This window comes from Cupriavidus sp. USMAA2-4 (assembly GCF_001854305.1).
Taxonomy (GTDB): Bacteria; Pseudomonadota; Gammaproteobacteria; order Burkholderiales; family Burkholderiaceae; genus Cupriavidus; species Cupriavidus malaysiensis.
The window spans coordinates 3,999,935-4,057,605 of sequence record NZ_CP017748.1 but is presented as its reverse complement, the minus strand read 5'-3'; the positions used below and the strand labels follow the sequence as shown (position 1 = coordinate 4,057,605).

Here is a 57,671-nt window from a genome sequence, read left to right as displayed (position 1 = left end):
GCGCGCAGGCGCTGCAACCAGGCGGCCACGCGCCTGCCTTCCTCGAGGCGCAGGGAGTCGCCACCGGCACTGCGCGGCTCGCGCAGCGTATCGCGATGCCCGCCGGCATCGGCCTGCGCATCGGGCGGCTCACCGGCCTGCGTGCCGGTTTCCGAGCTTCCGTCTTCGCCCGTCTCCGCCTTGCCTGGAGCCGCCTCGGGCTCCACCAGCGGCAGCAGCCACAGCGGACCGCCCTGGCCCAGCAAGGCTGTGGTCTGCGTTTCGTAGAGGGGGTAACGCCCCTGCTCGCGCGCGGCATCGAACACCGCATTGACCCAGTCCAGCACCGCCGGACGGTTACGGCGCGTGCGATTGGTGCGCAGCACGGTGGCGCCGAACTCGCGCTGCAGCATCTCGCGCGCGCTCTCGAACAAGCGCGCATCCGCACGGCGGAAGCGGTAGATGGACTGTTTCGGATCCCCGACCAGGAAAATCGACGGGCGCTGCCCGGTGCCGGCGTAGCCGGCCAGCCAGCCTTGCAGGATGCGCCACTGCAGAGGATTGGTGTCCTGGAACTCGTCGAGCAGCAGATGGCGGTAGCGCGCGTCGAGGCGGACCTGCAGGTAGGTGGCGGTTTCCTCGTCCGCCATCAGGCGCGCCGCCAGCCATTCGAGATCGGCAAAGTCCATCGCGCGCTGCTCGTGCTTGAGCTGCTGGTAGCGCTGCAGCAAGGCATCGCCCAAGCGGTAGACGGCCAGGTTCAAGGCCAGCACGGCCGCCTCGCAGCGGCGCGCGGCCAGTTCGTCGAGCTGCTCGCACAGTCCCGCATGCGCCTGCAGCAAGGCATCCACCATCGCTTCGCCGCCGGCGGCCTTGGCCAGGCCGCTGGTCCGGCGCAGCGCGCGCGGCGCGCCGGCCGCGGTGAAGAAAGCGGCGCGCAGGCGCGCGAAGGCCTGGGCGGCCGGCTCGCCTTCGTGCGCGCCGCCCTCGCGCCAGGCGCGTACCGCGCTGAGCCCCTCCTCGAGGCGCGCGGCATGGTTCTGCTCGGTCTTGCCGCCGCCGCCCAGGCGCGTGGCCAACGCCTGGCCGTCGGCCAGCCAGCCGTCTTCCAGCAGCGCCTGCGCCACCACGTCGAGGCGCGCGTCGTCGCCGAGCTGCTCCGCCAGCGCCAGCTCGGGCGGACCGGCCTCCTGCAGCGCCCACCATTCGCTGCGTGCGTGGAACATGGCATCGAGCCAGGCCCGCGCCTGGAATTCGCCGATGGCGTCGACCAGCGTCTCGTAGGCCTGGCGCAGCTCCGCATACTGCGGCGCGCCGAGCGAGCGCCAGAACGGCGCCCAGGCCTCGCGCCTGAGCCGCAGCGCATCCTCGCGCAACGACGCTCCCGGCACGATGCCGGAGGACAGCGGCGCGCCGCGCAGCAGGGTACCGAACCAGCCGTGGAAGGTATCGATCGCCATGCGTCCCGGCGCCGCCAGCACGCGTGCGTGCAAGGTGCGCGCGCGCGGCAGCGCGGCGCGCGCCTCGGCGTCGCTCAGGCCGCGCAGCCGCAATGCCGCCAGTACCTCGTCGTCCGCCCCCTGCGCGAGCTGGGCAAGGATCTCCAGCAGGCGATCTCGCATCTCCTCCGCCGCCTTGCGCGTGAAGGTGATGGCGAGGATCTCGTGCGGCGCCGCGCCGGCCAGCAGCAGGCGCAGCAGGCGCGCCACCAGCAGCCAGGTCTTGCCGCTGCCGGCGCAGGCCTCGACCACCACCGAACGGGCGGGATCGCAGGCAGCGGCGGTGAACTCGGCTTCGCCGACCGGTAGGCCGTCACGCAGATAGGCATGCACGCTCATCGGATCGCCTCCGGCAGCGCGGTCGACTCCCAGAAGCCCTTGCGGCAAAGGCCGCGCGCCTCGCACCAGGTGCAGGCGGCCGTATCCCCGATGGCGGGCAGCGGCGCGCCGCCGCGCAGGCGCACCACGTCGTGGCGCAACTGCCGCTCCAGCCAGGCGACGGCGGCGTCGAAATCGGGCAGCGCCACTTCGCGCTGGGCGGCCGCGGCCCCGTCCTGCACGCCCTCCAGCGACACCCAGCTACCGCTGACCGCATCGGCACGCAGCAGGCCGTAGAACGGCAACTGGCAGTCTTCTTCCACGTCCCCCACCTTCTTGCGCAGGCGCGCCGCGCTCTGCGTCTTGTAGTCGAGCACGGCATGGCCGCCATCCCGGTGCTGGTCTAGGCGGTCGATGCGTCCGTTCAGGCGCAGCGGCTCACCATCCGGCATGGCCAGGTCGATGCCGGCATCGAGTTCACCGGCGCGCCACCGCCAGCCCTCGGCCTCGCGGCCGGCCTGCCATTCGATATAGGAGGGCTGCACCTCGCACCAGCGCCGGTAGTAGCCGATCGCATTGCCGTCCTCGGCCACCAGCGGCCCGAACACGGCATCGGTGCACTGCCGCAGCAGCGCGAGCCGGCCTTGCGCGTCGCGCGGCTGCCCGCCGCTGTCCTGCAGCTCGGTGTGGTAGCGCAGCAGGACGCGGTGCAGCAGATCGCCGATATCGCGCTTCTCCAGTTCGTCGCTGACCGCGTCGAGCCCCGACAGCCCGAGCATGCGGCCGGCAAAGAACTGATAGGGACAGCGCCGCAGCATGTTGTAGGCCTGGGCACTCCAGCGCGGCGGCACCAGCGCCGGCGCCGCCGGCGCCGGCATGCCCGACGGCAAGGCACGCGTCTCGTGGACCGGGGCCGCGGCAACGGCTTCGATCGGCTCGCCTGCGCGCCGGCAGCAGGCCGAGAGCCGCTCGATCCAGCCCGACACATGCTTCGGTTCGCCGCGCCCGCCCAGGCGCTGCCAGGTCATCACGACCTCGTCGTTGTTGAGCAGCACTTCGGCCAGGTCGCGTGCCTGCTGGGCGAAGCGCACCTCGCGGTCCTCCAGCCCAAGCTCGCGCCGCATCTGGTTGGAGAAGAACATCAGCTCGGCCGCGCTCGACGGCAGCTGGCCATCGTCGCAGCCGACGATCACCACCCCCTCGAAACGCCGCATGCGCGCACCGTTCAACGGCAGGATGGTGATCCGTGCCGCGCTGCTCGCCGAGGGCTCCTTGTAGGCGACTGCCTCCAGCAGCGCGGACAGCATTGCGCGGAACTCGCCCAGGTCCAGCGAGGCTTGCGCGCCCGCCTCGTCCTGCGGCAGTTCGTCCAGGCGCGCCAGGGCGTCGAGCAACTGCTGGCCGGCGTCGTCGCCAGCCAGCGCTGCCCGCATGCCAAGCGCGTCGAGCATGGCGTCCAGCCGCTCCAGCCAGTGCGCGACCGGCCGCTGGGCGCGGCCGCGCGGCCACTGCGCCGCCTCGCCCGAGAGCGCGGCAACCAGGGCGCGTGCGCCCTGGCGCGCCGCCAGCTCTGCTTCGGCAAGGTCGTCGCCGGTAGCCGGGTCGTGCCGCGCCGCGCCGGCGAACAGCTGGGTAAGCCGGTGCCATCCTCCCGAGATGGCATCGCGCCGGATCTGCCGCTCCAGCACCGCGATGGCCGCGCCTCGCGATGGAAACTCCGGCAGGCAGAACGGGCTCTTGAGCAGGTCGAGCAGGGCTGCGGTATCCCCTTCGCCGGAAAGCAGGTCGAACCAGCGCATCAGCGCTGCGGCGGCGCGCGTGGTGGACAATTTCCATCCGGTCTCGTCGCGCACCGGCGCGCCGGCGCGCGCCAGCAGCGCGCGCGTGCGGCGTGCCACCACGCGATCGTGCGCCACCAGGGCCACCTGGCGCCGACCGGCATTGAGCCAGGCCACCAGTTGCTCCGCCGCGGCCGTGGCTTCGTCTTCGAAGCGCGCGCTGCCGATCACGCGCAGGTTGGGACGTTGCGGCGGCAATGGGGGAAGCTCGCCCGGCATGCGCCAGGGCAGGCCCGCGTCCCCGGTGGCCGGGACGCCGACCGCCTCGTCCGCTGCCTCGTCTTCCCCATCGGCACGCGGTGCGCGCGGCACCAGCACGGCTTCGGGCCAGAGTGCCAGCAGGGTCTCGTACCAGCCGGTGATGCCCTCCTCCCCGGACGCCAGCGCGCGCCCCGACCAGTCGTAGCCGATCTCCATCACCGGCACCAGCTCGCCCGCCTCGCGCAGGAACGCCGCCTCGATCGGCTGCGGCGGTGTCGGCCCCAGCCACACCACCGGGCCGGGCACGTGCTCGGCCAGGTTGCGCAGCGCCCGCCGGCGCGCCGGCAGCGGATCGTCCGGCCCCGACAGCGCCTGCCAGAAGGCCAGCACGATGCGCGCCTCCTCCCCCAGGAAACGATCGCTCAGGTGCGCGTAGGTCCGTTCCAGCGCGCCCTGCAGCAATTGCGCGCGGTCGTCGCCCAGGATGTCGTCATCGTCGCGCACCGCTTCGTCTTCGAGCCAGCGCGCGCTCAATTCGTCGCAGATGGACAGCAATGTCTGCGCCAGCCCCCAGGCCGCCCCCTCGGTCTGCGCGCCGAAGGCGCGCCGCAACCATTCCTGGCCGCGCAATGCCTGCTGTACGGCGAGCAGCCGCGCGGCCGCGCTGCGCACGGGCTGGGCCTCCGGCGGCAGGTCGAGCAGCCAGTGCCCGAGCGTCAGCACGCGCGGCAGCAGCCGCGGCGCGCCCGCGGCCCGCGCCGCGGCGTCCAGCGCGGCCCTCACGCCAGGAATCTGCGCGGCCGTCGGCACCAGCACGTGGGCGCCGGCGGCCTGTCCGCAATGGTCGAGGAAGTGCCATACCGAGGCGCCGGCCTGCGCCAGGAAGTCGGGACCGGGGCGGAAATGCAGGGAAATCATCGGCTCGGGCGCTCCCGCGCACGGGCGGAGGGAGCAGGGGCGGTGTCGACAGACGGTTCAACCGCCGCGGCCCGCAGGCGGCGGCGGATGCGAACGGAACAGGAGCGGGCGGTGCCGCAGCGCCTCAGCGACCGTCCTCGACGCGCGCGCGGATCTCTCGTGCAGTCTCGAGCAGGCCCTGGTAGCCGCTGCGCGCATGCTCGGGGAGGTCGGGGTCGCCGACCAGGGCGCCCAGCGTCTCGATGATGCTGTAGATCAGGCCCCTGGCGGCGCCCGCGGCAATGCTCTCGGCCTCCACCGCACGATCGATGTGCGCCAGCGCGTCGCTCATCTGCTCGACGGCAGGCGCCTCGCGCGATTCGGACTCGGAGGGCTTGCGGGAATCGGTGTTCATGGTGATGACCTTGTCAGTTGCCGGAAAGCGGCACGGCGGCGATCGCCGCAGTGCCCCTTTCACCATTCTACGCTGCGGCGGCCTGCCCGCGCGTGCCGGGTACACCACCGCGCCGGCACTGCAGCCTCAGGTCGATTGAGAGAATCTGTCACGCCCATAGCGATAATGTTTGGCACGATCTGCCATATCGGGGGCAAAATGCGCAGCATGCCGCCACGCACGGCCGTGCGTGGCGGTGGCCGCTGCAGGCAGGTCTTGAATTCGCGCCAACTGGTAACATATTGGCGCTAGCGGCCCCCGCGACGGTGCCGGCAACGGGCCAGCCTTCGTGCGTAATGCGCTCCGCGCGCAACGCGCCGTGGCATTCTCGTGTAAGGTAGCGGTTCGGCTCATCCAGCCATCGACATAAACAAGAGCGAAACCAGAGGTTTTCCGCCATGAGTGAACAAATCAAGTATGTGAGCGACGCCTCCTTCGATGCCGACGTCCTCAAGTCCGACAAGCCCGTGCTGCTCGACTTCTGGGCCGAATGGTGCGGCCCCTGCAAGATGATCGCCCCGATCCTGGACGAAGTGGCCAAGGACTATGGCGACAAGCTGCAGGTCGCCAAGATCAACGTCGACGAGAACCAGCAGGTGCCGGCCAAGTTCGGCATCCGCGGCATCCCCACGCTGATCCTGTTCAAGAACGGCTCGGTGGCCGCGCAGAAGGTCGGCGCCCTGTCCAAGTCTCAGCTGACCGCCTTCCTGGACGGCAACCTCTGACATACGTGGCGGCCGACGCGTAAGCGTTCCGGCCGCGGCCATCTGCCTGCGTGCGCGCGCCTGTCTGGCGCGCCGGCAGCTTTGTGCTAAGATGGCGCCAACAACTTCCCCGAGCGTTCGCTCATTTCCTCCCCCCTTCTGGTTCCTGCCCGTCCGGGCACCCGTGTAACCCCTTGTCTATGCACCTGACAGAACTCAAATCGCTTCACGTGTCTGCCCTTCTCGAGATGGCCGCGACCCTCGAGATCGACAACGCACAGCGGATGCGCAAACAAGAACTGATGTTTGCGATCCTGAAGAAGCGCGCCAAGATGGGCGAAACCATCTACGGAGACGGCACCCTGGAAGTCCTGCCGGACGGCTTCGGCTTCCTGCGCTCGCCCGAGACCTCCTACCTCGCGAGCACGGACGACATCTACATCAGCCCCTCGCAGATCCGCCGCTTCAACCTCCACACGGGTGACTCGATCGAAGGCGAGGTACGCACGCCCAAGGACGGCGAGCGCTATTTCGCGCTGGTGAAGGTGGACAAGGTCAACGGCCAGCCTCCGGAAGCGGTGAAGAACCGCATCATGTTCGAGAACCTGACGCCGCTGCACCCGAACCGGCCGCTCACGCTCGAACGCGACATCAAGGCGGAAGAAAACATCACCGGCCGCATCATCGACATGATCGCGCCGATCGGCCGCGGCCAGCGTGCCCTGCTGGTGGCCTCGCCGAAGTCCGGCAAGACCGTGATGCTGCAGCATATCGCCCACGCCATCGCCAACAACCACCCCGAGACCGACCTGTTCGTGCTGCTGATCGACGAGCGTCCCGAGGAAGTGACCGAGATGCAGCGCTCGGTGCGCGGCGAGGTGGTGGCGTCGACCTTCGACGAACCGGCCATCCGCCACGTGCAGGTTGCGGAAATGGTGATCGAGAAAGCCAAGCGCCTGGTCGAACTGAAGCGCGACGTAGTGATCCTGCTGGATTCGATCACGCGCCTGGCGCGCGCCTACAACACCGTGGTGCCGGCCTCCGGCAAGGTGCTGACCGGCGGTGTCGACGCCAACGCGCTGCAGCGCCCGAAGCGCTTCTTCGGCGCCGCGCGCAATCTCGAGGAAGGCGGTTCGCTGACCATCATCGCCACCGCGCTGATCGAGACCGGCAGCCGCATGGACGACGTGATCTACGAAGAGTTCAAGGGCACCGGCAATATGGAAGTGCACCTGGAGCGCCGCCTCGCCGAGAAGCGCGTCTACCCGTCGATCAACCTCAACAAGTCCGGCACGCGCCGTGAAGAGCTGCTGATCAAGCCGGAAATCCTGCAGAAGATCTGGGTGCTGCGCAAGTTCATCTCGGACATGGACGAAGTCCAGTCGATGGAGTTCATCCTCGACAAGCTCAAGGCGACCAAGAACAACGCCGAGTTCTTCGACATGATGCGCCGGGGCGGCTAAGCTTCAGCCGATGCCGTGCCCAAAAGAAGCGTGCTCCGGCACGCTTTTTCTTTTTGGGCCGCCGGCCTGCCAACCCTGACGCTCCGCCATGCTCGACCGACTGACCCGCTTCCTGCGCTCGCGCTCGCGCGAACGCAAGCTCGCGCACTACGCCATCCCGGACGCACTCTGGGTACAGACGGTGGCGGCCCTGCCCTTCGTGCGGCGCTACGGCCCGGAGGACCTGGCAGCGCTGCGCGAGCTGGCCACGCTGTTCATCGCCGAGAAGGAGTTCTCCACCGCTCACGAACTGCAGCTGAGCGACGAGATGGTGGCCAGCGTCGCCACGCAGGCCTGCGTGCCCATCCTGCACCTCGGTATCGAGTGGTACCGCGGCTGGCACGGCATCGTGCTGTACCCCGGCGAGTTCGTCATCCGCAAGACCGTGGAGGACGAGATCGGACTGGTGCACGGCGTGGTCGAGGAGGCTGCCGGCGAGGCCTGGGAACACGGCCCGGTGATCCTCTCCTGGCCGGACGTGAGCAGCCCCGGCGCCGGCAGCGCGGCAGCCGGCGACGAACTGGACGACAGCTACAACGTGGTCATCCATGAGTTCGCCCACAAGCTCGACATGCTCGACGGCGAAGCGGACGGCGTACCGCCGTTCTCGCGGATGCTGCACCCGGGCATCGACCGCGAGGCCTGGGCGGAAGTCTTTCTCGACGAGTATGAACGCTTCGCCGAAGCCTGCGACGCTCAGCCGGCGCGGGCCTGGAAACGGCCGGAGCGCCTGCCCGCCGCGCTGCGCGCGATAGACCCCTACGGCTGCGAAGCGCCAGGGGAGTTCTTCGCTGTAGCGTCCGAGGCATTTTTTGTAGACCCCGCGGGGCTGCTGCGGTACTGGCCCCGGGTCTACGCGCAGTTGGCCGCCTTCTACCGGCAAAACCCCGCTGGCGCCTGATGCAAGATACCTTCGCCCTGGCGGCGGCAACGCGCCGGCACTATCATGGATTCCTTGCCCCGGCTCTTGTTTTTCTGCCATAATCACGGTTTGCCCGTTATCGGCAAGTGGTTCGTTCGCCGCAAGCGCTTGGCAACGCGCGCCAGGCAGCGCACGGCAAGACGGACTGGCTACCCAAACTGAAAGGAATCACCATGAAAGAAGGCATTCACCCCAATTACCGCGAAGTCGTCTTCCTCGACGTGTCGAACGACTTCAGCTTCGTGACCCGCTCGACCATCCAGACCAAGGACACCATCACCTGGAAGGACGGCAAGGAATATCCGCTGGCCAAGATCGAAGTGTCGTCGGAATCGCACCCGTTCTACACCGGCACCCAGAAGATCATGGACACCGCCGGCCGCGTGGAAAAGTTCCGCCAGAAGTTCGGCAGCAAGCTGGGCAAGGCAGCGAAGTAAGACTGCGCTTCCGCTCACGTTCCCGGCAGCAAGGCGCTTCGCCGTCTCGGACCGCATCATGTCCCGGCGCCGGGCAACGCAGACAAAAAGGCAGCGTCGGCTGCCTTTTTGCTTTCCTGGCCCCACGTCGATCGAGCCCGCCGCGAGCATGACCCCTTGATGAGCCAAGCCAAGACCTCACGCGTCCAACTGACCGCAGCAGCCACCGGCACGCTGCCGCGCGCCTTGCTGCTGGCGATCTGCATCATCTACGGCCTGACCGGCCTGTTCGGCCGCGATCCGTGGAAGAACGAGGATGCCGCGGGGTTCGGCGTGATGTGGCAGCTGGCCACGGGGAGTACGCAGGACTGGCTGATGCCCAATATCGTGGGCCGGCCCTACAGCGAGGACGGCCCGCTGGTGTTCTGGGTGGGCGCCACCATGATCCGCCTGTTCGGCGGCTGGCTTGGCGCAGCCGACGCCTCGCGCCTGGCCACTGCCCTCTTCTACTTCGCCACCTGCGCCTTCACCTGGTACGCCACCTACCTGCTCGGACGCCGCAGCGAAGTCCAGCCTTTCGCCTACGCCTTCGGCGGGCAACCGGACGCGCGCGACTACGGCCGGACCTTGGCGGACGGGGCCCTGCTGATCTTCCTGGCCTGCGTCGGCCTCGCCATGCGCGGCCACGAGACCACGCCCCAGGTGGGTCAACTCAGCTTCATCGCGATGAGCCTCTACGGCCTCGTGCGCAGCCTGGACAAGCCGGTCCAGGGCAGCCTCTGGCTCGGCCTTGGACTCGGCGCGCTGACGCTGGCGAGCGGCCCGGTGCTGCCGCTGGTCCTGCTGGCGGCCATCGCGGCCGGCGGACTGGCCTGCCAGCCGCTGCCGCTCAAGCGCCTGGTGACGATCGGCCTGCCGCTGGCCCTGGCGCTGGTGGCGGCGTGGCTGGCCGCCACCTACCTCGGGGCAGCCGCGCGCGACGATGCGGTCGCCTTCATCCGGGAATGGGCACGCTACGACCGGCGCACCTACGGCCTGCCCAGCGTGCCGGTCCTGAGCTTCCTCGGCCGCAACCTGTTCCTGTACACCTGGCCAGTATGGCCGATCGCGGCCTGGTCCTGGCTGGCCTGGTCGGGCATGCGCCGCGCACCCCACGTCGCCATCCCGCTGACGCTGCTGCTGCCGCTGCTGTTCCTGCTGTTGCTGCTGCGCTCGGCAGGCGATATCCAGTTCATCCTGGTGCTGCCGCCGATGGCGGTGCTCGCCGCCTTTGCGCTGCCGACGCTGACGCGCGCCGTGATCAACGCAATCGACTGGTTCTCGCTGCTGTTCTTCACTATCTTCGGCAGCTTCGTCTGGTTCATGTGGGTCGCCAAGACGACCGGCTGGCCACCACGCGTCGCCGCCAATGTGTTCCGCCTGCTGCCCGGCTTCCAGCACCAGTTCACAGTCAGCGCGGTCCTCTGTGCGCTGCTGGTGACGCTGGCCTGGATCCTGATCGTGCGCTGGCGTCTGTCGCGCGCGCCGAAGCAGATCTGGCGCCCGGTGGTGATCTCTGCCGCCGGCACCACCCTGATGTGGGTGCTGGCGATGACCTTGTGGCTACCATCGATCAATTACGGCAAGACCTATCGGGACGTCGCGCAGGCCGCCTCGATGGCCCTGCCCAGCACCTACCGCTGCGTGCAGCCGATCCGTATGGGCGATGCCCAGCTCGCCTCGTTTGCCTACTTCGGCCACCTGCGCTTCGGCGGGCCCGGCGATGGCTGCGATATCCTGCTGCGCTACGATCCCATGGACTTCGGCGAGCCGACCAGCATCTCGCATTTCGAGTGGCGCCTGATCTGGGAAGGCCGCCGCCCCGCCGACCGCGACGAACGCTTCCGCATGTACCGGCTGGTGGATCTCAGCCAGGCACAACCGCCCCGGCCGGCACTGCCCCCTGGTACCCGGCGCCTGCCACGCTGATCGGGCAGCCCGGCCCTGCGTCGGGGCTCCGCGCCCTCCGGCCGCCCCCATCGCCTTAACCTTCGCCTCGCTGCGCCACGCCGATGAGCCTGCTCCAGGACAGCCGCAGAATCGCCCATCTCGCAGCCCCGCTGCTGGTCGGCCAGCTTGCCGTGATCGCCTTCGGCGTGACCGACACGGTCATGTCCGGCCGCGCTTCGGCCGCCGATCTCGCTGCGGTCGGCTTGGGCGGCTCGATCTACATCACGATCTATATCAGCCTGATGGGCGTACTGCAGGCGCTGGCGCCGATCGCCGCCCAGCTCTATGGCGGTGGGCGCACGCAGGAGATCGGCATGGAAGTGCGCCAGGCGGCCTGGCTGGGCCTGGCCCTTGCCATTCCGGGGATACTGTTGCTGCTGCACCCCGAGCCACTGCTGGCGCTCGCCAAGGCACCTCCGGAACTCGTGGACAAGGCGACCGCTTACCTGCGCATCGCCGCCTTCGGCCTGCCTGCCGCGCTCGCCTTCCGCATCTATTCGGCCCTCAACAACGCCCTGTCCCGCCCGATCATGGTGACCGTGCTCCAGCTTGGCGGACTTCTGCTCAAGGTGCCGTTGAACGCCTGGTTCATCCATGGCGGCCTCGGCGTGCCGGCCATGGGGGGCCCGGGCTGTTCGCTGGCATCGACGCTGATCACCTGGGCCTGGTGCCTGGCCGCGCTCGGCATCCTCTACGCGGACGCCACCTACCGGCCGATCGAGATCTTCCGCCACTGGAGCTGGCCCTCGGCGCATCATATCCGCGCGCTGCTTCGCCTCGGCATTCCGATGGGCCTGACCTACCTGATCGAGATCACGTCATTCACGCTGATGTCGATCTTCATCACCCGCATGGGCACGGTGATGCTGGCCGGACACCAGATCATCGCCAACCTGAGCGCGGTCGCCTACATGGTGCCGCTGTCCCTGGCCATCGCCACTTCCACCCTCGTCGCGCAGGCGATCGGTGCACGCGACCGGGCCGGCGCGCGCCAGCTTGCCTGGAGCGGCATCCGCCTCGCCGCCACGCTCGCGCTGCTTTGCGGCACACTGCTCTGGCTGCTGCGCAGGAGCGTGCTCCACGCCTATACCGAAGATCCGGGCGTCATTGCCGCAGCCCTGCCACTGGTCGCGCTGATCGCCCTTTACCAAGCGTTCGACGCCGTGCAGGTAATGACCGCCTTCATCCTGCGCGCCTACAAGATCGCGCTGATCCCGACCGTCATCTATGCCGCGTCGCTGTGGGGCGTGGGACTCGGCGGCGGCTACCTGCTGGGATTCGGAATGATCGACGGGTTACCGGACTTCACGCGCGGACCGGCAGGCTTCTGGATGGCCAACAGCATCAGCCTGGCTCTCGCCGCGATGCTGCTGGTGCGCTACTTCATGCACATCAGCCGCGTCGAATCGCGCTGACACCGATCCCCCCTCCTGAGCACGCGCCCGCCCATGCCCCTCCCGGCTTGCGGCAAGGACACGCCAGTCCAGTAGGCACCTCCTGGCCAGCGGTCACGGAGGATCGACCACTCTCTCGCTCGGCGCAATCCGCCGGACCAAACGACGAATGCCGGCCGTACGCCACCGGCCAGGCGCGGCCGGCCCGTATGTCCTGATGGACTCCAGCTGACAGCAACGGGAATACGTGAGGAGAAAGAGAGGGGAGAAAGAGAGGGGGAAAGGAAGCCGGCGACAAACGCGGCAGGGAGAGGAAAAGCGGACGATAGAAAAAGAAAAACCCGCATGGCATGACCATGCGGGTTCAGATTTGGCGGAGTGGACGGGACTCGAACCCGCGACCCCCGGCGTGACAGGCCGGTATTCTAACCGACTGAACTACCACTCCTTAGTCGGCTCATCGAAGCTTTACTGGCTTCGATAAACTAGGCGTTTGATTACGCCCATTTTTTGGCGTCCCCTAGGGGATTCGAACCCCTGTACTCACCGTGAAAGGGTGATGTCCTAGGCCTCTAGACGAAGGGGACAGAAACTCGTTTAGTTACTCGTTTCGTCCGACAGATAATCAACCTTCCGATTATCCATCTTTTTGATCCACCCATCTCGCAACGTGTGGATCGGCATTTTGGTGGAGCTAAGCGGGATCGAACCGCTGACCTCTTGCATGCCATGCAAGCGCTCTCCCAGCTGAGCTATAGCCCCATGGTACTGCTATTTACTGCTTGCTGCGCTTCGCCTTTGTTTCATCGTTTCCAGCGAAGACAACATTTTATATCAATCTCGCTTTTTTGCAAGCCCCTTTTTTAACTTTTTTTCGTGATCCGCATTTTGCGGTGTTTGCTGCCATACTGCTCAGCACCCTATCACGAAGACCCGTTTTACCGAATCAGTCAGCCCGCTTGGTTTTGAACAGCGCTGCAGGGAGAACGAGATTATGCGCAAGTCCAGGCAGGAATGCAAGCCCCTGCCGGGACTTTTTTCTCAATACCTTGAGCGGCCAGATCAGGCGGCCAGGCCGGCGCCGATCCGGCGCAGTACCGTCTCGCGCCCGAACAATTCCAGCACCGCGTCGATACTGGGCGTCTGCAGCTGCCCGGCCACCAGCAGGCGCACCGGCATCGCCAGTTTCGGCATCTTCAGGCTGAATTCAGCCAGCACCGCCTTGAACGCCGCGCCGATCGCTTCGCGCTTCCACTCCGGCAGCGCCGCCAGGTGCGTGGCAAGGGCCTGCAGGGCGGGGATGGTTTCGGCGCTCAGGTGTTCGGCCTTGAGTGCCGCGTCCGGCTGCGGCTCGCCCCGATAGAACAACAGCGCGGTCTGGGCGACCTCCTTCAGCGTGTTGGCGCGATCCTTGACCAGGGCCACCACAGCCGCCAGGTCGGCACCTTCGACCGTAGCGCCCATCGCCTCGATGAAGGGGCGGGTCAGTTCGGCCAGACGCGCATTGTCACCCACCTTGATGTAGTGATTGTTCAGCCAGGCCAGCTTCTCCGGGTTGTACTGCGCCGGCGACTTGCCAAGATGCTCGAGGTCGAACCACTCGACGAACTGCTCGCGCGAGAAGATCTCCGCGTCGCCGTGCGCCCAGCCCAGGCGTGCCAGGTAGTTCAACACGGCTTCCGGCAAGTAGCCCTCGTCGCGGTAGCCGGTCACGCTCATTGCACCATGACGCTTGCTCATCTTCTCACCCTGCTCGTTGAGCACGGTAGGCAGGTGCGCATAGACCGGCGGCGTGCCGCCGAGGGCGCGGATGATGTTGATCTGCCGCGGCGTGTTGTTGACATGGTCGTCGCCGCGGATCACGTGGGTGATACGCATATCGAGATCGTCCACCACCACGCAGAAGTTGTAGGTCGGCGTACCGTCCGGGCGCGCGATCACGAGGTCGTCAAGCTCCTCGTTCGAGATCTCGATCCGCCCCTTGACCGCATCGTCCCAGCAGACCGCCCCTTCCAGCGGATTGCGGAAGCGCAGCACCGGTTGCACGCCGGCCGGGGGGGCGGGCAGCACCTTGCCCGGTTCGGGACGCCAGAAGCCGTTGTAGCGCGGCTTCTCCCCACGCTCGCGCTGCGCCTCACGCAGCGCGTCGAGTTCGGCGGTGCTCATATAACAGGGATAGGCCAGTCCTGCGTCGACCATCTGCTTGAGCACCTCGCGGTAGCGGTCCATCCGCTGCATCTGGTAGAACGGGCCTTCGTCGATGTCCAGGCTCAGCCACTCCATGCTCTCCAGGATCACGTCGACCGCCTCCTGCGAGGAGCGCTCGACGTCCGTATCCTCGATGCGCAGGATGAAGTCCCCTTTCATACGACGGGCAAAGGCCCAGGGGTAGAGCGCGGAGCGGATGTTGCCGAGATGGATGAAACCGGTCGGGCTCGGCGCGAAGCGGGTGCGGACGCGTTGTGTCATGTGGGAGAAAAAGACGGAAACGCCCGCACGCGCGGGCGAACGGGCTATCGGAGGGAAGCCCGCATTATAGCAAGCAGGCCTTGCGCCCTCCCCGGCGCCGACCGCCGGCACGGCGCTCCCACAAGGAATCATTTATGCTAGCGCCGGTCTCAATCTGGAACCGGCGGCCGGCAGCCGCTGGCGGTGCCCGATGCACCACACGATCCGCGTTGCGTAGCGCCGGACGTGCTCGCCGCCCTTCTATCCGCATCCGTTTCATGCAAAGACGCAGTTTTCTCGGCGCCGGTGCGGCCGCCCTGCTGGCCGCCTGCTCCTTCGGGCCCAAGCCCTCGACCATGCCCTCGGTCGGTAGTCCCGCTCCCGCCGGCCAGGCCACCTCGACACCGCCAGCCGTGCCGCCGCGCCCCCTGCGCATCGGACTGGCCCTCGGCGGCGGCGCCGCACGCGGCTTCGCCCATATCGGCGTGATCAAGGCGCTGGAAGCGCAGGGCATCCGCGCCGACCTGATCGCAGGCACCAGTGCCGGCGCCGTGGTGGCCGCCCTTTATGCCACCGGCATGAGCGGCTTCGAACTGAACAAGCTGGCCCTGCACATGGACGAAGCGACCATTGCCGACTGGGCCCTGCCCTTCGGCACCCGCTTCGGAGGGTGGATCAAGGGCGAAGCCCTGCAGAACTACGTCAACCGGCTGGTCGGCAATCGCCCCATCGAGGCGATGAAGGTTCCGCTCGGCATCGTGGCCACGGACCTGAAGACCGGCCAGCCAATCCTGTTCCGACGCGGCAACACCGGCCAGGCCGTGCGCGCCTCGAGCAGTGTGCCGGGTGTGTTCCGGCCGGTGACGATCCAGGGTCATGACTATGTCGACGGCGGGCTCGTCGAACCGGTACCGGTGGACTCCGTGCGCAGCATGGGGGCCGACTTCGTCATCGCCGTGAACATCTCCGCCGACCCGTCCAGCCAGAACAGCGACGGCCAGAGCGGCGTGCTGCTGCAGACCACGGCCATCATGGGCCAGACCATCAACCGCCAGGCCCTGGCGCGCGCCGACATCGTCATCCGCCCCAACCTTCCCGATATGAGCGGCAGCGATTTCGCCGCGCGCAACCGCGCGATCCTGGCCGGGGAACAGGCTGCAGCGGCCGCCATGCCGACCCTGCGCGCCAAGCTCGAGCAAGCGCGAAACCACGCATCGGGAACGGTGGCAGCACAATAGCCACCACGCTGGCCTCGCCTTCCCGGCCAACCGGCCGGACCAACAAAAAAGGACTGCCGGAGCAGTCCTTTTTCATGGTGGCGCGTGCAGGTCAGCCGCCGTAGAGCGAGCGTCCACTGGCATTAGGATCGAAGCGCTTGAGCGTCTCGACCATATTGCCAAGGTTGTCAGCCCCGCCCGATGTGCGCAGCACGCTGACGTCGTCGATGCGGCGCGCGCCGTTGTAGCGCGTCACCCAGTAGCTGGCGCGCATGTCGTCGACACGGATCTTGCTGCCGGTGGACGGCGCATGGACAAACTTGTTGTCACCGATGTAGATGCCGACATGCGAGAAGGTGTGGCGCATGGTGTTGAAGAACACCAGGTCGCCCGGCCGCAGGTCGTTGGCCGCCACAGTGGTACCGACCTGGCTCATCTCCACCGAACGGCGCGGCAGCATGAAGCCGAAGGTGTCGTTGAAGACGTAGCGCACGAAACCGCTGCAGTCCAGGCCGGACTCGGGGCTGTTGCCGCCGAAGCGGTAGCGCACGCCGATCAGGCCCAGCGCATTCATCACCAGGTCGCCGGCCTTGCTGGCGACGTTGCTGGTGGAGTTCATGACAGAGGACAGCAGGCTGCGCTTACCTTCCGCCGGCTGGTCTGCGCTCAACTCGGCGCGTGCGTCGATGCGGGCATCCGGGTCCTTGAACACGGTGTCCGCCAGCACTCCATTCGACAGAGTCGCACCGCAGGCAATGGCAATTCCAACGGCGGCGCGCGCCAGGGAATGAAGTACCGTTCGCTGCATTGGTTCTCCTGAATTGATTATTCGTCGGGCAGCGCCGAAAAACGCCGCCAGACCCCCATTTGACCCGGGATGGCTCTAATGCGAAAACGAAGCTGACGCAAGAAGCGGGCCCGTTACCAGGCACCAACTCTGTGCAGGAACGCAGGCCCGGATGTCAGACAACCGCCAGCAGGCCACCCCCGAAAAAACCTCTCGCGGGATGGTATAAGGTTGTCATTGACATGTCAAAGTTCGTTACAAATTCCCCGGTTTTTCCTTGCGAATCAAGATGATAAGACAAGACTCGCATCTACTTTCTCGGAAATTTCATGACGTGCGTATGAAACCAGACAACGCGCCCGGATAATCGCCGCACCGCAACAGATCACATCCCGCCGATCGCCGCTGCCGCCATCAGCTTGCAGGTGTAGGGATGCTGTGGCGCACCAAGCACAGCCTCGGTTTCGCCCGACTCGACCACCTCCCCCGCCTTCATCACCAGCACGCGATGCGCCATCGCGCGGATCACGGCAAGGTCGTGGCTGATAAAGAGATAGCTGAGGTTGTATTTATGCTGCAGCTGCGCCAGCAGCGTCAGCACCTGCTGCTGGATCGACACATCGAGTGCCGAAGTCGGCTCATCCAGCACCAGCACCTGCGGCTTCAGGATCAGCACCCGCGCAATGGCGATGCGCTGGCGCTGACCGCCGGAGAATTCGTGCGGATAGCGCCCCAGCGCGGTGCGCTCGAGCCCGACTTCGCGCAAGGCCTCGATCACCTGCTGGCGCGTCGCCTCCGCCGACAAGCCCGGCTGGTGCAGGCTCAACCCCTCGCCGACGATCTGTTCGATGGTCATGCGTGGCGACAGCGAGCCGAAGGGATCCTGGAACACCACCTGCAGGCGCGAACGCATCTGGCTGCGCTCGCGGCGGGTCATCCGCTCGAGGCCGCGCCCAAGGAATTCGATATCCCCCCCGCTCTTGCCTTGCAAGGCCAGCACCGAATGAACCAGCGTGGTCTTGCCGGAGCCCGACTCGCCGACGATGCCGAGGGTCTCGCCTTCGCGCAACTGGAAATCGACGTGCTTGACCGCCGAGAAGCGCTCCTTGCCGAACCAGCCCTTGAATCCGGCACGCTTGCGCGCATAGTCCACGCTAAGCCCGCGCGCCTCGAGCAGGACCGGCGCCAGCGGCACCAGCGGCATCACGTCGCGGCGGGGCCGGCTGTCGATCAGCCGGCGGGTGTAGGGGTGCTGCGGGGCTGCGAACACCGTTGCCGTCTCCCCCAGTTCGACCAGCACGCCCTTTTCCATCACGCCGACCCGCTGCGCGAACGAGCGCACCAGGTTCAGGTCGTGCGTGATCAGCACCACCGTCATGCCGAACTCGGCCTGCAGATCGCGCAGCAACTCCAGGATCTGGGCGCGGATGGTCACGTCAAGCGCCGTGGTCGGCTCGTCGGCCAGCAACAGCTTGGGCCGGCATGCCAGCGCCATGGCGATCATCGCGCGCTGCCGCTGGCCGCCCGACAACTGGTGCGGGAAGCTGTTGAACTTGTGCTCCGCATCGGCAATGCCGGTCCGCTCGAGCAGGGCGATCGCGCGCTGGCGCGCCGCGCGGCGATCCAGTCCCTCGTGCAGCGTCAAGGTCTCCACGATCTGGTTGCCGATCGTATAGAGCGGGTTCAGGGCCGTCATCGGCTCCTGGAAGATCATGGCGATCTCGGCGCCGCGGATCGCGCGCACTTCGCGGTCCGACATGCTCAGCAGGTCCCGTCCTTCGAAGCGGATGGCACCGTCGTAGTAGGCATCCTCGACCAGCCGCAGCATGGCCAGCGCGGTTACCGTCTTGCCCGAGCCCGACTCGCCCACCAGTGCGAAGCGCTCGCCGGCACGCAGGTCGAAGCTGACCTCGCGCACCGCGCGCGTGGCGTGCTCGCCATGACCGAAGGTCACCGAAAGGCGGTCCACGCACATCAGCGTGGAACCCTCAGCCGTGGTCCGGGCCGGACGCTGCTTCTTCTCCATCACCACGCTCATCGTGCCACCTCCGCGGTGACGGGAGCCGGCACCTTGGGCTGGACACGGCCGCGCAAGGCGGCCATGCCCAGGCGCTGATCGAAGGCGTCGCGCAGCGCATCGCCCATGAAGGTCAGCAGCAGCAGCGTCACCACCAGCACGGCGAAGGTGAACAGAGAGATCCACCAGGCGTCGAGATTTGCCTTGCCCTGCGCCAGCAGCTCGCCCAGGCTGGGGGTGCTCGGCGGCACTCCCAGCCCGAGGAAGTCGAGGCTGGTCAGCGCCAGGATGGCCGCGCTCATGCGGAACGGCAGGAAAGTGATCACCGGCGTCAGGCTGTTGGGCAAGATGTGGCGCCACATGATCTGCACGTTCGACAAACCCAGCGCGCGCGCCGACTTGACATAGTCGAGCGAGCGGTTGCGGTAGAACTCGGCGCGCACGTAGTCCGACAGCCCCATCCAGCCGAACAGCGACAGCAGGATGATCAGCAGCGCCAGGCTTGGCTGGAAGATCGAGGCGAAGATGATCAGCAGGTAGAGTTCCGGCATCGAGCTCCAGATCTCGATCAGACGCTGCGAGACCAGGTCGAAGCGCCCGCCGAAGAACCCCATCAGGGCGCCGGTCAGGGTGCCGACCAGCACGCCGATGACGGTCAGCGCCACACCGAACAGCACCGACACGCGGAAACCGTACAGCAGCCGCGCCAGCACGTCGCGCCCGCGGTCGTCGGTACCCAGCCAGTTCTCGGCCGAGGGCGGCGCGGGATTCGGCTCCTTGGCGAAGTAGTTGAGCGTCTCGTGCGAATACCGGTTGGGCGGGAAGACGGCGAAGTTGTCGCCGCTGGTCAGCTTGTCCAGGATATAGGGATCGAGATAGTCCGCTGGCGTGGGGAAATTGCCGCCGAAGGTGGTCTCGGGATAAGTCTTGACGATGGGGAAATACCACTGACCCTGGTAGCGCACCAACAGCGGCCGGTCATTGGACAGCAACTCCGCGCCCAGGCTGACCGCCACCATCAGCAGGAACAGGATCAGGCTCCAGTAGCCCAGGCGGTTGCGCCGGAAGCGTTGCCACGCGCGCTGGCGCGGCGACAGGGAATGCGGCAGGCCGCTGGCCGGCATGCGGGAGAGAGACATCATCGGTGCATCGCCTCGAAGTGGATGCGCGGGTCGACCATCACGTAGCAGACATCCGAGATCAGCCGCGTGACCAGGCCGATCAGGGTGAACAGGTAGAGCGTGCCCAGCACCACCGGGTAGTCGCGGCGCAGCACGGCCTCGTAGGACAGCAGGCCGAGGCCGTCCAGCGAGAACAGGGTCTCGATCAGCAGGGAGCCGGTGAAGAAGGCGCCGATGAAGGCGGCCGGGAAACCCGTCACCAGCGGGATCAAGGCGTTACGGAAGATATGCTTCCACAGCACCCTGCCCTCGGCCAGGCCCTTGGCGCGCGCCGTCAGCACATACTGCTTGCGGATTTCCTCCAGGAAGGCGTTCTTGGTCAGCATGGTCACCACGGCGAAGCTGCCGACCACCGAGGCCGTGATCGGCAGCACCAGGTGCCACAGGTAGTCCGTCACCTTGCCCAGCAGCGAAAGCTGGTCCCAGTTGTCCGAGGTCAGGCCGCGCAGCGGGAACCACTGCACGAAAGTGCCGCCACCGAACAGTACCAGCAGCAGCACCCCCAGCACGAAACCGGGGATGGCATAGCCGACCAGCACGATCATGGTGGTCACCACGTCGAAGCGGCTGCCCGCCCGGATCGCCTTCGAGATGCCGAGCGGCACCGATATCAGGTAGGTCAGGAAAAACGTCCACAGACCGATGCTGATCGACACCGGCAGTTTGGATTTGACCAGTTCCCAGACGCTGCGGTGCTGGTAGTAACTCTGGCCCAGATCGAAGCGGGCGAAGCGCTTGAGCATCAGGAAGTAGCGCTCCAGTGGCGGCTTGTCGAAGCCGTACAGCGCCTGGATCTCCTTGATCCGCTCGGGGCCCAGGCCGTGCCGGCCGCGGTATTCCGCCCCCCCGCCGCTGGCTTCGCCACTACCGCCGGCCCGCCCCTTCATCTCCAGCATCATCTGCTCGACCGGGCCGCCCGGCACGAACTGGACGACGACGAAGGTCAGGGTCACCACCCCGATCAGCGTCGGGATCATCAGCAGGATGCGCTTGAACAGATAGGCGAGCATACGTCTCCTTGTCGCTTCCGGGTCGCCTACTTCGTCTGCGCCTGGGCTTTCGCGGGCGCCAGGTCATTGCGCCACCAGTTGCTGAGGATCCAGCCTTCCGCCGTATAGTACGCCGGCAGGCGCTGGGGGTATGACAATTCCTTGCGGTAGGCCACACGATGGTAGGCGCTGAACCAGTGCGGAATGATGTAGTAGCCGTGCATCAGCACGCGGTCCAGCGCACGGCAGGCGTTGATCAGTTCCTCGCGCGTGCGCGCATGCAGCACGTTGTCGACCAGCTTGTCGACCGGGGGCGACTTCAGGCCGAACAGGTTGTCCGAGCCCGGCGTGCCGGCTGCCTCACTGGAAAAGCGGTCGCGCAACTCGTTGCCCGGGCTCTGCGAATCCGGATAGCGGATCGACACCATGTCGAAGTCGAAGTCTTCCAGCCGCTTCTGGTAGAGCGCGAAGTCCGTGGTGCGCTGGTCGACCTGGATGCCGAGCTTCTCCAGATTGCGCACGTAGGCCGTGATGACGCGGCTCATGGCGCCGCCGTCGTCGAGGAACTCGAAGGAGAAGGCCTCGCCCTTGGCATTGCGCAGCGCACCATCGGAATAGGTCCAGCCGGCCTGGGCCAGCAGGCGCTGCGCCAGGCGCAGGTTGTCGCGCAGCGAACGCGGCGGGTTGGTGGTCGGCTGGGCCACGATCTGGCCGAAGACTTCCGGCCCCAGCTGCCTGCGCAGCGGATCCAGCAGACCGAGCTCTCCGGGCGTGGGACGCCCGTCGAAGGTCGAGGCGGCAGCCAGGTCGGTATTGGAGAACCAGCTGTCGAGCCGGCGGTAGGCGCCGTAGAACAACTGGCGGTTCAGCCATTCGAAGTCCAGCGCCAGCGACAGCGCCTGGCGCACCCGCACATCTTGGAACATCGGCTTGCGCATGTTCATGACGAAGCCCTGCATGCCGGCGCCATTGTGGTGCGGGAATTCGGTCTTCGCCAGTTCGCCGTTGTCGAAGCGCTTGCCCACGTAGCTCTTGGCCCAGTTCTTGGCGCGATACTCGACGATGGCATCGAACTCGCCGGCCTTGAATGCCTCCAGGCGGGCCGTCTCGTCCTTGTAGAGGCGGTAGACCACGCGGTCGAAGTTGAAGGTGCCGCGGCGCACGGCAAGATCCTTGCCCCAGTAACTGGGATCGCGCCGGTAGATGATGCCGCGTCCGGCATCGTAGCGCTCGATCAGGTAGGGACCGCTGGTGACGGGGGCCTCGAAGGTGATGTCGGCAAAAGACGCCTTTTCAGTCCACTTCTTCGAGAACACCGGCAGCGACCCGACGATCAGCGGCAACTCCTGGTTGTGCTGCTTGAAGTCGAAGCGCACGGTGCTCGGCCCGAGCACCACCACGCCCTTCACGTCTTCGCACATGCTGCGGTAGCCCGGGCTGGCGGACTTGCTCATCAGCATGTCGTAGGAGTACTTCACGTCGGAGGCGAGCACCGGGTCGCCGTTCGAGAAACGCGCCTGGGGCCGCAGGTGGAAGGTGACCGAGAGTTGGTCGGGCGCCATCGTCACGTCGTCGGCCAGCAGCCCGTAGGCGCTCGCGGTTTCATCGGCGCTGGCGATCAACAGCGACTCGAACATCAAGGCATTCAGCCCTGGCGCTGCCGTGCCCTTCAGCGTGAACGGATTGAACTTGTCAAAGCTGGTACGCCGGTCCGGGTTGGCCAGCGTCAGCGTGCCGCCCCGCGGCGCCGCGGGATTGGCGTAGTCGAAATGAGTGAAATCCGGACCGTACTTGAGGTCCCCGTACTGGGCATAGCCATGCGCCGCCAGCACCGGCACCGCCTGCACTGCCAGCAGGAGCGCCAGCCCGCATCGTTTGACCGTACGGCCGAGGAAACGTCGTCCCGCCGCATCGAACGGCCAAGGTGCACGAATAGGCATCCCGCTGGGGTCCTCCACTAGGATCGCTGCGGCAGGGCATCTTCGGCCCCGCCAGTTATGAGACAATTTTACATGCGTTCGGCTGGCGCCCAGCCATCCGGACATTCCAGTACGCGGCCGTACAGGCCGCCCCCCCCCACACTCGGGCTGGCCGGTCCGCGCGCACCGCCCCGGTCGCCGCGCGGCGCGTACCGTGCAAAGAGTACAGCACAAAGCGTGCCCGGCCGAGACACCATCATGGAGAATCTATGGGATTTCTGGCAGGTAAGCGGATCCTGATCACCGGCTTGCTGTCGAACCGCTCGATCGCCTACGGCATCGCGTCGGCCTGCAAGCGCGAAGGCGCCGAGCTGGCGTTCACCTATGTCGGCGAACGCTTCAAGGACCGCATCACCGATTTCGCCAAGGAATTCGGTAGCGAACTGGTGTTTGAATGCGACGTCGGCAGCGACGAGCAGATCGCTGCCACCTTCGCCGCGCTCGGCCAGCACTGGCCGACCTTCGACGGGCTGGTCCACTCGATCGGCTTCGCGCCGCGCGAGGCGATCGCCGGCGACTTCCTGGAAGGCCTGTCGCGCGAGGGCTTCCGCGTCGCGCACGACATCTCCGCGTACAGCTTTCCGGCACTGGCGAAGGCCGCGCTGCCGCTGCTGTCGGACAAGGCCTCGCTGCTGACGCTGAGCTACCTCGGCGCGGAACGCGTGGTGCCCAATTACAACACGATGGGGCTGGCCAAGGCCTCGCTGGAAGCGAGCGTGCGCTATCTGGCGGCCTCGGTCGGCCCGCGCGGGATCCGCGCCAACGGCATCTCGGCCGGGCCGATCAAGACCCTGGCGGCTTCCGGCATCAAGGGCTTCGGCAAGCTGCTGAGCCATTTCGAGGATGCGGCACCGCTGCGCCGCAACGTGACCATTGAGGAAGTCGGCAATGTGGCCGCCTTCCTGCTGTCCGACCTGGCCAGTGGCGTGACCGGCGAGATCACCTATGTGGACGGTGGCTTCAACGTGATGGGCGCAAGCCTGCCTGCCGAAGAATGAGGCCGCGGCCCGCCCTGGCGGGCCGGCCAAGCCACCATGAGGGCACCGCGCGCAAGCCGGTGCCTTTTTTCCTTGCCCCGAAAGGCTCTTGCGTCGGGAATGCTTGCCGGAAGTATGCGCACGCGTCCTGCACGGCAGACGCGGCGCGAATGGCGAAGGATGATGATCGGTGGCGCGTCCTAGAGGATTCGAACCTCTGACCGCTCGCTTAGAAGGCGAGTGCTCTATCCAACTGAGCTAAGGACGCGAAGGGCAGCATTCTACCCCAGAGATACGTCGCCATGCGCGCGATGCACGCATGGCGGAAACCAGTTGCAGCGCTCAGTGCGGCGCCTTGTCGCGAGCGCGCACGAAACGCGGCAGCGAGTCCTGCGGCCGGCCGGCGTCGGACGCCACGCAATTGCGCCCCATTGTCTTGGCCTCGTAGAGTGCGCTGTCGGCGCGCCGCATCAGGGCATCGGGGCCCTCCCCCGGCCGCCGCTCGGCCATACCGACGCTGACCGTGTAATGGATGGCATCCGGCTCGGAAGGACAAGGCGTGCCGCGCACCAGCGTGCTCAGTTTCAAGGTTGCCGCCCGGCCGCGATCCAGTGAGGTGTTCGGCATCACGATACCGAACTCCTCTCCGTCCAGCCTGCCGACCACGTCCTCGGCGCGCACGCTGCGCGACAGCAAGCCGGCAAAATGCCGCAGGACGCCGTCGCCGGCAAGATGACCGTAGAGATCGTTGATCGCCTTGAAGTGATCGAGATCGACAAAGGCGACCGTCAGCGGCTGCCCCTTGCGCTCAGCCTGCTCGCAGGCCGCCTCGAAGTCCTCCCAGAAAGCGCCGCGCGTGAGTACCTGGGTCAGGTCATCATGGCGCGCGCGCTGCTCCAGCAAGCGACGCAGGCGATCGTATGCCATCAGCGCAAAGCTGATGGACAGGCCCGCGGCGGCAAAGACATGCAGCACGCCAAGACTGCCCGCCTCGACCGGCAAGAACAGGCGGCCATCCTGCGCGGCGGCATACGCTTGCAGCAAGCTGACCAGTGTCGATGCCAGTGCGATCAGTAGCAAGGACAAGGCCGCCAGCCGGCCGATACCACGCCTCCCGGCCACGCGCGCAAGCACGATCAGCGCCAGGCCCAGCGCGTAAACGGCGCCAGCCGCCGCGAGCCCGAGCAGCACCACATACTCCGGAGCACGTGATAACGTCATCCAGCCCACGGCCGCCAGGATGACCGCGTTCAGGGCCACCCAGATCCAGCCATGGCCGCGCTTGCCGAAAAAGCGCCGGGTCCCGTACAGCATGGCAGACAGCGCCAGCACCAGCATCAGTTCGGCCAGGCCCTGCGGGCTCCCTCCCGGCAGCCACTGGCGAGAAACCAGGGCCACGGCCGCCGCACACACGGCAAGACCGGCGGCCGCCCAGGGCTTCAGGCCGATACCGCCCATGCCGGGCGTGCGCAGCAACGCCAGGCACACGACGCCCATCTGCAGGCCGAACAGGCCGGCAATGAGCACGATCCACTGTGACTGAGACATGTTTTCCCGTTCCAAGTGCGAAGCTGCCACGCTTCCGGCGACGCCCGCCCCCCGCCGGACGCCGCTACCGGCGTGAGCCTCTGCACCGCAATGCCGCCACCTTCCCCCCGGGTAAGCCGCACCGGGTGGGTGGCGTGCCGGCGCGTCATGGCGCGCCGGTTCGTCTGGTTGGTCCGAGTCGCGACGATACGATGTGTCGGACGCCTGGCGTTGTCGTGGAACTCTCTATCTTGGTCCCTTCGCCAGCTTTTCCGCTCTCCGCGCAGCAGGACATCGCATCGCCGGCGCAGCGGTGTGCGGATTATGTCAGCGCCGGGGCCCAAGTCAAGCCATGCCGGCGGCGGCCTCGTAACGGCTGCCCACGCGATGCCGTCGAGATTCCCGGCAAGTGTCCCGCGCTCACCAGCGACATGGCAATTGACCGCCAGCCGAGCCGGAGGCTACAATTGCCGGCTTCGGGGCGTAGCGCAGCCTGGTAGCGCATCTGATTTGGGATCAGAGGGTCGCATGTTCGAATCATGTCGCCCCGACCAGTTTTATTGCAAATCAACGGCTTGTACCTGCTGGTACAAGCCGTTTTTGTTTGGTCGCCACCATGTTTGGTCGTTACCAAACACGACATGGCGCCCGGGAAGACATTGCCCTTGAGCAACTTGCTCGACCCATACCCCCAAAAGGAGTAACCCCAACGTCGGTAGGGGTACATTTGCACCGCTCGCATCGCAGAATGACGCTCGGCAACACACTCACACTCCCGTTGCCGTTTGGCGTGTAGGAGGCGTCACCCTCCTACACGACCTCTTTTCAGGCCGGCCTACCTTCAGGGCAATGACGTCAATGGCTCTCGGCGCTCGAGGTGCCAGTACGCCAGGGCGGCAACCAGCCCGAACACCGCATGCGCCAGCAAGCTCTCCAAGCCGCGCGCCTGATCGAACCAGTTGAAGTAGCGGGTAAAGACATAGAAGTTCAGCAGGTAGGCTCCCACGCCGAACAGCGCGCCGGACAGCGCGACCAGGCCCTGACCGGAATCCAGCCGGAAGGCGGCGATCAGCATGGCGAGCACCAGCGCCAGCACGATCGACAGGCCGAAGTGCACGATGGCGGCAGCCAGCACCACGATCCAACTGAACGCATCGGGCGAACTCAGCGCGCCGCTGCCGAGCATGATCGCCGCGACCATCTTGACCGTGTCCCAGGCCCCTCGATAGAGCACAAAGCGCGCCGCCAGCAATTCCATCACGACATAGACCACGCCAGCGGCAAGCCCCGCAAAGGCCGCTGCCCGCCAGTCCGGCATACGGTGGACGAAGCGGTGCGAATGCAGGTGCAGTTCCATATGAACCTCCTTGCTCGGCATCCCCCCGGGGACAGCACAGCGTGCGCACCTGCCACACCAACCCGGCTCGGCAAACGCGCCGCCCTCATAGATACATATAGGTCGCCGCGGGAAAATGCCAAGCGGCCGCTACCGCACCCCGGCAGCACGCCCGGCCGGCGCCCGGCAGCTGCTTGTTGCCGCGCACCAGTCCTATCGAGCCAGTCTCCGGCTTCGTGATACAATGTTGAATGGCGCCAGCATCAGGCGCAGCGTGCCCTGTCACCGGGCGCCCCCGCTGAAAACGACATCATCCCCACGGCGCGGCTGCGGCGAGCCAGCTTTGTTTCTTGCCCAGCAGCACCGTGCGCATTTCACGGCCGCGTCGGTACTGGACCCGGCCTGCAGGCTGGGGCAATTCCGCCCTTTTCTCGATTTCACGACACTCCGCGCTGCATGCGGGCGTTGCGCCGCGATGCGGCGGCTCGTGCCGATCGGGAAATCGCGGCATAGAATGCATTTCTCTCAACTCATGCGGCCCCATTGAGGCTGCGGAAAAGGAAAGACAGATTGGCTAAGGAAGAACTGATTGAATTTGGCGGCGTGGTGTCGGAAGCCCTCCCCGACAACCGCTATCGCGTCACGCTGGAAAACGGCGTCGAGATCTGGGCCTATGCGTCCGGCAAGATGCAGAAGCACCGCATCCGTATTCTCGCCGGCGATCGCGTGACCCTGGAAATGTCGCCATACGACCTGACCAAGGGTCGCATCAACTTCCGTCACAAGTCCTGATCCTTCGCCGGCGGGCGCTTCGTCCGGCACGTCGCCGGAGCAGCGCCCGCCAGCCTCAGGTTCAGCCGCGGGGCTTGCCGGCCGCGGGAAGGCGGTCGTGCGCCTTGCGCATGAGCGGCGGTTTCGCCATACTCGGCCGTTACGATCACAGCGCACGCCTGTCACGTCATGAACCTGATCCTGTGGCGCCATGCCGAGGCCGAAGAGGCCGCCGGCCCGCTGGGCCTCACCCGCAACGGCGACCTGCAGCGCGCACTGACGCGGCGGGGCCATCAGCAGGCGCAAGCCTGTGCGAAATGGCTGCGCGCGCATGCCGCACCCGGCATCCGCGTGCTCTGCAGCCCGGCAGTGCGCGCGCGCGAAACTGCCGCCGCACTGACGCCACAGCCCGAGATCGTGCGCGAACTGGTGCCCGGCGCCGACGTCAGCACCGTGCTTGCCGCGGTCGGCTGGCCGGAAGGCCCAGACACCATCGTGGTAGGGCACCAGCCTTGGCTCGGCCGCGTGGCCAGCTTGCTGCTGGCCGGCAGCGAGATGGACTGGAGCGTACGCAAGAGCGGCATCTGGTGGCTCGCAAGCCGGACCCGCGAAAACGAGGCGCAGGTCGTGTTACGCGCCGTGGTCAACCCCGAATTCCTCTGACCCGGCACCAGGGCGAGTGCATCGCCCGCCGCGCGATGCACTCCCGTGCACCGGAATTGCCTTCGGCCGGCGCCGCGTCACGCAACCGTCATTACCTCTTCACGGCGCTGTCACCCGGCCTCTCTACATTGCTTCGCAACAGTTACGTCATCGAAAGGACATACTGATGCGAGATCTGCCGACGCCGACCCAGCCGCTCTTCGACGCCTTGCCCAATGGCCTGAACGGCCAGACGGCGCGGAGGCGTCTTCATCGCCAACCGGATGCACCAGCGCATGAGCCGGCTGCTTTCAGCGTGGCGTGGGCGCGCCACCAGGACGAGGTAGTCGAAGCCCAACGGCTGCGCTACAAGGTTTTTGCGGAGGAAATGGGCGCGCGCCTGACCTCCACCGTGCCCGAGCTGGACGTCGACATGTTCGACGCCTATTGCGATCACCTGATCGTGCGCGACCAGACCACGCTCAAGGTGGTGGGCACCTATCGCGTGCTGCCGCCGCACCAGGCCAAGCGCATTGGCTGCCTGTACGCGGAATCGGAATTCGACCTGGTGCGCCTGGCCCACCTGCGCCCGAAGATGCTGGAACTCGGCCGCTCCTGCGTGCATCGCGACTATCGCTCCGGCAGCGTCATCATGGCGCTGTGGGGCGGGCTCGGCGAGTACCTGCAGCGCTGGGGAATCGAGTCGATGCTGGGTTGTGCGAGCGTGCCGATGAGCGATGGCGGCCACTATGCCGCCAGCTTGTACCGGCGCTTCGCCGAGCGCTCGCTGGCACCGATCGAGTACCATGCCTTCCCGCGCCTCCCGCTGCCGGTGGACGACCTGAACCAGGATCTGGACGTCGAGCCGCCCGCGCTGATCAAGGGCTACCTGCGCCTGGGCGCGCGTATCTGCGGCCTGCCCGCCTGGGATCCCGACTTCAACGTCGCGGACTTCCTGACCCTGCTGCGCGTGGCCGACATGAATCCGCGCTACGCCCGCCACTTCCTCGGCCTGAGCCGCTGAGCCGCGCACGGCCGGCCTGCGCATTCGGCAATGGACTCCGGACGAGCCTGAAACGGGCCCGTTGCGGGCCCCGGCACCCTGCCCCGGCGGCGGGTGCCGTGCTCAGGCGTAGACCACCTTGTAGCGCTTGCCCACCCGCTCCCACTCATCGGCCTCCTGAGCGAGGCTGTATTCGATCAGCGGATTGCCATCGATCCAGTCGCGCGGCAACCGCACCTCGAAACCTTCGTCGAGCGCATCGGCGCGCTGGCGCACGCGGATCTGCGGCAGCGGCGAGTCGGTACGCCGGCGGCACAGCACGAAGGCCAGGCGCAGGCTGAACAGCATGCGCCAGTCGAGGAAGCGTCCGCTGCCGGAGAGCTTGCCGAGCTTGCCCGCGTGCCCGAGCAGCAGCGCGGCCAGCCGCGCCTGGTCGGTCTTGGAGAAGCCGGGCATATCGGCGTGCGTGGCGATGTAGGCCGAGTGCTTGTGATAGCCACTGTGCGAGATCGACATCCCGATCTCGTGCAGGCTTGCCGCCCAGCCGAGCAGGGCGAGATTGTCCTCGCGGAGTTCGTCGGGCGGCTCGGGGAATTGCGCCAGCAGGCTCAGCGCGGCATTGCGCACGCGTTGGGCCTGCGCGCGGTCCACCGCATAACGGCGCATGAACTGGTCGACCGTGACGGTGCGCATGTCCTCGTGATGACTGCGGCCCAGCAGGTCGTAGAGCACCCCGAGGCGCAGCGCCCCGTCGGTGACATCCATGCGCTCGATGTCGAGTTCGGCGAACACGCCCAGCATGATCGCCAGCCCGCCCGGCAGCACCGGGATGCGGTCCGGCTTGAGCCCGGCCAGCTTGACCCGGTTGGCGTTCTCCGCCTTGACCAGTGCGCGCTTGAGCCGCTCCAGTCCCTCGCGGGTGATGCCGTGCTCGCCCGGGTTGTCGTTCATGCCGTTGAGCTCGATCAGTTCTGCCAGCGCGCGCGCCGTCCCCGAGGAACCGACCGCCTGCTGCCAGCCGGCGCCGCGATACTGGCGCACCAGCACCTGGATCTCGCGCCGCGCGGCCAGCTCGGCCTGCTTCATCGCGTAGTCGTCGACATTGCCGCTGGGGAAGAACTGCCGGCTGTGCGACACGCAGCCGATGTACAGGCTCTCCATCAGCTTGGGCTGGAAGCCGCTGCCGATGATGAACTCGGTCGAGCCGCCGCCGATATCGACCACCAGCCGGTTGCCCTGGCACGCCGGGGCATCGTGCGAGGCACCGAGGTAGATCAGGCGCGCCTCTTCGCGGCCGGCGATGACTTCGATCGGGAAGCCCAGCGCCGCCTCTGCCTCGATCAGGAATTCCGGCGCATTCTTCGCCACCCGCAGCGTATTGGTCGCCACCGCGCGCACCTGGCCGGGCGCGAAATCGCGCAAGCGGTCACCGAAGCGCCGCAACGCATCGACGCCGCGTCGCCGCGCGGGCTGGTCGAGATACTTGTCAGGGGTCAGGCCGGCTGCCAGCCGGACAGGCTCGCGCAGCGCGTCGACCTGGAAGATCTGACTCGCCGGACCCGATGCGGTCATGGTCTCGTCCACCCGCCCGATCATCAATCGGAAGCTGTTCGAACCCATGTCGACTGCGGCCAGCAAGCGTGGGGATTCATTCATCGTTGTGTGCGGAACTCAGATGTGGGATTCTCGGTGGCCCGGCAACCGGCGGCACTTGCGGCACCTTCCCTGTCCATGGCCCAATCCCTCAAAATATGTCTTGCTCATGACCGGAGCATGACAAAATCACAATGTCATCAAACTGACATGATTCTATGAAAAAGTCGCAGCATTACCAAAATAAGGTCATGCCAATGTCGACGACGCCGCCCGGTACGCTGCTCAACCGTGAGCTCGGCATCCTGGAATTCAACGCTCGTGTCCTGGCGCAGGCAGCAGATCCCAAGGTCCCGCTGCTGGAAAGACTGAAGTTCATCTGCATCGTATCCAGCAATCTCGACGAGTTCTTCGAGATCCGCATGGCGGGCCTCAAGGAACAGTTGCGCGACAACCCGTCCGGCATGACGCCCGACGGCCTCTCCTTCCAGCAGACCTACCAGCTCGTCACCGAACGCACCCAGCGGCTCGTCGGCATGCAGTATGACATGCTGCAGAGCGTGATTTTCCCACTGTTGGAGAAGGAAGGTGTCTTCTTCCACCTGACCGGCTCGTGGAATGACGCCCAGAGGACTTGGGCGCGCGATTTCTTCCTGCGCGAACTCGGCCCGGTGCTGACGCCGATCGCCCTCGACCCCGCCCACCCGTTCCCGCGCGTGCTCAACAAGAGCCTGAATTTCGTGGTCGAACTGTCGGGCACCGACGCCTTCGGCCGGGAGGCCGAGCTGGCCATCGTGCAGGCGCCGCGCGCCCTGCCGCGCGTGGTCAAGATGCCGGAATCGCTGTCCGGCTACCCCTTCGGCTTCGTGCTGCTGTCGTCCTTCATGCAAGGCTTCGTGCACGAGCTGTTTCCCGCCATCGAGGTGCACGGCTGCTACCAGTTCCGGGTGACCCGCAACTCGGACCTGTTCGTCTCGGAAGACGAGATCACCGACCTGCGCGAAGCGCTGCAGGGCGAGCTGCCGACACGGCACTTCGGCGACACGGTGCGGCTGGAAGTCTCATCCGACACCCCGCCGCAACTGGCACGCCGCCTGCTGCTGGAGTCCGGCCTGGGCGAGCAGGACCTGTACCGCGTCAGTGGCCCGGTCAACCTGGTACGGCTGATGCAGATCCCCGACCTGGTCGACCGCCCCGCGCTCAAGTTCCCTCCCCACGTACCGGCCGCCGTCAAGGCCTTCTCCGGTGGCGTCTCGATGTTCGACGCCATCCGCCAGCAGGACGTGCTGCTGCACCATCCATACGAGAGCTTCAGTTCGGTGCTCGACCTGTTGCAGCTTGCGGCCAACGATCCCGACGTGGTGGCGATCAAGCAGACGGTTTACCGTACCGGCAACGAGTCGCTGGTGATGGAAGCCCTGATGACTGCCGCTCGCAACGGCAAGGAAGTCACGGTGGTGGTGGAGCTGCTGGCGCGCTTCGACGAGGAGACCAATATCAACTGGGCGGAACGGCTGGAGAATGCCGGCGCCCACGTGGTCTACGGCGTGGTCGGACATAAGTGCCACGCCAAGATGCTGCTGATCGTGCGCCGCGAGCGCATCAAGTCCAAGGACCATAAGCTGCGCCGCTACGTGCACCTGGGCACCGGAAACTATCACCCGCGCACGGCCCGTCTCTACACCGACTTCGGCCTGCTGACGGCCGACGAGACCATCTGCGAGGATGTCCATCACGTCTTCCAGCTGCTGACCGGCACCGCTGGCAGCATCCGCCTCAACGAGCTCTGGCAGTCGCCTTTCACCATGCACGACCAGCTGGTGGAACACATCCGCGCCGAAGCCCGCAATGCCCGCGCCGGCAAGCGTGCCCGCATCATGGCGAAGATGAATGCGCTGCTGGAGCCATCGATCATCGACGAGCTGTACAAGGCGTCGCGCGCCGGCGTGAAGATCGATCTGATCGTGCGCGGCGTGTGCGCGCTGCGGCCCGGGGTGCCGGGGCTGTCCGAGAATATCAGCGTACGCTCGATCGTCGGCCGCTTCCTCGAGCACCACCGCGTCTATTACTTCCTGGCCGACGGCGAGGAGGTGGTCTACCTGTCCAGCGCCGACTGGATGGACCGCAACCTGTTCCGCCGTGTCGAAGTCGCTTTCCCTGTCAAGAACAAGGCGCTCAAGCAGCGCGTGATCCAGGAAAGCCTGCGCGTGCACCTGCGCGACAATGCCTCGGCCTGGATCATGCAGGGTGATGGCGAATACGTGCACAAGCAATCCAAGGCCAAGCTGCAGCACGTCAGCCAGACCGACCTGCTGGCGCTGTTCAGCAATCGCTGACCCCAGCTGAACCCGGACGGGCCGCAGGCGCGAGCGGCCCGCTTGCCTGCTGGCGCCTGGTCAGCCTCTACAGCCCCAGCCCCCCGTGCCTCACGCTTCCTGACGCGGCCGGTCGACTCGTATCGGCGCGCCAGCCTCAGGCTGCGCGCTGCGGCATATCGCCGCCACGCACCTGCTGGGCCTCATGCCCGCTGCGGTCGAGCGGGAATACGACGCGGAACACGCTGCCCCGGCCCACTTCGCTGCTGATACGCAGGTCGGCATGGTGGCGCGACAGCACGTGCTTGACAATGGCCAGACCGAGACCGGTCCCGCCGGTATCGCGCGAACGGCTGCGGTCGACGCGGTAGAAGCGCTCAGTCAGGCGCGGGATGTGCTCGGGCGCGATGCCCAGGCCCGTATCGCTGACGGAAAATACCGCATGGCCCTCGTCCATGGCCAGGCGGATACCGATCTGGCCGCCGTCGGGCGTGTAGCGCACGGCGTTCGATACCAGGTTGGCCAGCGCCGAGAACAGTTCCGTTTCCGAGCCGCGCAGGATCACTCCGGCATCCACGTCGCTGGTGATGCGGTGGCGCCCCTGGGACAATGCCTCGGCGTCGTGCAGCAGGTGCGCGATCATACCGTTGACGGGGATCGGCTCGTAGCCCGGCGCCTGGGCGTCGCTTTCCAGCTTGGCCAGCGCCAGCAGGTCCTCGACGATATGCTGCATGCGCATCGACTGCACCAGCATCAGGTCCACGTAGCGGCGGCGGTCCTCCTCCGACACGGGCAGGTCGCGCACGGTCTCCAGGAAACCGGTCAGCACGGTCAGCGGCGTCTTCAGTTCGTGCGAGACGTTGGCGACGAAGTCGCGCCGCATGGCCTCGGTGTTCTCCAGCTTGGTGATGTCCTGCGTCAGCACCAGCTTGCGATTCTCGCCATACGGCAGGATCTGCACGGCGATCACGCCGTGCTTGTGCGAACCCATGTCTCGCATGACCAGGGGGTCATCGAAGCGCTGGCGCATCAGGTACTGGACGAACTCCGGGCGCCGGATCAGGTGGGTGATGCGCTGGCGCACGTCGCGCCGCGCGTTCAGGCCGAGGTGGTGCTCGGCCACGTCGTTGCACCATTCGATCTGGTCGGCATCATCGAGCATCAGCACGCCATTGGGCGAGGCCTGGATGGCCTGGATGAAGCGCAGGTGCTGCTGCTCGACCTGCAGCACCTGCAAGCGCCAGCGTTTGACCAGCCGGTGCAGCCGGTAATACACCTCGCCCCACAGGCCGAGCGCGCTGGGGATCTCGCCGTAGGCGGGCGCATCCAGCACCTTCCACAGGCGGTTGATCTGATAGAGGTAGTAACCCAGTTGCCCGAGCAGGGCCAGGCAGCCCAGCGACAGCGCCCAGACCGGGCCGCGCCAGAGGTAGAGCCCGGCCGACGCGACGGCCACGCTGATCAGGATGGCCGCCGAACGGGCCCAGATGACGTTCATCGGACATTCAAGGCGCGGCCGGACAGCCGCGCCAAACGATAGTTGCGCAGGAGTGTGCCATGAACGGAGCGCCGGCGCAGCCGCCGGGCCTCGGCCGTCAGGCGCCGGGAGCGCGCGCGAGGCGGTAGCCGCTGCCGCGCACCGTCTCGATCATATTGCTGTATCCGCCCGGCGTCAGGGCCGCGCGCAAGCGCTTGATATGGACGTCCACCGTGCGCTCTTCGACGAACACGTGGTCGCCCCACACCTGATCCAGCAACTGCGAGCGGCTGTGGACGCGCTCCGGATGGGTCATCAGGAAGTGCAGCAGGCGGAACTCCGTCGGCCCAAGATCCAGCTTGATCGCCTCGCCGCCCGTATCCTGGCCCGTGACGCGATGGGTGGCTGGATCGAGGCGCAGACCATTGATGGCGACCACGTCGTCGGTCAGCTGCGGCGCGCGGCGGCGCAGCACCGCCTTGATCCGCGCCAGCAGCTCCTTCGGCGAGAACGGCTTGGTGACGTAGTCGTCGGCGCCCGCCTCCAGACCCATCACCTTGTCCTGCTCCTCGCTGCGCGCGGTCAGCATGATGATGGGGATCTGCTTGGTGCGATCGTTGTTGCGCAGTTCCTTCGCGAAATTGACGCCCGACTTGCCCGGAAGCATCCAGTCGAGCAGCACGAGATCCGGCAGCACGTCACTCATCAGCGACAACGCCTGCTCGGCGTTATACGCGCGAATCGGATAGTGGCCGGCGTGCTGGAGGTTGACCGCGATCAGTTCGGCGATGGCCGGTTCATCCTCGACGACAAGAATACTGCTAGGCATATGCGATGTTCTCCCGATCAGCTCAACGCTTCGCGCTCCATGTCCTCACGCGAGGCATGGCGCACGTCGGTTCCCTTGACGATATAGATAATGAATTCTGCGATGTTCTTGGCGTGGTCGCCGATGCGCTCGACGGCCTTGGCCACGAAGAGGAAATCCAGCGCCACCGAGATGGTGCGCGGATCTTCCATCATATAGGTGATCAACTTGCGCACGAAGGCACGGAATTCGTCGTCGATCGCCTTGTCTTCCTTGACGATGCGGGCGGCGGCCACCGTGTCGAGGCGGGCGAAGGCATCCAGCGCCTGGCGCAACAGCGCGATGGCCATGTCGCCGGACAGCTTGACCTCGGAGTAGTTGATATTGTGCCCCGCCGCATCCTCCATGATGTGCTTGGTGCGCTTGGCGATCTTGTCCGCCTCGTCGCCCGCGCGCTCGAGGTTGGTGATGGTCTTGGAGATGGCCATCACCAGGCGCAGGTCGCGCGCGGTCGGCTGGCGGCGCGCGATGATATTGCCGCAGTCGGCGTCGATCTCGACTTCCATCGCATTGACCTGCTGCTCGCGCGCGATGACCTGGTCGGCCTGGTCGGCATCGAAGTCGGCCAGCGCGCGCATGGCGCGCTCGATCTGCGACTCGACCAGCCCGCCCATCTGCAGCAGCTTGGTGTTGATGGCGTTGAGGTCGGCGTCGAATTGGGTAGACAGGTGCTTGTCGGTCATGGTGTCCTCCTGGCCGCGAACCGGTCGCCGCACGTGCGGCATGGACCGGAATCGAACGGGCCGATGGCGATCAGCCGAAACGGCCGGTGATGTAGTCTTCCGTTTCCTTGCGATGCGGCTTGATGAAGATCTTCTCGGTCTCGCCGAACTCGATCAGCTCGCCCAGGTACATGTAGGCGGTGTAGTCCGAGCAGCGCGCCGCCTGTTGCATATTGTGCGTCACGATGACGACGGTGTACTCGTCCTTCAGCTCGGCGATCAGCTCCTCGATGCGGCCGGTCGAGATCGGGTCGAGCGCCGAGCACGGCTCGTCGAGCAGCAGGACTTCGGGGCGGATGGCGATGCCGCGCGCGATGCACAGGCGCTGCTGCTGGCCACCCGACAGACCATAGCCCGACTGGTGCAGCTTGTCCTTGGCTTCGTTCCACAGCGCCGCCTTGGTCAGGGCCCACTCCACGCGGTCGTCCATTTCCGAGCGCGACAGCTTCTCGAACAGGCGCACGCCGAAGGCGATGTTGTCGTAGATGGACATCGGGAACGGCGTCGGCTTCTGGAACACCATGCCGACCTTGGCGCGCAGCAGGGCGATGTCCTGGCGGCTGGTCAGCAGGTTCTCGCCGTCCATGTTGATCTCGCCCTCGGCACGCTGCTCCGGGTAGAGCGCGTACATCTTGTTGAAGGTACGCAGCAGCGTCGACTTGCCGCAGCCGGACGGGCCGATGAAGGCCGTCACCTTGCGGTCGGGAATCGACATATTGATGTTCTTCAGCGCATGGAACTGACCATAGAAGAAGTTCAGGTTGCGCACGTCGATCTTGGCACGGACGGTGTCGGGGATGTCGATGACGGTCGAAGTCATGCTCTTGTCTCGCGGAAATTCGTTGGCAATCGGCGCGGCTGGCGCCTTACTTCTTGAACATCATGCGCGCCAGGATATTCAGCGCGAGCACACCGATGGTGATCAGGAACACGCCCGCCCAGGCCAGCTGCTGCCATTCGGTGAACGGGCTCATGGCAAAGCGGAAGATGGTCACCGGCAGGTTGGCCATCGGCTTGTTCAGGTCGGAGCTCCAGAACTGGTTCGACAGCGCGGTGAACAGCAGCGGCGCGGTTTCGCCGGCGATACGCGCAACCGCCAGCAGCACGCCGGTGATGATGCCCGCATAGGACGACTTCACCGTGATCGACAGCACCATCTTCCACTTGGGCGTACCCAGGGCGAAGGCGGCCTCGCGCAAGGCGTTGGGCACCAGGTTCAGCATGTTCTCGGTGGTGCGCACCACGATCGGCACCTGCAGCAGGGCCAGCGCGCAGACCCCGGCCCAGCCGGAGAAGTGCCCCATGCGGGTGACCACCAACGCATAGACGAACAGGCCGATGACGATCGAAGGCGCCGACAGCAGGATGTCGTTGATGAAACGGACCACGCTGGCCAGCGGACCGGCCTTGCCGTACTCGGCCAGGTAGATGCCGGCCAGGATGCCCAGCGGCGTGCCGAACAGCGTGGCAAGCCCGACCATGGCGAAGCTGCCGAAGATGGCGTTGGCGAGGCCGCCGCCGGCCGTGTTCGGCGCCGGCGTCATCTGCGTGAACAGGTCCATCGACAGGCCGCCCACGCCGAGCGTGACGGTGGTCCACAGTATCCATGCGAGCCAGAACAGGCCGAAGGCCATGGCCCCCAGCGACGCGGCCAGCGCAAACAGGTTGGTGCGGCGGCGGCGCGCCTGCAAGCGGGCACGTACCGCGTCGGCGTCCTGGTGGACGGCCGGGATCGAGGAAGTCGAAATCGTGGCTTGGCTGGTTTGGCTCATTTTGCCCCCTCATTCTTGGCCAGGCGCAGCAGCAGCAGCTTGGACAGCGCGAGCACGACGAAGGTGATGAAGAAGAGGATCAGGCCCAGCTCCATCAGCGCGGCCGTGTGCAGGCCTGCGCCCGCCTCGGCGAACTCGTTGGCCAGCGCCGAGGTGATGCTGTTGCCCGGCGAGAACAGCGAAACGTTGTCGAGCAGGTTGGTGTTGCCGATCACGAAGGTCACGGCCATGGTCTCGCCCAGAGCCCGGCCCAGGCCGAGCATCACGCCGCCGATCACGCCAGCGCGGGTGTAGGGCAGCACGACGCGCCACATCACCTCCCAGGTGGTGCAGCCTACACCGTATGCCGACTCCTTCAGCAGGACCGGCGTCACTTCGAACACATCGCGCATCACGGAGGCGATGTAGGGAATGATCATGATGGCCAGGATCACGCCGGCACACAGCAGGCCGATGCCCAGCGGAGCGCCCTGGAACAGCTTGCCGATCACCGGCACCTGCCCGATCGTGGCGGCCAGCGGCTTCTGGAAATACTCGCCAAAGATCGGCGCGAACACCAGCAGGCCCCACATGCCGTAGACGATCGACGGCACCGCGGCGAGCAGTTCGATCGCGGTCCCCAGCGGGCGGCGCAGCCAGGCCGGCGACAGTTCGGTCAGGAACAGGGCAATGCCGAAGCTGACCGGCACGGCGATGATCAGCGCGATGATCGAGGTCACGATGGTGCCGTAGATGGGCACCAGCGCGCCATAGACATCCGCGGGGGGATCCCACTCGGCAGCCCAGAGAAAGCGCAGTCCGAACGTCTGGATCGACGGCCAGGCGCTGATCGCCAGCGAGACGATGATGCCGCCCAGCAGCAGCAGCGTCACGATGGCTGCTGCCCGGGTCAGGCCGCCGAACAGGAGGTCGCCAGCCCGGCTTGGGGGGCGCACGGCGGGGAGGTCGGACGAGGTCGCCATGTTGTCGAGTGGAAACAGTAAATTCGTTGGGAAGCCGGCCCGGCGCACCGGGCCGGCTCGTCAGGACGCGCGGGCGTCCCGGGAGGTCAGGCGTCGTTCAACCGATCGCGATCCGTTGATCAGTTGTACAGCGCCTTGCCCGAGCCGTCCTTGACGCTGGTCTTCCAGGTATTGCGGATCTGGTTCACGACCGACTCCGGCAGCGGCACGTAGTCCAGCTCGGTGGCCAGATGGCCGCCGCTCTTGTATGCCCAGTCGAAGAACTTCAGCACTTCGGTGCCCTGTGCCGGCTTCTCCTGGTTCTTATGGACCAGGATGAAGGTTGCGCCGGCGATCGGCCACGCGGTCTTGCCCGGCTCGTTGGTCAGGATCTGGTAATAGGTCTTGCTCCAGTCGGCACCGGCGGCGGCGGCCTTGAAACCATCGTCGCTCGGCTGCACCACCGTACCCGCGGCATTCTTCATGCTCAGGTAGGTCATCTTGTTCTGCTTGGCGTAGGCGTACTCGACGTAGCCGATGGCACCGTTCAGGCGCTGGACGAAGGCGGCCACGCCTTCGTTGCCCTTGCCACCGGTACCGCCGCCCGGCCAGTTGACCGTGGTGCCCTCACCCACGGAGCCCTTCCAGTCGGCGCTGACCTTGGACAGGTAGTTGGTGAAGATGAAGGTGGTGCCCGAACCGTCGGCACGGCGCACCGGCAGGATGTCCTGGCTCGGCAGCTTGGCGTGCGGGTTCAGCGCCTTGATGGCAGGATCGTCCCACTTCTTGATCTTGCCCAGGTAGATGTTGGCCAGCACGTCGCCGGTGATGACCAGTTCACCCGGCTTGATGCCCGGCAGGTTGATCACGGGCACCACGCCGCCGATCACCGTCGGGAACTGTACCAGGCCTTGCTTGGCGAGTTCTTCGTCCTTCAGCGGTGCATCCGATGCGCCGAAGTCCACGGTCTTGGCGCCGATCTGCTTGATGCCGCCCGACGAACCGATGGACTGGTAGTTGACCTTGTTACCCGTTGCTTTTTGGTATGCGTCGGCCCACTTGGAATAGACGGGCGCGGGGAAGGACGCGCCAGCACCGGTAATTTCCGCCGCGAACGCAGTGCCCACCACCAACAACGATGCGATGCCTGCCACGGCAGTCTTGACCAGCTTCATATGTCCTCCAGAGAACAGGGGGTTGGGAATGACAAATTTTTGACAAGTCGAACTCTATGCCCCGTAGATGACAATTCCATGACAGCATCAAATCTTCTTGAAACGTATTGCCCAGCCGAGTCTGCCACCCCGTTTCACCCCTTATTTTCTGACGGTTAATTGCTAAAATAGGAAAAAAGAAATGCCGGGTGCACCCGGCATTTCGTCACATCCGCCAGCCTCCGCTTCAGGAACGAAGCGCCTGCGCCAAGGCCTGGGCCGCGCGTTCCGCGGCATCGGCCTGCTCGGCCTCGACCATCACGCGAACCACAGGCTCGGTCCCCGATGCACGGATCAACACCCGCCCGCGCCCCTCCAGTTCCGGCTCCACCCGGGCACGGGCGGCCTGCAGGCCGGCGTGGCTCTGCCAGTCGAAGCCCTTCTCCACGCGCACGTTGATCAGGGTCTGGGGAAACAGCGCCACGCCACCAAGCAGTTCCGCCAGCGGGCGGCCGCTGCGGCGCAGCGCTGCCAGCACCTGCAAGGCCGAGACAATGCCATCGCCCGTGCTATGGCGATCGAGGCACAGCAGGTGGCCTGAGCCCTCGCCTCCCAGTGTCCAGCCGCGCTTGTGCAGTTCCTCCAGCACATAGCGGTCGCCCACTTTGGCGCGCACGAAGCCGATGCCCATGCGCTGGAAGGCCAGCTCCACTGCCATGTTCGTCATCAGGGTACCGACCACGCCTTCCACCTTCTGCCCGGACGCGATGCGGTCGCGCGCGATCAGGTACAGCAGTTCGTCGCCGTTGTAGAGACGGCCGTCGGCATCGACCACCTGCAGGCGGTCCGCGTCGCCATCGAAGGCAAGGCCCAGGTCGGCGCCGCGCGCCTTGACCTCGGCCACCAGCTTCTCCGGCGCGGTCGCGCCATAGCCCGCGTTGATGTTGCGTCCGTCCGGCTGGTTGCCGATGGCGATCACCTCGGCGCCCAGTTCATGGAAGACGTGCGGCGCGATATGGTAGGCGGCGCCATGGGCACAGTCGACCACCAGCTTCAGGCCGTGCAGGTCCTGTTCGTACGGGAAGCTGCTCTTGCAGAACTCGATATAGCGGCCTGCCGCGTCGTCGATGCGCCGCGCTCGGCCCAGTTCGTCCGAAGGCACGCAGCCCATCGGCTGTTCCAGCTCGGCCTCGATCTCCAGCTCCACCGCGTCGGGCAGCTTGTCGCCATCCGCCGAGAAGAACTTGATGCCGTTGTCATAGTAAGGATTGTGGCTGGCCGAGATCACCACGCCGGCCGACAGGCGCAGCGCCCGCGTCAGGTAGGCGATGCCGGGAGTCGGCAGCGGGCCGGTCAGCAGCACGTTGACGCCGGCCGAGGTGAAACCGGCCTCGAGCGCGGCCTCCAGCATATAGCCCGAGATACGGGTGTCCTTGCCGATCAGCACCGTCGGGCGGCCCTGCGCATGCTGGCGCGCGCCATGCGCCAGCACCTTGCCTGCGGCATGGCCGAGGCGCATCACCAGGTCCGGGGTGATCGGCAGTTCTCCTACCTTGCCGCGCACGCCGTCGGTGCCGAAGTATTTGCGAGTCATTGGCTCAATCTCCAGGATTCTGTGTTCGCTATCGGTCGATCCGGTCGCCTCAGCCGTTCGCACCGGCGACCGTCTCATGGCGGACCGCCCACCAGACCTTGAGGGCGTCCACCGTCTGTTCCACATCGTGCACGCGCACGATGAATGCACCGCGTTCCGCCGCGCAGACCGCAGCAGCAATGCTCGCGGCCACGCGCTGCTGCGGGGGTCGGCCGCCCAGGATGGCGCCGAGCGTCGATTTGCGCGACAGCCCCACCAGCAGAGGCAGCCCGTCCGCCGCCAGGCGGGGCTGTTGTGCGAGCAGACGCAGATTATGATCCGGTGTCTTGCCGAAGCCATACCCCGGATCGAGGGATATGCGGGAAGTTTCGACGCCGGCCGCGCGCAAGACCGCGACGCGCCCGGCGAGAAAATCGCGCACCTCCGCCACCACATCGGTATAAACGGGATCCTCCTGCATGGTCTGCGGATCGCGCTGCATATGCATCAAGCACAGTCCGGTTTGGCCACCGGCGACCGCCTCGACCGCGCCGGGCATGCGGAAGCCCCAGATGTCGTTGATCAGGTCGGCGCCTGCGTCCTGTGCGGCACGCATGACCTCCGGCTTATAGGTATCGATGGAGAGCGGTACGCCGCAATCGCGCAGCGCCTCCACCACCGGCAGCACCCGTTCCAGTTCCTGCTCCAGCGGCAGCGCGGCCGAGCCCGGCCGGCTCGATTCCCCGCCGATATCGATGATATCGACGCCCTCGGCGATCATGCGTTCGGCGTGACGCCGCGCCGCATCGAGGCCGGCATGCTGGCCACCATCCGAGAAGGAGTCCGGCGTGACATTGAGGATGCCCATCACCAAGGGGCGGCGGGCCAGGTCGAAACGGAATCGTCCGCACTGGAAGTGCGACGGAGCCGGGGGAAGCGGATTGGACGACATCGGAAGGCAAAGCGGTTGTGATGGGGGCCGGCCCGCCGCCCTGCGCACCGAGCGCACGGGCCGTAGCCGGTTGGGAAAGCGGCACGCGAGCAAGTCAACAAGTGCAAGGCGCGCGGCCGCCGGAATGCAAGAAGCCGGTGCGCATGGCACCGGCTTCCAGGTCATCGGTACTGCACGAACCGGTCAGGCGGCGTTCAGGCCGTCGCCGGTGCGTTGGACGGTGCCACCGGCGAGCCGCCCGAGGGCGTGCTGCCACCGCCACCGCTGGTACCCGTAGCACCGCGCGGCGGGCGCGGCGGCTTGCCGGCCATGATGTCGTTGACCTGGTCGGCGTCGATGGTTTCCCACTCCATCAGCGCGGCCGTCATGGCCTCGACCTTGTCGCGGTTCTCTTCCAGCAGTCGCTTGGCCAGCGCGTACTGGTCGTCGATGATGTGGCGGATCTCGGCGTCGACCTTCTGCTGCGTGGCTTCCGACACGCTCTTGGCGGACATCTTGCCGAACATGCCATCCTGCTCGGTATCCACATAGACCATGGCGCCGAGCGAATCGCTCATGCCGAAGCGGGTCACCATGTCGCGGGCGATCTTGGTGGCGCGCTCGAAGTCGTTGGACGCGCCGGTGCTCATCGCATTGAGGAAGACCTCTTCCGCCGCGCGACCGCCGAACAGGATGGCGATCTCTTCGAGCATGTTGTCCTTGTACTTCGAGTACTTGTCATGCTCGGGCAGTTGCCAGGTCACACCCAGCGCCCAGCCGCGCGGCATGATGGTGACCTTGTGCACCGGATCCGCCTTGGGCAGCAGCTTCGCCACCACCGCGTGGCCGGACTCGTGGTAGGCCGTGGCCTTGCGCTCTTCCTCGCGCATCACGGTCGACTTGCGCTCCGGACCCATGAAGATCTTGTCCTTGGCATCCTCGAAGTCCTGCATGTCGACCACGCGCTTGTTGCGGCGGGCGGCGAACAGCGCGGCCTCGTTGACGAGGTTGGCCAGGTCGGCGCCGGAGAAGCCCGGCGTGCCGCGCGCGATCACCGAAGCGTCGACGTCGTTGCCGATCGGCACCTTGCGCATATGGACGCGCAGGATCTGCTCGCGGCCGCGGATGTCCGGCAGGCCCACGTAGACCTGGCGGTCGAAACGGCCCGGACGCAGCAGCGCCTTGTCCAGCACGTCGGCCCGGTTGGTGGCGGCGATCACGATCACGCCCGAGTTGGCCTCGAAGCCATCCATTTCCACCAGCATCTGGTTCAGGGTCTGCTCGCGCTCGTCGTTGCCGCCGCCCATGCCGGCGCCGCGATGGCGGCCGACCGCATCGATTTCATCGATGAACACGATGCAAGGCGCCTGCTTCTTGGCATTCTCGAACATGTCGCGCACGCGGGCCGCCCCCACGCCGACGAACATCTCGACGAAGTCCGAGCCGGAAATGCTGAAGAACGGCACCTTGGCTTCGCCGGCGATGGCACGCGCCAGCAGCGTCTTGCCGGTACCCGGGGGGCCGACCAGCAACACGCCGCGCGGAATGCGGCCGCCCAGCTTCTGGAATTTCTGCGGGTCCTTCAGGAAGTCGACCAGTTCGACCACTTCTTCCTTGGCCTCGTCGCAGCCGGCGACGTCCTGGAAGGTGACCGCGTTCTGGTTCTCGTCGATCAGGCGCGCGCGGGACTTGCCGAAGGAGAAGGCACCGCCTTTCCCGCCGCCCTGCATCTGCCGCATCATGTAGAACCAGAAGACGATGATCAGCAAGGTCGGCCCGAGGTAGTACAGGGCCTGTACCAGCACGTTCGGCTCGTCATCGGCCTTGCCCGTCACCTGGACGCCGTACTTCATCAGGTCGCCGACCATCCAGATGTCGCCCGGCGAGATGATGGTGTACTTGGCGCCCTCCTTGGGCGTCACGACCAGGTTGCGGCCTTGCACGTCGACCCGGCCCACCTTGCCATTCTTGGCGTCATCCATGAACTGCGAGTAGGTGACGCCCTCCTGGGTGCGGGGCTTGTCGAACTGCTTGAAGACGGTAAACAGGACCAGTGCGATCACCAGCCAGATTGCCGCCTTTTGAAACAGGTTGTTATTCAAGGCCGAACTCCTTTGCGATTGCCTTGCCAACGGATAGCTGCATTGTAATGCAGCGCTCGCCCCCGGGGGGAAACACTGAATTTATGACACCCATAGCCTCGCGGCCAGCGCCCGTTCGCTTGCCGCCGTCCCATGCCGCCAGCGCCGGGCGCGGCGCTGCGGAGATGCCTCCGCATCCACCTGGCGGCCAAGCCAGACGGCAGGCATCTGGCATCAAGCGGCTGTCTTCAGGTAGCGCCCGAGGATGAAGGTCTCGGACGATTTGTCGCGGGAAGCCTTCGGCTTGCGCCGCGCGACCACCTTGAACACCTGCTTGAACTTCTCCACGATCTGACTGTAGCCGCTGCCGTGGAAACACTTTACCAGCAGCGCGCCATCCGGCTTCAGGTGCGCCTGGGCGAAATCCAATGCCAGATCGCACAAGTACTCGATGCGGGCGGCATCGGCGGAAGCCACTCCCGACAGATTGGGGGCCATATCCGACAATACAAGGTCGATTTTTGCACCGCCGGAGGCATCGAGCACCACTTTTTCCAACTGGAGGAACACTTCTTCCTCGCGGAAGTCACCCTGGATGAAGGTCACGTCGGCGATCGGCTCCATCGGCAGCAGGTCGATCGCCACCACAGCACCGTCGATACGGCCATCCTTGGCGCGCGGCGAGGCCGCCAGCTTGTTGCGCACATACTGGCTCCAGCTTCCCGGCGCCGCGCCCAGGTCGACGATGACCTGACCCGGACGGATAAGCTTGTCCTGCTCGTCGATCTCCTTGAGCTTGTACGCAGCGCGGGCGCGATAGCCCTCCCGTTGCGCCATCTTCACATAGGGATCGTTGATATGGTCGTGCAGCCACGACTGGTTGAACTTGTTCTTGGCCATTCCAAACACCGATTAGCGGGAAAGCTACCGCGCGGAGGCCGGCCGCCCCAGGCTTTCCCGTTCAATTTTGCTGATTTTGCCGCCGATGCGGGCCGATTTGACGGATAATACGCGCCAATTCGCTTTGACCGGCCGCCCCCGGCCCCGTATGCGCCGCTCGCCGGCGCCTGACCCTATGCCCGCACTCCAACTCATCCCCGCCCAGCGCTCCGAACTCCGCTCCCGCGCCCACGGCCTCAATCCGGTCGTGATGATCGGCGCCGAGGGCCTCACGCCGGCGGTGCTCGCGGAAATCGACCGCAGCCTGGCGGCTCACGACCTGATCAAGATCCGCGTGTTCGGCGACGAACGCGAAGCCCGCATCGCCATCTACGAGGCGATCTGCGAGGCGCTGGATGCCGCCCCGATCCAGCACATCGGCAAGCTGCTGGTGGTGTGGCGCCCGGGTCCTGCACGCCTGAAGGAAAACCAGCCCGGCGAGCTGCCCCGCCAGGCTCAGCGCAAGGGCTCCGCCCCGCGCACCGTCACGGTCCGCAAGCCCAGCGCGGCGCCGAACCGGCGCCCGACGCGCAAGCAGGTGACGGTACTGGGCAATGAACGTGTCACCGCCGGCGGCAACGTCAAACGCGCACGTCAGCGCCCGGCCAGCCAGAAGAAGAAGGCACTGGGCTGAAGCCCGCCCGCCGGGGCGCCAGCCCCGGCCGTCCGCGCCGCGCAGTCGGCACGGACACTGCGCTCACTCGCCGGCCGAACGCGGTGCCGCGGCGCGCCAGACCAGCACCAGGGCCAACACGCTCTGCAGCAGATAGAAACCGCTGGAAATCCCGTGCAGCATGCCGAAATCCCCACGGTAGGGCGATTCGGAAACCCCCACGCCCAGTGCATGGGCCTTGGCCTTGAGCGCCTCCATGAACGGCTGCACACCGAAATAGCCGGCCAGCACGCAGCACAACATGGCCAGCACCAGCCAGCGCAGTGCACGGTAGCGGACCGCGCCACGCCGGATCATCACATTGCAAAGCACCAACTGCAGCACGCCGACCACCACGCCGAGCACGGCCTCGGTGTAGAACAGCTGGCCTGCGACCATGCCTGCGGTCTCGCGGCTCGGCAGGATCGAGAACAGCGTCGGCGCCACCATATAGCCCACCGTCCACAGGCTGCCTGCCCAGATCACGGTCAGCAGCAGGAAGATGCGGTGCGGCAATGGCGGCAGGCTGGCGTAGGAGGCGGAGAACACGGCTGGGTGTCGGCGTTTGTCGGCGTGGCGTGATCGTAGTCGGCCCGGTGGCGCGCAGCAGCCGGCATTGCGGCCGGCCGCGCCCGCCAGCGCCTCAGACGTAGCTGACGGTGATGACTTCGTACTCGCGCTCGCCGCCCGGTGCCAACACCGTGGCCACGTCGCCCTCGAACTTGCCGATCAGGGCACGGGCGATCGGCGAGCTCACCGAGATCTTGCCGCTCTCGAGATCGGCCTCATCGTCGCCGACGATCTGGTAGCGCACTGCACTGCCCGACTCGAGATCCTCGAGGTCGACCGTGGCACCGAACACGATGCGGCCGTCGGTGTCGAGCTGGGTCGGATCGATGACCTGCGCAGCCGACAGCTTCGACTCCACCTCGAGGATGCGGCCTTCGATAAAAGCCTGCTTTTCCTTGGCGGCGTCGTACTCGGCGTTTTCGGACAGGTCACCCTGGGCACGCGCCTCGGCGATCGCGTTGATCACGGCCGGACGTTCGACGGCCTTCAGGCGGTGCAGTTCCTCCTTGAGCAGTTCTGCGCCGCGCTTGGTAATCGGAATGGTGCTCATGTCTTTGTTCGGCAAAAAAATGAGCCGCAGCGGAGCGGGGTCCGTGCCCGGCCTGCTGGCCATGGGCACTTCCGCTCAACCGCGGCTTTCGGTTTCGATCGACCGGCACACCCGGCGACGCCGGGCATCGCCGTTCGATCAGCGAATTTCACGTTAGTTTAGGCCAAGACGCCTGCCGGCAGCAACCATCGCTGCCGGCAGGCCCCCGGAACGGGGGGCACAACGGCCTCCCCGTCCCGCCCCGCTCCCGGCGAGGACTTGCGGGGCAGCCGCGCAGGTACCTCAGGCGCCGGCGGCGAGTTCCGCGTGCAGGCCCTGCAGGTCGTAGACCTCCAGGCTCTGCATGTGCTTCAGGCCTTCCACCGCGGCGCGGGCGCCGGCGATGGTGGTGTAGTACGGCACGCGGTGGGCCAGCGCCGAGATGCGGATCGAGCGCGAGTCGGCGATGGCGGTGCGGGTCTCGTCCACCGTGGTGAAGACCAGCGCCAGCTCACCGTTCTTGAGCATGTCGACGATATGCGGGCGACCGTCCTTGACCTTGTTCACCACGCGCACCGGAATGCCCGCCGCCTCGATGGCCGAGGCGGTGCCGCGGGTGGCGACGATCGGATAGCCCAGGTCGTGCAGCATGCGGGCCACGCCGACCGCGCGCGGCTTGTCGCTGTCCTTGACGGTGATCAGCACCGTGCCCTTGGCCGGCAGGCGCGAACCGGCAGCGAGCTGGCTCTTGAAGAGCGCTTCACCGAAGGTCTTGCCCACGCCCATCACTTCGCCGGTGGAGCGCATCTCGGGTCCGAGCACCGGGTCGACGCCGGGGAACTTGTTGAAGGGGAACACTGCTTCCTTGACGCTGAAGTACGGCGGCACCACCTCGGCGGCGACGCCCTGCGAGTCCAGCGACTGGCCCGCCATGCAGCGCGCCGCGATCTTGGCCAGCGACAGGCCGGTGGCCTTCGACACGTAGGGCACGGTACGCGAGGCGCGCGGGTTCACTTCCAGCACGTAGACGGTATCCTTGCCGTCGGCCTGCTGGATGGCGAACTGCACGTTCATCAGGCCGACCACGTTCAGCGCCTTGGCCATGGCGGCGGTCTGGCGCTTCAGCTCGTCGACCGTCTCCTGCGCCAGCGAGTACGGCGGCAGCGAGCAGGCGGAGTCGCCGGAGTGCACGCCGGCCTGCTCGATGTGTTCCATCACGCCGCCGATGAAGACGCGCTGGCCGTCGCACAGGGCGTCCACGTCGCATTCGATGGCGTCGTTGAGGAAGCGGTCGAGCAGCACCGGGGAGTCGTTCGACACCTTGACTGCCTCGCGCATGTAGCGCTCGAGATCGCGCGGCTCATGCACGATCTCCATGGCGCGGCCGCCCAGCACGTAGGAGGGGCGCACCACCAGCGGATAGCCGATCTCCTCGGCCAGGCGCAGCGCTTCGTCCTCGGCACGCGCGGTGCGGTTGGGCGGCTGGCGCAGGCCCAGTTCCTGCAGCAGCTTCTGGAAACGCTCGCGGTCCTCGGCGGCGTCGATCATGTCGGGGCTGGTGCCGATGATGGGCACGCCGTTGGCTTCCAGGTCCAGCGCCAGCTTCAGCGGGGTCTGGCCGCCATACTGGACGATCACGCCGACCGGCTTCTCCTTGTCGACGATCTCCAGCACGTCCTCCAGCGTCAACGGCTCGAAGTACAGGCGGTCGGAGGTGTCGTAATCGGTCGACACGGTCTCCGGGTTGCAGTTGACCATGATGGTCTCGTAGCCATCCTCGCGCAGCGCGAGCGCTGCGTGCACGCAGCAATAGTCGAACTCGATGCCCTGCCCGATCCGGTTCGGGCCGCCGCCCAGCACCATGATCTTCTTGCGGTCGGTCGGGTCGGCCTCGCACTCGCCGTGCTCGGCCTCGTAGGTCGAGTACATGTAGGCGGTGTTGGTGCCGAACTCGGCCGCGCAGGTGTCGACGCGCTTGTAGACCGGGCGCACGTTCTTGGCGACGCGGGCTTCGCGCACCGACTTCGCATCCGTCTTCAGCAGCCTGGAGAGGCGGCGGTCGGAGAAGCCCTTCTGCTTGAGCAGGCGCAGTTCGGCGGCGGACAGGCTGTCCAGCGTGCGCGCCTTGACCAGGCCCTCGGTCTTGACGATGTCCTCGATCTGGGCCAGGAACCACGGATCGATATCGGTCTCGGCATGGACCTCTTCCAGCGACATGCCGATACGGAAGGCATCGCCCACGTACCAGATGCGGTCCGGACCCGCCTCGCCGATCTCTTCGACGATCTCGTCGCGGTCGGCCGACTTCTCGTCCAGGCCGTCCACGCCCACTTCGAGGCCGCGCAGGGCCTTCTGGAACGACTCCTGGAAGGTGCGGCCCATCGCCATCACCTCGCCCACCGACTTCATCTGCGTGGTCAGGTGGCTGTCGGCCTGCGGGAACTTCTCGAAGGCAAAGCGCGGCACCTTGGTGACCACGTAGTCGATCGAGGGCTCGAACGAAGCCGGGGTCAGGCCACCGGTGATCTCGTTCTTCAGTTCGTCCAGCGTATAGCCCACCGCCAGTTTGGCGGCGACCTTGGCGATCGGGAAGCCGGTGGCCTTCGAGGCCAGGGCCGACGAACGCGACACGCGCGGGTTCATCTCGATGACGATCATGCGACCGTCCTTCGGATTGATCGAGAACTGCACATTGGAGCCGCCGGTATCGACGCCGATCTCGCGCAGCACGGCCAGCGAGGCATTGCGCAGGATCTGGTATTCCTTGTCGGTCAGCGTCTGCGCGGGCGCCACGGTGATCGAGTCACCGGTGTGGATGCCCATCGGGTCCAGGTTCTCGATCGAGCAGATGATGATGCAGTTGTCCGCCTTGTCGCGGACCACTTCCATCTCGTACTCCTTCCAGCCCAGCAGCGACTCTTCGATCAGCAGTTCGCGGGTCGGCGACAGGTCGAGACCGCGCTTGCAGATCTCCTCGAACTCTTCGCGGTTGTAGGCGATGCCGCCGCCGGTGCCGCCCAGCGTGAAAGACGGGCGGATCACGATCGGATAGCCGCTGGTACTGGTCTCGCGGGCGATCTGCGCCTGCACGGCCACGGCCTCGTCCATCGAATGGGCGATGCCAGACTTGGCCGAACCCAGGCCGATCTTGGTCATCGCGTCCTTGAACTTCTGGCGGTCCTCGGCCTTGTCGATGGCCTCGGGCGACGCGCCGATCAGTTCGACCTTGTACTTCTCCAGCACGCCGTTGCGGTGCAGGTCGAGCGCGCAGTTCAGCGCGGTCTGGCCACCCATGGTCGGCAGGATGGCATCCGGACGCTCCTTGGCGATGATGCGCTCCACCACTTCCCAGGTGATCGGCTCGATGTAGGTGACGTCCGCCGTGTTCGGGTCCGTCATGATGGTCGCCGGGTTCGAGTTGACCAGGATGACCTTGAAGCCTTCCTCGCGCAGGGCCTTGCAGGCCTGTGCGCCGGAGTAGTCGAACTCGCACGCCTGGCCGATGATGATGGGACCCGCGCCGATGATCAGGATGCTTTTGATGTCTGTGCGTTTTGGCATTGCACGCTCTCTTTGTAGGCGCGGCGCGCTTGCGCGCGGCGCCGGATGTCAGGTGTTCAGTTCAGGGTGGCCGTGGCCAGCTTGGCGCCGAAGCCGATGAACATGGCGCCCACGCCGCTCGCCATGCCGGCCGACAGGCGTTGCCGGCGACGGAAGGCCTCGGCCAGCCGGGCGCCCATGAAGATGATGGTGGTCAGGTAGGCGAAGCTGCATACCTGGCACACCAGCCCCAGCACGACGAAGGACAGTGCCGGCAAGGCGAAGCCCGGGTCCACGAACTGGATGAAGAAGGAAATGAAGAACAGGATGGCCTTGGGATTCAGCAGGCTGATCACCAGCGCCTTGCGGAAGGGATCGGCCTCGCGCGCCAGCGTGGGCGCGGCTGCCTGCGGCCGTGCCGCCGCCGCGCCGCGCGCGCGCCAGCCACGCAGCGCGCCACGCAGCATCTGCAGGCCGATCCAGCCCAGGTAAGCGGCGCCCACGTACTTGACCACGTGGAACAGCGCCGGACTCGCCTTCAGCAGCGAGGCCACGCCGGCGGCCGACAACACCATCAGGATGGCATCGCCCAGGAACACACCGCAGGCACCCTTGTAGCCGGCGCGCACACCGCGCTGCGCGGCCACCGACAGCACGAACATCGAGTTCGGCCCCGGCAGCAGCACGATGAATACCGTGCCGAGCACAAAGGTCCAGAAATCGGTGATGCCGAGCGTGGCGTGCATGAATGCGTTCATGGTGGTTCCTGCCTGCGTCCTTGTCCCTTGCTTCCCGTCCCCGCCGTTCAGGCGCGGGCCTTCTCCATCAGGTGGATGAAGCGGTCGAACAGGTAAGCCACGTCGTGCGGACCCGGCGAGGCTTCCGGGTGCCCCTGGAAGCAGAAGGCCGGCTTGTCGGTCAGCGCGAAGCCTTGCAAGGTGCCGTCGAACAGCGACACGTGCGTCACACGCGCATTGGCAGGCAGCGAGGCGGGATCGACGGCGAAGCCGTGGTTCTGCGACGTGATCGCCACACGGCCGTCATCCAGGTCCTTGACCGGGTGATTGGCGCCGTGGTGGCCGGTCTTCATCTTCAGCGTCTTCGCACCCACTGCCAGCGCCATGATCTGGTGGCCCAGGCAGATGCCGAAGGTGGGGATGCCGCGCGCCAGGAACTCACGGGTGGCGGCGATGGCATAGTCGCACGGCTCGGGGTCGCCGGGGCCGTTCGACAGGAAGATGCCGTCCGGGTTCAGCGCCAGCGCGTCGGCGGCGCTCGCCTGCGCCGGCAGCACGGTCACCTTGCAGCCGCGCTCGGCCAGCATGCGCAGGATGTTGAACTTGACGCCGAAGTCATAGGCGACCACGTGGAAACGCGGCGTTTCCTGCTTGCCGTAACCGCGGCCCAGCGCCCATTCGCTCTGGGTCCACTCGTACGATTCCTTGACCGAGACCACCTTGGCCAGGTCCATGCCGGCCAGGCCGGGGAAGGAGCGCGCCAGGTCGATGGCCTTCTGCACATTGTCCTCGCCAGCGAGGATGCAGCCGTTCTGGGCGCCCTTCTCGCGCAGGATGCGGGTCAGCTTGCGCGTGTCGATGCCGGCGATCGCCACGACCTTTTCCTGTTTCAGGTAATGGCCGAGCGTGTGCTCCTTGCGGAAGTTCGAGGCCTGCAGCGGCAGGTCCTTGATGATGAGGCCGGCGGCATGGACTTTCGTGGCTTCGACATCCTCGGCATTGACCCCGACATTGCCGATGTGCGGATACGTCAGCGTGACGATCTGCCGGGAATAGCTGGGGTCGGTGAGGATTTCCTGGTAACCGGTGATGGCGGTATTGAACACCACTTCACCGATGGTATGGCCGGAAGCGCCGATGGAATAGCCACGAAAGACCGTGCCGTCTGCAAGCGCGAGGATGGCGGACGGGAAAGACGGTAACACGGGTAGGCTCCTGCTGGATTCACCCCGTGACCGACCTGATCGACGCCTCTGCCCCCCGGAGGATCCCGGCCTGACGGCAGGCCAGCGGGCATGCAGTCGGCACCGGCCACGCTATGCTCCTGGAGACACTTCTTCTCGAGCGCCATCTTGCGGAAGACGACGGCGAAGCAGGTGTATCCGGGCCACGCGGGAAGGGGGCGGCGGAAGGTGGAATGCGGTAGGCGCTAGGGTGAAGGGTTCTGAAAGCGAAACTTTCGAATTATAGCCCGGACAGGCCATTTTCTCAAGTTTTCAAGGACTTGCAGAAAGGCCGGCGGCCAATCGCACCAAATCAGTGCAAAGCCGCCACGCCGTTCGGGCGCCCGAACCGACGGCATGCCCGATGCGGCACCGCGCGCAGGCATCCCGCCCTCCCCGCCTGCGCGCCCTCAGCCTGCGCCCGGCGGCACCACCGCCGTGACCTCGATCTCCACCTTGGCTCGCGATTCCACCAGGTCGGCGACCTCGACCGCCGTCATGGCCGGGAAATGGCGGCCGATGACCTCGCGGTAGTGTTCGCCGATGCCGCGATAGGCACCCACGTATTCCTCCTTGTCCTTGACATACCATGTCATGCGCACGATGTGCTCGGGACGCGCGCCGCCGGCTGCCAGCACCGCCACGACATTGCGCAGGGCCTGTCCGGTCTGCGCGGCGAAATCGTCGGTCTCGAACTCGCACTGCGCGTTCCAGCCGATCTGGCCGCCGACGAACAGCAACCGGCTGCCGACCTGCATTTCCGTCATGATGCCGTTCGAGTACCCACGCGGCGGGGCCCAGTTGGGGGGTTGCAGGATCTTCATAGCGTTTCCAGGTATCAGGTGTGTGGTTTTCGGTTTCGGTATTCGGTGAATCTGAACGCAGCGCCCGAGGCCGCATGGAGACCGCTTCTGCCCGCACGCGCCTCGGCGCTTGCCGGCGCGGCGCGGATCGTAGCGGATTCAGGCGCTCACATAGCACCCCATCGCGGCCCGCACCGCATCGGGCCATGGCCGCGGCGCCACGCGCCCGAGGTCCACGCAGACCAGGCGCTGCTCGAACTCGACGCGCAGGTCCCCGGAAGGACCCGCGAAGCGCACCGCCAGCAGCGCGCTCGATCCACCCAGCCGGCGGATGCGCAGCTCGCGCGTCAGGGTCTCGCCCAGCCGGCTCGGCGCGACGAAACGGCTGCTGAGTTCCGCCGTGGGCACGCCGCAGCGATCGCTGCCGTGCATCGCCTCGAAAGGCCAGGCCAGCGCCTCGCGGAACCAGTCCTCGACGCAATCGTTGAGCATCTCGAAATAGCGCGGGAAGAACACGATGCCGGCCGCGTCGCAGTCCTTGAAGCGCACCCGCACGGTGTTGCGGAACACCTCGCTCACGGCCGCCCCGCCGCGCTGGCGCCCTGCTCGGCCAGTTGCCGCAGGCGGAAGCGCTGCAGCTTGCCGGTCTCGGTGCGCGGCAGGGCCGCCACGAACTCGATGCGGCGCGGATACTTGTACGGCGCGATCTCGCGCTTGACGTGCTCCTGCAGGGCAGCGCGCGTCGCTTCGTCCGCCGCCACGCCGGGGCGCAGCACCACGAAGGCCGTCACCACCTGCCCGCGCTCGGGATCGGCGGTGCCGATGACGCCGCACTCGGCCACTGCCTCGTGCTGCATCAGCGCGCTCTCGACCTCAGGGCCAGCGATGTTGTAGCCGGCCGAGACGATCATGTCATCCGAACGCGCCTGGTAGAAGTAGTAGCCATCGGCATCGGCCATGAAGGTATCGCCGGGCAGGTTCCATCCCGCCTTGACGTAGTTGGCCTGGCGCGGATCGTCCAGGTAGCGGCAGCCGGTCGGGCCGCGCACCGCCAGGCGCCCGACGGTGCCGGGCGGCACTGGCCGCATCTGCTCGTCGACGATCTGCGCCACATAGCCCGGCACCACCTTGCCGATGGCGCCGGGGCGCACTTCCGCGCCGGCGCTGGAGATGAAGATGTGCATCATCTCGGTACCGCCGATGCCGTCCGTCATCTCGATGCCGCTTGCCGCCTTCCAGCTCTGGCGCGTGGCGTCCGGCAGCGCCTCGCCGGCCGATACGCTCTTCTTCAGGCTGGCCAGGCGGTAGCGCGGCGCCAGCACCGCCATCTGCCGGTAGAAGGTCGGCGCGGTGAAAACGATGGTGGCGCCGAAGTCCTGGATCAGCTCCAGCAGCGACTCCGGCGTCAGCCGCTCGGCCAGCACGGTGCTGGCACCGACCCGCAACGGAAAGCAGAGGATGCCGCCGAGGCCGAAGGTGAAGGCGATCGGGGGCGTGCCGCAGAAGATGTCGTCCGGCCCGGGCTTCAGCACATGGCGCGGGAACAGGTCGCACATGGCCAGCACGTCGCGGTGGAAATGCACGGTGCCCTTGGGCTGGCCGGTGGTGCCGCTGGTGAAGGCGATCAGGCAGACGTCGTCGGCCGCCGTGTCACAGGCCGCGAAGGTTTCGGGCTTGCCCGCCAGGGCCGCTTCCAGGGAGGCCGGATCGCCCGCCTCCGCGTTGAACCATCGCACCTGCCGCAGGCTGGGCGTATGCTGCTCGCCCGGCGCCAGGTTGGCCTCCAGCTCCTCCCGCAGGCGCACGTCGCACAGGGCGGCACCGACCTCGGCCTTGTCGATGATCTGCTTGAGTTCGCGCGCGCGCAGCAAGGGCATGGTCGGCACGGCGATCAAGCCGGCCTTGACGGTGGCGAGCCAGCTCGCCGCCATCATCAGGTTGTTGGGCCCGCGCAGCAGCACGCGGTTGCCCGGCACCAGCCCCATGTCCTCGACCAGCACGTGCGCGATGCGGTTGACCAGCGCGGCCAGTTCGGCATAGCTGACCGAGTGCACCTGGCCGTCGCCGCCGCGATAGCGGATGGCGATGCGCCCGCCCCGTCCCTCGCGCACATGGCGGTCGACCAGTTCGGCCACACAGTTCAGCCGCGGCGGATATTGGGTGTCGTCGTTGAACAGGAACTCGGGCCAGGCGTCGCGCGGCGGCAGCCGGTCGCGGGCGAAGGGATCGCTGGGGGCGTTGGTGGGCATGCTTGTCTCCGTCGTTTTCCTCGATCGATATCCTGTATCCGGCCGGGCCGCCATGTGCGGTGCCGGCCTGGCGCCCTGCATCACAAAGTCGTTGACTCAGGGCACTAGCCGCGCGGCGCCATCGTTTCCCGCGCGATGATCAGCTTCTGCACTTCGGTGGCGCCCTCGTAGATGCGCAGCGCGCGGATCTCGCGGTACAGGCCCTCCACGCGCGAGCCCACCTTGACGCCCGCGCCGCCGAACATCTGCACGGCGCGGTCGATCACCTGCTGGGCGTTCTCGGTCGCCACCATCTTGGCCATGGCCGCCTCGCGCGTGGTGCGGCGCTGTGCCACGTCGCGCAGCCAGGCGGCGCGATAGGTCAGCAGCGCGGCGGCATCCACTGCGGTGGCCATCTCGCCGAGTGCCGCCTGCGTCAGTTGCAGGTCGCCCAGCACGCCGCCGAACATGGGCCGCGATGCGGCGCGCGCCAGCGCCTCGTCCAGCGCGGCACGGCCGAAGCCCAGCGCCGCCGCAGCCACCGAGGCGCGAAAGATATCGAGCGTCATCATCGCCACCTTGAAGCCCTGCCCCGCCTCGCCGAGGCGGTTGGCCACCGGCACGCGGCAACCGTCGAAGCGCAGCGTGGCGAGCGGATGCGGCGCCATCACCTCGATGCGCTCGGCGATCTCCAGGCCGGGTGTGCCGGCGTCGACCACGAAGGAGCTGATGCCGCGCGCGCCGGGCGCCTCGCCGGTGCGGGCGAACACGCAGTAGAAATCGGCGATGCCGCCGTTCGAAATCCAGGTCTTGGCGCCATCCAGCACGTAATGGCTGCCGTCCTCCGACAGCCGGGCGCTGCACTGCATGGCGGCCACGTCGGAGCCGGCTTCCGGCTCTGACAGCGCGAAGGCGGCGATGGCCTCGCCGCGCGCCACGCGCGGCAGGTAGCGCTCGCGCAGCGCTTCGCTGCCGGCCAGCGTGATGGCGCCGGAACCGAGGCCCTGCATGGCAAAGGAGAAATCAGCCAGGCCGTCGTGGCGCGCCAGCGTCTCGCGCAGCAGGCACAGCGCGCGCGAATCCAGCGCCGGCAGCGCCCCGCCGTGCGCCGCCGGCACGCAGTAGCGCAGCCAGCCCGCCTCGCCGAGCTGACGCACCAGCGCGCGGCAGGCGGCATCGGTATCGCCATGGTCGACGTGCAGCGAAGCCTCGCACCAGGTATCGAGATCGCGCTCCAGCGTACGGTGCGCCTCGTCGAAGAAGGGCAGTTCCAGATAGGTCTTGTCTGACATGGATGCTCCTCAGTCGCCTTCGAACACCGGCTTGGACTTGGCCACGAAAGCTTCGTAGGCGCGGCGGAAATCCTGCGTCTGCATGCAGATGGCCTGCGCCTCGGCTTCCGCTTCGATCGCTTCGTCCAGGCCCATATTCCACTCCTGGTGCAGCAGCTTCTTGGTCACACCGTGGGCGAAGGTCGGGCCCGCGGCAAGCTGGGCGGCCAGCGCCTGCGCCTCGGCCAGCACCCGCTCCGGCGCGTGCAGAGCATTGAAGAAGCCCCATTGCAGCCCTTCCTGCGCGCTCATGCTGCGGCCGGTGTACAGCAATTCGCTGGCCCGCCCCTGCCCGATCACGCGCGGCAGCAGCGAGCACGCTCCCATGTCGGCGCCGGCCAGGCCCACCCGCACGAACAGGAAGGCAGTCTTGGCCGCCTCGGTGCCCAGGCGCATGTCGGAAGCCAGCGCCATCATCGCGCCGGCCCCGGCACAGATGCCGTCGATGGCACTGATGACCGGCTGCGGGCAGGCCCGCATGGCCTTGACCAGGTCGCCGGTCATGCGCGTGAACTCGAGCAGCTCGGGCATGCGCATGCGTGTCAGCGGGCCGATGATCTCGTGCACGTCGCCGCCGGAGCAGAAATTGCCGCCGGCGCCGGTGACCACCACCGTCTTGATGTCACTGGCGTAGCACAGGCCGCGGAAGAAATCGCGCAGTTCGGCGTAGGAATCGAAGGTCAGCGGGTTCTTGCGCTCCGGGCG

The 57,671-nt window shown here is 66.6% G+C and carries 45 protein-coding genes, 5 tRNA genes and 1 pseudogene (2 of these 51 running past the window's edge); 14 read left to right on the top strand and 37 right to left on the bottom strand.

Annotated elements, in window-relative coordinates:
• The 3 genes from BKK79_RS18070 to BKK79_RS18060 all read right to left on the bottom strand — a co-directional run.
• A protein-coding gene (locus tag BKK79_RS18070) for a UvrD-helicase domain-containing protein (protein WP_071038177.1) crosses the window boundary here: on the bottom strand, positions 1-1,817 show its 5' portion. Its footprint begins 1,813 nt before the window's first position; the window shows 1,817 of its 3,630 coding nt (coding positions 1-1,817); its start codon is at positions 1,815-1,817; its stop codon lies off the left edge, out of view.
• Positions 1,814-4,753, bottom strand: coding sequence for a PD-(D/E)XK nuclease family protein (locus BKK79_RS18065; RefSeq protein ID WP_071038176.1), 2,940 nt, complete (start codon positions 4,751-4,753; stop codon positions 1,814-1,816). The genes BKK79_RS18070 and BKK79_RS18065 overlap by 4 nt, the downstream gene beginning before the upstream one ends.
• A 124-nt stretch (positions 4,754-4,877) precedes the next feature.
• Positions 4,878-5,147 (bottom strand): hypothetical protein, encoded by a 270-nt coding sequence (locus BKK79_RS18060; protein ID WP_071014021.1) that lies wholly within the window; start codon positions 5,145-5,147, stop codon positions 4,878-4,880.
• A gap of 419 nt (positions 5,148-5,566) precedes the next feature.
• Here BKK79_RS18060 and trxA point away from each other — a divergent pair.
• The 6 genes and pseudogenes from trxA to BKK79_RS18030 form a co-directional block, all read left to right on the top strand.
• Positions 5,567-5,911, top strand: a pseudogene (gene trxA / locus BKK79_RS18055) (thioredoxin TrxA); the annotation flags it as partial.
• 179 nt (positions 5,912-6,090) lie between these two features.
• Positions 6,091-7,353: a transcription termination factor Rho gene (rho, locus tag BKK79_RS18050; RefSeq protein WP_071014025.1), complete on the top strand. Its 1,263-nt coding sequence runs from the start codon at positions 6,091-6,093 to the stop codon at positions 7,351-7,353.
• A gap of 88 nt (positions 7,354-7,441) precedes the next feature.
• Positions 7,442-8,293, top strand: a complete 852-nt coding sequence (locus BKK79_RS18045) for a M90 family metallopeptidase (RefSeq protein ID WP_071014028.1) — start codon at positions 7,442-7,444, stop codon at positions 8,291-8,293.
• Between the two features lie 194 nt (positions 8,294-8,487).
• On the top strand, positions 8,488-8,751 hold the full coding sequence (locus BKK79_RS18040; protein WP_071014031.1) for a type B 50S ribosomal protein L31: 264 nt from the start codon (positions 8,488-8,490) through the stop codon (positions 8,749-8,751).
• Between the two features lie 159 nt (positions 8,752-8,910).
• Positions 8,911-10,698, top strand: coding sequence for an ArnT family glycosyltransferase (locus BKK79_RS18035; protein WP_071038175.1), 1,788 nt, complete (start codon positions 8,911-8,913; stop codon positions 10,696-10,698).
• 83 nt (positions 10,699-10,781) lie between these two features.
• Positions 10,782-12,134 (top strand): MATE family efflux transporter, encoded by a 1,353-nt coding sequence (locus BKK79_RS18030; protein ID WP_071014036.1) that lies wholly within the window; start codon positions 10,782-10,784, stop codon positions 12,132-12,134.
• A 350-nt stretch (positions 12,135-12,484) separates the two neighbouring features.
• On the opposite strand, the gene BKK79_RS18025 is transcribed toward BKK79_RS18030, so the two are convergent.
• From BKK79_RS18025 to gltX, 4 genes are all read right to left on the bottom strand, one after another.
• Positions 12,485-12,561, bottom strand: a tRNA-Asp gene (locus BKK79_RS18025).
• A 63-nt stretch (positions 12,562-12,624) separates the two neighbouring features.
• Positions 12,625-12,700: transfer RNA gene (locus BKK79_RS18020), tRNA-Glu, on the bottom strand.
• A gap of 99 nt (positions 12,701-12,799) precedes the next feature.
• Positions 12,800-12,875: transfer RNA gene (locus tag BKK79_RS18015), tRNA-Ala, on the bottom strand.
• Between the two features lie 300 nt (positions 12,876-13,175).
• Positions 13,176-14,582 (bottom strand): glutamate--tRNA ligase, encoded by a 1,407-nt coding sequence (gene gltX, locus BKK79_RS18010; protein WP_071038174.1) that lies wholly within the window; start codon positions 14,580-14,582, stop codon positions 13,176-13,178.
• A gap of 257 nt (positions 14,583-14,839) precedes the next feature.
• On the opposite strand from gltX, the gene BKK79_RS18005 reads away from it, so the two are divergent.
• Positions 14,840-15,799 (top strand): patatin-like phospholipase family protein, encoded by a 960-nt coding sequence (locus tag BKK79_RS18005; RefSeq protein ID WP_071038173.1) that lies wholly within the window; start codon positions 14,840-14,842, stop codon positions 15,797-15,799.
• A gap of 91 nt (positions 15,800-15,890) precedes the next feature.
• Here the strand turns inward: BKK79_RS18005 and BKK79_RS18000 are convergent, their stop codons facing one another.
• The 5 genes from BKK79_RS18000 to BKK79_RS17980 all read right to left on the bottom strand — a co-directional run bounded on the left by BKK79_RS18000 (position 15,891) and on the right by BKK79_RS17980 (position 22,692).
• Positions 15,891-16,586: a C40 family peptidase gene (locus tag BKK79_RS18000; protein WP_071014045.1), complete on the bottom strand. Its 696-nt coding sequence runs from the start codon at positions 16,584-16,586 to the stop codon at positions 15,891-15,893.
• Positions 16,587-16,950: 364 nt separating this feature from the next.
• On the bottom strand, positions 16,951-18,540 hold the full coding sequence (locus BKK79_RS17995; protein WP_418235898.1) for an ABC transporter ATP-binding protein: 1,590 nt from the start codon (positions 18,538-18,540) through the stop codon (positions 16,951-16,953).
• A gap of 59 nt (positions 18,541-18,599) precedes the next feature.
• On the bottom strand, positions 18,600-19,724 hold the full coding sequence (locus BKK79_RS17990; RefSeq protein ID WP_071038172.1) for an ABC transporter permease: 1,125 nt from the start codon (positions 19,722-19,724) through the stop codon (positions 18,600-18,602).
• A complete protein-coding gene (locus tag BKK79_RS17985) occupies positions 19,721-20,773 on the bottom strand; it encodes a microcin C ABC transporter permease YejB (RefSeq protein ID WP_071014051.1) in 1,053 nt (350 codons plus the stop codon). Before BKK79_RS17985 ends, BKK79_RS17990 begins: the two co-directional genes overlap by 4 nt.
• Positions 20,774-20,799: 26 nt before the next feature.
• Positions 20,800-22,692: an extracellular solute-binding protein gene (locus BKK79_RS17980; RefSeq protein WP_071038171.1), complete on the bottom strand. Its 1,893-nt coding sequence runs from the start codon at positions 22,690-22,692 to the stop codon at positions 20,800-20,802.
• Positions 22,693-22,940: 248 nt separating this feature from the next.
• Between BKK79_RS17980 and fabI the strand changes: the two genes are divergently transcribed.
• Positions 22,941-23,729 carry an enoyl-ACP reductase FabI gene (gene fabI / locus BKK79_RS17975; protein WP_071014056.1) on the top strand — a complete coding sequence of 263 codons (789 nt, stop codon included), beginning with the start codon at positions 22,941-22,943 and terminating at the stop codon, positions 23,727-23,729.
• Between the two features lie 170 nt (positions 23,730-23,899).
• Here the strand turns inward: fabI and BKK79_RS17970 are convergent.
• Both BKK79_RS17970 and BKK79_RS17965 read right to left on the bottom strand, forming a co-directional pair.
• Positions 23,900-23,976 (bottom strand) — tRNA-Arg (locus tag BKK79_RS17970).
• A gap of 74 nt (positions 23,977-24,050) precedes the next feature.
• Positions 24,051-25,256 (bottom strand): GGDEF domain-containing protein, encoded by a 1,206-nt coding sequence (locus BKK79_RS17965; protein ID WP_071038170.1) that lies wholly within the window; start codon positions 25,254-25,256, stop codon positions 24,051-24,053.
• A gap of 456 nt (positions 25,257-25,712) precedes the next feature.
• Between BKK79_RS17965 and BKK79_RS17960 the strand changes: the two genes are divergently transcribed.
• Positions 25,713-25,789 (top strand) — tRNA-Pro (locus BKK79_RS17960).
• Positions 25,790-26,076: 287 nt separating this feature from the next.
• Here the strand turns inward: BKK79_RS17960 and BKK79_RS17955 are convergent.
• Complete coding sequence (locus tag BKK79_RS17955) at positions 26,077-26,592, bottom strand: hypothetical protein (RefSeq protein ID WP_071014061.1); 516 nt, start codon at positions 26,590-26,592, stop codon at positions 26,077-26,079.
• A gap of 549 nt (positions 26,593-27,141) precedes the next feature.
• On the opposite strand from BKK79_RS17955, the gene infA reads away from it, so the two are divergent.
• The 3 genes from infA to BKK79_RS17940 all read left to right on the top strand — a co-directional run bounded on the left by infA (position 27,142) and on the right by BKK79_RS17940 (position 29,008).
• Positions 27,142-27,363 carry a translation initiation factor IF-1 gene (gene infA, locus BKK79_RS17950; protein WP_008641674.1) on the top strand — a complete coding sequence of 74 codons (222 nt, stop codon included), beginning with the start codon at positions 27,142-27,144 and terminating at the stop codon, positions 27,361-27,363.
• A gap of 168 nt (positions 27,364-27,531) precedes the next feature.
• Positions 27,532-28,005 carry a SixA phosphatase family protein gene (locus BKK79_RS17945; protein ID WP_071014063.1) on the top strand — a complete coding sequence of 158 codons (474 nt, stop codon included), beginning with the start codon at positions 27,532-27,534 and terminating at the stop codon, positions 28,003-28,005.
• 166 nt (positions 28,006-28,171) lie between these two features.
• Positions 28,172-29,008, top strand: coding sequence for a GNAT family N-acetyltransferase (locus BKK79_RS17940; protein WP_083384115.1), 837 nt, complete (start codon positions 28,172-28,174; stop codon positions 29,006-29,008).
• Between the two features lie 102 nt (positions 29,009-29,110).
• On the opposite strand, the gene ppx is transcribed toward BKK79_RS17940, so the two are convergent.
• Complete coding sequence (ppx, locus tag BKK79_RS17935; RefSeq protein WP_071014068.1) at positions 29,111-30,643, bottom strand: exopolyphosphatase; 1,533 nt, start codon at positions 30,641-30,643, stop codon at positions 29,111-29,113.
• Between the two features lie 155 nt (positions 30,644-30,798).
• Here ppx and ppk1 point away from each other — a divergent pair, with 155 nt between their 5' ends.
• A complete protein-coding gene (gene ppk1, locus BKK79_RS17930; RefSeq protein WP_084084772.1) occupies positions 30,799-32,916 on the top strand; it encodes a polyphosphate kinase 1 in 2,118 nt (705 codons plus the stop codon).
• Positions 32,917-33,052: 136 nt separating this feature from the next.
• Here the strand turns inward: ppk1 and phoR are convergent, their stop codons facing one another.
• The 11 genes from phoR to BKK79_RS17875 form a co-directional block, all read right to left on the bottom strand.
• The gene (gene phoR, locus BKK79_RS17925) at positions 33,053-34,393 is read right to left on the bottom strand and encodes a phosphate regulon sensor histidine kinase PhoR (protein ID WP_071014073.1); all 1,341 of its coding nucleotides are present in this window, start codon (positions 34,391-34,393) and stop codon (positions 33,053-33,055) included.
• A 97-nt stretch (positions 34,394-34,490) separates the two neighbouring features.
• Positions 34,491-35,201, bottom strand: a complete 711-nt coding sequence (gene phoB, locus BKK79_RS17920; RefSeq protein WP_071014076.1) for a phosphate regulon transcriptional regulator PhoB — start codon at positions 35,199-35,201, stop codon at positions 34,491-34,493.
• A gap of 17 nt (positions 35,202-35,218) precedes the next feature.
• A complete protein-coding gene (gene phoU, locus BKK79_RS17915) occupies positions 35,219-35,923 on the bottom strand; it encodes a phosphate signaling complex protein PhoU (protein WP_071014078.1) in 705 nt (234 codons plus the stop codon).
• 70 nt (positions 35,924-35,993) lie between these two features.
• Complete coding sequence (gene pstB / locus BKK79_RS17910; RefSeq protein ID WP_071014081.1) at positions 35,994-36,782, bottom strand: phosphate ABC transporter ATP-binding protein PstB; 789 nt, start codon at positions 36,780-36,782, stop codon at positions 35,994-35,996.
• A 46-nt stretch (positions 36,783-36,828) separates the two neighbouring features.
• Positions 36,829-37,734, bottom strand: coding sequence for a phosphate ABC transporter permease PstA (pstA, locus tag BKK79_RS17905; protein ID WP_071014083.1), 906 nt, complete (start codon positions 37,732-37,734; stop codon positions 36,829-36,831).
• Positions 37,731-38,696 carry a phosphate ABC transporter permease PstC gene (pstC, locus tag BKK79_RS17900; RefSeq protein ID WP_071038168.1) on the bottom strand — a complete coding sequence of 322 codons (966 nt, stop codon included), beginning with the start codon at positions 38,694-38,696 and terminating at the stop codon, positions 37,731-37,733. Before pstC ends, pstA begins: the two co-directional genes overlap by 4 nt.
• Positions 38,697-38,815: 119 nt before the next feature.
• Entirely contained in the window at positions 38,816-39,850 is a 1,035-nt protein-coding gene (gene pstS / locus BKK79_RS17895) for a phosphate ABC transporter substrate-binding protein PstS (RefSeq protein ID WP_071014086.1), read from the bottom strand.
• Positions 39,851-40,076: 226 nt separating this feature from the next.
• Positions 40,077-41,423: a phosphoglucosamine mutase gene (gene glmM, locus BKK79_RS17890; RefSeq protein WP_071038167.1), complete on the bottom strand. Its 1,347-nt coding sequence runs from the start codon at positions 41,421-41,423 to the stop codon at positions 40,077-40,079.
• A gap of 49 nt (positions 41,424-41,472) precedes the next feature.
• Complete coding sequence (folP, locus tag BKK79_RS17885; RefSeq protein WP_071038166.1) at positions 41,473-42,354, bottom strand: dihydropteroate synthase; 882 nt, start codon at positions 42,352-42,354, stop codon at positions 41,473-41,475.
• 194 nt (positions 42,355-42,548) lie between these two features.
• Positions 42,549-44,435 carry an ATP-dependent zinc metalloprotease FtsH gene (ftsH, locus tag BKK79_RS17880; RefSeq protein ID WP_071014094.1) on the bottom strand — a complete coding sequence of 629 codons (1,887 nt, stop codon included), beginning with the start codon at positions 44,433-44,435 and terminating at the stop codon, positions 42,549-42,551.
• 213 nt (positions 44,436-44,648) lie between these two features.
• Positions 44,649-45,314, bottom strand: a complete 666-nt coding sequence (locus BKK79_RS17875; protein ID WP_071014097.1) for an RlmE family RNA methyltransferase — start codon at positions 45,312-45,314, stop codon at positions 44,649-44,651.
• A gap of 175 nt (positions 45,315-45,489) precedes the next feature.
• Between BKK79_RS17875 and BKK79_RS17870 the strand changes: the two genes are divergently transcribed.
• The gene (locus tag BKK79_RS17870) at positions 45,490-45,987 is read left to right on the top strand and encodes a YhbY family RNA-binding protein (RefSeq protein WP_071014099.1); all 498 of its coding nucleotides are present in this window, start codon (positions 45,490-45,492) and stop codon (positions 45,985-45,987) included.
• Positions 45,988-46,050: 63 nt separating this feature from the next.
• On the opposite strand, the gene BKK79_RS17865 is transcribed toward BKK79_RS17870, so the two are convergent.
• From BKK79_RS17865 to BKK79_RS17820, 10 genes are all read right to left on the bottom strand, one after another.
• A complete protein-coding gene (locus tag BKK79_RS17865; RefSeq protein ID WP_071014102.1) occupies positions 46,051-46,554 on the bottom strand; it encodes a DUF4149 domain-containing protein in 504 nt (167 codons plus the stop codon).
• A gap of 94 nt (positions 46,555-46,648) precedes the next feature.
• Positions 46,649-47,125, bottom strand: a complete 477-nt coding sequence (gene greA / locus BKK79_RS17860; RefSeq protein WP_071016471.1) for a transcription elongation factor GreA — start codon at positions 47,123-47,125, stop codon at positions 46,649-46,651.
• 282 nt (positions 47,126-47,407) lie between these two features.
• Positions 47,408-50,665, bottom strand: coding sequence for a carbamoyl-phosphate synthase large subunit (carB, locus tag BKK79_RS17855; protein WP_071038165.1), 3,258 nt, complete (start codon positions 50,663-50,665; stop codon positions 47,408-47,410).
• A gap of 56 nt (positions 50,666-50,721) precedes the next feature.
• Positions 50,722-51,402, bottom strand: a complete 681-nt coding sequence (gene leuE, locus BKK79_RS17850; RefSeq protein ID WP_071014106.1) for a leucine efflux protein LeuE — start codon at positions 51,400-51,402, stop codon at positions 50,722-50,724.
• Positions 51,403-51,449: 47 nt separating this feature from the next.
• Entirely contained in the window at positions 51,450-52,586 is a 1,137-nt protein-coding gene (gene carA, locus BKK79_RS17845) for a glutamine-hydrolyzing carbamoyl-phosphate synthase small subunit (RefSeq protein ID WP_071014108.1), read from the bottom strand.
• A gap of 428 nt (positions 52,587-53,014) precedes the next feature.
• Entirely contained in the window at positions 53,015-53,428 is a 414-nt protein-coding gene (locus BKK79_RS17840; RefSeq protein ID WP_071038164.1) for a RidA family protein, read from the bottom strand.
• 138 nt (positions 53,429-53,566) lie between these two features.
• The gene (locus tag BKK79_RS17835; RefSeq protein WP_071014112.1) at positions 53,567-53,986 is read right to left on the bottom strand and encodes an acyl-CoA thioesterase; all 420 of its coding nucleotides are present in this window, start codon (positions 53,984-53,986) and stop codon (positions 53,567-53,569) included.
• Positions 53,983-55,656, bottom strand: coding sequence for an AMP-binding protein (locus BKK79_RS17830; protein ID WP_071038163.1), 1,674 nt, complete (start codon positions 55,654-55,656; stop codon positions 53,983-53,985). The genes BKK79_RS17835 and BKK79_RS17830 overlap by 4 nt, the downstream gene beginning before the upstream one ends.
• A gap of 104 nt (positions 55,657-55,760) precedes the next feature.
• A complete protein-coding gene (locus tag BKK79_RS17825; protein WP_071038162.1) occupies positions 55,761-56,927 on the bottom strand; it encodes an acyl-CoA dehydrogenase family protein in 1,167 nt (388 codons plus the stop codon).
• A gap of 9 nt (positions 56,928-56,936) precedes the next feature.
• Positions 56,937-57,671, bottom strand: partial view of an enoyl-CoA hydratase family protein gene (locus BKK79_RS17820; RefSeq protein ID WP_071014120.1) — the 3' portion only. 117 nt of this gene lie beyond the right edge of the window; 735 of the gene's 852 nt are visible here — the last part of the coding sequence; its start codon lies beyond the right edge, outside the window — the gene reads right to left on this strand; it ends in the stop codon at positions 56,937-56,939.

Bases quoted from the DNA above. Each gene is read 5' to 3' on its own strand.
- BKK79_RS18065 (WP_071038176.1), bottom strand. From the start codon at position 4,753: ATGATTTCCCTGCATTTCCGCCCCGGTCCCGACTTCCTGGCGCAGGCC.
- BKK79_RS18060 (WP_071014021.1), bottom strand. From the start codon at position 5,147: ATGAACACCGATTCCCGCAAGCCCTCCGAGTCCGAATCGCGCGAGGCG.
- rho (WP_071014025.1), top strand. From the start codon at position 6,091: ATGCACCTGACAGAACTCAAATCGCTTCACGTGTCTGCCCTTCTCGAG.
- BKK79_RS18045 (WP_071014028.1), top strand. From the start codon at position 7,442: ATGCTCGACCGACTGACCCGCTTCCTGCGCTCGCGCTCGCGCGAACGC.
- BKK79_RS18040 (WP_071014031.1), top strand. From the start codon at position 8,488: ATGAAAGAAGGCATTCACCCCAATTACCGCGAAGTCGTCTTCCTCGAC.
- BKK79_RS18035 (WP_071038175.1), top strand. From the start codon at position 8,911: ATGAGCCAAGCCAAGACCTCACGCGTCCAACTGACCGCAGCAGCCACC.
- BKK79_RS18030 (WP_071014036.1), top strand. From the start codon at position 10,782: ATGAGCCTGCTCCAGGACAGCCGCAGAATCGCCCATCTCGCAGCCCCG.
- gltX (WP_071038174.1), bottom strand. From the start codon at position 14,582: ATGACACAACGCGTCCGCACCCGCTTCGCGCCGAGCCCGACCGGTTTC.
- BKK79_RS18005 (WP_071038173.1), top strand. From the start codon at position 14,840: ATGCAAAGACGCAGTTTTCTCGGCGCCGGTGCGGCCGCCCTGCTGGCC.
- BKK79_RS18000 (WP_071014045.1), bottom strand. From the start codon at position 16,586: ATGCAGCGAACGGTACTTCATTCCCTGGCGCGCGCCGCCGTTGGAATT.
- BKK79_RS17995 (WP_418235898.1), bottom strand. From the start codon at position 18,540: ATGTGCGTGGACCGCCTTTCGGTGACCTTCGGTCATGGCGAGCACGCC.
- BKK79_RS17990 (WP_071038172.1), bottom strand. From the start codon at position 19,724: ATGATGTCTCTCTCCCGCATGCCGGCCAGCGGCCTGCCGCATTCCCTG.
- BKK79_RS17985 (WP_071014051.1), bottom strand. From the start codon at position 20,773: ATGCTCGCCTATCTGTTCAAGCGCATCCTGCTGATGATCCCGACGCTG.
- BKK79_RS17980 (WP_071038171.1), bottom strand. From the start codon at position 22,692: ATGCCTATTCGTGCACCTTGGCCGTTCGATGCGGCGGGACGACGTTTC.
- fabI (WP_071014056.1), top strand. From the start codon at position 22,941: ATGGGATTTCTGGCAGGTAAGCGGATCCTGATCACCGGCTTGCTGTCG.
- BKK79_RS17965 (WP_071038170.1), bottom strand. From the start codon at position 25,256: ATGTCTCAGTCACAGTGGATCGTGCTCATTGCCGGCCTGTTCGGCCTG.
- BKK79_RS17955 (WP_071014061.1), bottom strand. From the start codon at position 26,592: ATGGAACTGCACCTGCATTCGCACCGCTTCGTCCACCGTATGCCGGAC.
- BKK79_RS17945 (WP_071014063.1), top strand. From the start codon at position 27,532: ATGAACCTGATCCTGTGGCGCCATGCCGAGGCCGAAGAGGCCGCCGGC.
- BKK79_RS17940 (WP_083384115.1), top strand. From the start codon at position 28,172: ATGCGAGATCTGCCGACGCCGACCCAGCCGCTCTTCGACGCCTTGCCC.
- ppx (WP_071014068.1), bottom strand. From the start codon at position 30,643: ATGAATGAATCCCCACGCTTGCTGGCCGCAGTCGACATGGGTTCGAAC.
- ppk1 (WP_084084772.1), top strand. From the start codon at position 30,799: ATGAAAAAGTCGCAGCATTACCAAAATAAGGTCATGCCAATGTCGACG.
- phoR (WP_071014073.1), bottom strand. From the start codon at position 34,393: ATGAACGTCATCTGGGCCCGTTCGGCGGCCATCCTGATCAGCGTGGCC.
- phoB (WP_071014076.1), bottom strand. From the start codon at position 35,201: ATGCCTAGCAGTATTCTTGTCGTCGAGGATGAACCGGCCATCGCCGAA.
- phoU (WP_071014078.1), bottom strand. From the start codon at position 35,923: ATGACCGACAAGCACCTGTCTACCCAATTCGACGCCGACCTCAACGCC.
- pstB (WP_071014081.1), bottom strand. From the start codon at position 36,782: ATGACTTCGACCGTCATCGACATCCCCGACACCGTCCGTGCCAAGATC.
- pstA (WP_071014083.1), bottom strand. From the start codon at position 37,734: ATGAGCCAAACCAGCCAAGCCACGATTTCGACTTCCTCGATCCCGGCC.
- pstC (WP_071038168.1), bottom strand. From the start codon at position 38,696: ATGGCGACCTCGTCCGACCTCCCCGCCGTGCGCCCCCCAAGCCGGGCT.
- pstS (WP_071014086.1), bottom strand. From the start codon at position 39,850: ATGAAGCTGGTCAAGACTGCCGTGGCAGGCATCGCATCGTTGTTGGTG.
- glmM (WP_071038167.1), bottom strand. From the start codon at position 41,423: ATGACTCGCAAATACTTCGGCACCGACGGCGTGCGCGGCAAGGTAGGA.
- folP (WP_071038166.1), bottom strand. From the start codon at position 42,354: ATGTCGTCCAATCCGCTTCCCCCGGCTCCGTCGCACTTCCAGTGCGGA.
- BKK79_RS17875 (WP_071014097.1), bottom strand. From the start codon at position 45,314: ATGGCCAAGAACAAGTTCAACCAGTCGTGGCTGCACGACCATATCAAC.
- BKK79_RS17870 (WP_071014099.1), top strand. From the start codon at position 45,490: ATGCCCGCACTCCAACTCATCCCCGCCCAGCGCTCCGAACTCCGCTCC.
- greA (WP_071016471.1), bottom strand. From the start codon at position 47,125: ATGAGCACCATTCCGATTACCAAGCGCGGCGCAGAACTGCTCAAGGAG.
- carB (WP_071038165.1), bottom strand. From the start codon at position 50,665: ATGCCAAAACGCACAGACATCAAAAGCATCCTGATCATCGGCGCGGGT.
- leuE (WP_071014106.1), bottom strand. From the start codon at position 51,402: ATGAACGCATTCATGCACGCCACGCTCGGCATCACCGATTTCTGGACC.
- BKK79_RS17840 (WP_071038164.1), bottom strand. From the start codon at position 53,428: ATGAAGATCCTGCAACCCCCCAACTGGGCCCCGCCGCGTGGGTACTCG.
- BKK79_RS17830 (WP_071038163.1), bottom strand. From the start codon at position 55,656: ATGCCCACCAACGCCCCCAGCGATCCCTTCGCCCGCGACCGGCTGCCG.
- BKK79_RS17825 (WP_071038162.1), bottom strand. From the start codon at position 56,927: ATGTCAGACAAGACCTATCTGGAACTGCCCTTCTTCGACGAGGCGCAC.